Raw genomic sequence first — 57,671 nt, forward strand, 5'->3', positions numbered from 1 at the left:
TTATTCCTGTCCCCACATTTCACCTTTATTGACCTTATTTTTCATAAATAGCCTTTAAATCTTCTAATTGTGATTGATACTCTTCTTCAGGGATTGGGACATACCCTACTTCTTCTGCTCCCTCTGCTGCTGCACCAGAGAGTAAGAATTCAGTAAATGCTTGTACAGACTCTTTTTCTTCTAATGAAGCGCGATTAATATAAGTGAATAATGGACGGGATAACGGACTGTAGCTGCCATCTTGAATCGTTTCAGGACTAGGCTTAACTGGACCATTTCCGCCATCAATTGCTAAAGCCTTAAGTGTATCCTGGTTTTCTACATAGTAAGCATAGCCAAAGTATCCAATAGCGTATGGATCATTTTGAATTCCTCTTACCAATAAGTTGTCATCTTCTGAAAGGGTTACACCTTCTCCTTCGCGCATTGGCTTTTCTTCAAGGATAACTTCATTAAAATAGTCGAATGTACCTGAGTCATGACCTGGTGAATAAATCACAATTTCTTCGTCCGGCCATGATGGATCTATATCTGACCATTTTGTATTTCCACTATCTGCAAGGAAAATTTCTCCTAATTGTTCTACCGTTAATTCATCTACAAAATCATTTTGCTTACTTACTACAACGGATAAACCATCGTATGCGAGTACTGTTTCGATTAATTCAATTCCGTTTTCTTCCGCAAGAGCTTTTTCTTCTTCTTTAATCGGACGGGAAGCATTGCTAAAATCAATTTCTCCTTTAGTAGATCTTTCAAATCCCCCACCTGATCCAATACTCTCAAGTGGAGTATCCACATTAGGATTCTCTTTTGTAAATTCATAGGTTACATATTCCATAATCGGAAAAACAGTAGAAGAACCAGCCAGTTTTACCGTTCCTGATAGTAAAGAATCCTCCTCACTGGAACTTCCCTCACTAGCATTCGCAGTGTCCTGATCGGTTTCTTCTGTAGTCTCTTCACCATTTCCCCCACATGCTGCAAGAATTCCAATGGTTAAAATAAACAGCATTAATACTATCAATCTCTTATACTTCCACATAACCTTTTCCCCCTTTTTTTAAGTAACCTTACTACACAAATAATGCTAAACATAAACTATTAATCTCATATAAACCCAATGTAAAGATTAGGTAAATAGTATGAGAAAAGCGGAGGCGACTGGTTAGGTTATGCGGTATAAGACGAAGACATGCAGTGGCATGCTTTTCGCCACGGAATGGCTTTGGCTTATGTCCGCCATAACCTGGGAGACGTAGCTGGACAAAGAAAAGCGGAGGCGACTGAACAGGTCCGATAGCATAAGCAGAATTCACGGAGTGGCATGCATTTCCGCCACGTAGTGGATTTTGCTTATGTCTGCTTGGACCTAGGAGACGTAGCTAGACAAGAGAAAAGCGGAGGCGACTGAACAGGTCCGACAGCATAAGCAGAATTCACGGGAGTGGCATGCTTTTCCGCCACGTAGTGGATTTTGCTTATGTCTGCTTGGACCTAGGAGCCGCAGCTAGACAAAGAAAAGCGGAGGCGACTGGTCAGGTGCATCACCCTAAAAATTACAAAAAAATAGAATGGCGTTGTTCACCATTCTATTCGTTATCATTATTTTCCTTTTTCATATTATCCAAATTCCTATTTATGCCTTCTTCTTCTCTCTTTTCCTTTAATTCAAAATAAGCATCTAATATTCGACTACCAATATTTAAATTAATTCCATCATATGCGTCCAACCCGACATTTGGAACAATGATTGAAAAGGCTACTTCAGGGTCATCGTAAGGAGCATAGCCAACCAGATTATGATTTTCTACATCTGCAACCTTAATAACTTCCCCATTCTTATCCTTCCCATAGATTTCATTTTCAGCCGTTCCTGTTTTTCCAGCTGGATTGTATGGCTTACTTCGAAATACATGATCCGCTGTTCCTTCTGTAGTTTGAAAAACCCTTCTAAAACCTTCCTGCACTCTATCCAGGTACTTTTCATCCATTTCAATTTCATTTAAGACCTTTGGTTCAATACCTTTGTACAATTTATTTAATTCACCATTAGCCGTTGAATTGTAAATGCCCTGTACTAATTGAGGCTGAAGTCGATATCCTCCATTGGCAATCGTAGAAACATATTGATTTAATTGTAAAGCTGTGTAGGTATCATATTGTCCAATCGCAAAGTCCATTAGTAAACCTGGATTCGGATCATCACCTTTGTAGCCTGTGGCTTCATAGGGTAAATCAATCCCTGTACTTATACCCAATCCAAACTGATTAAAGTAATTGCGTAACTGCTGCAACGTCTCAGAACTATTTTTTACTTTCGAAGATTCATTTTTTACATATCTATAATTTGTATAATCACCGCCCATTCTAAGGGCTACATAAAACATATAAACGTTTGAAGATTTCGCAAGTGCATCTAAATCATTCACATACCCAAGATTGTTGTAAGACTTTTTTGGTGGAGTTTGATAAATTTTAATAGGTGAATCATAAAAGGTTGTACCCGGACTAATCACGCCTGAGTCAAAACCGGCAAGCAATGTTGCTCCCTTAACCGCTGATCCGGGCCTGTGCGCATCATAAACCGTTCTATAGGACTGATCCAGGAATTTATCTTTTTCGTGATCATAGTGCTGTCCTGTCATGGCTAATATTTCACCTGTATTTGGATCGGACATGACAACTAACGCATCTTTGAAGTATTTATTCTTAACAGGATATTTGTCAAGGATTTTTTTCATTTCCTCTTTGACAATTTTATCTACTCGTTTTTGGAGTTCGATATCAATTGTAAGTTTTAAACTTTTTCCCTGCTTCCCTTCACGTATCAGCTTCGAGTCAATTATATTTCCCTCTTTATCGGTAACGTACTCCACCAGCTCTTTTTGTCCGGCTAACGTCGTTTCATACTCTTCTTCTAAAAAGCTTTCTCCTACGCGTTGATTCCGGCCATATTGCCGCGTTAGAAAGTAATCCAGCTTCTCTTTGGGAAGTCCCTCTTCTAATGAGGTTATATCGCCAATAAAATTTGAGAAAGTAGGGTCGAAAATTTTATTTCTCTCCCAATCTGTTGTTACATTTATTCCCGTTAGTTCACTCAAATGCTCAGCAACTGTTGCATATTCTTTTTCTGAAATATCACTATTTTTAACGACGTGTGGTGTTAAAGCCGGTGCCTGATCCAATTCACGTTTAATCGCAATAACCTCTAAATCTTCTTTAGTTAACTGCTGCAAATCTTCTTCAGTTACTTTGTCCAGTACAGCATGATACTGTTCATCATCACTTAGTTTCTCTTCCTTTGCAGAGAGACGACCATAGGCTTCTTCTCTATTTTTCATAATCCAGTAGTCCTGTTTATCTCTTTTTGTAACTTTATCCGGCTTCTTTTCTATATATTTTGCCAGTTTCTCTGCAAGGTCTAATTTATCCTGAGGCTGGACATTTTTCTGGGGTGTGTAGGTAATGGCGTATCTCGATTCATTTTCAACCAGTAATCTTCCATAACGGTCATAAATTTCCCCTCTGGGCACCGGATTAGAAATCGTTGTGTCTTCCGTTCGATTAATTTCACTCTGTGCTGCATCCCCATGCAATATTTGAACAACACCGAGCTGTATGACTAAAAAAGCAAACAATACAAAGATTAAGAAAAACAATATATTTAAACGTAATGGTAAATGTGATTTGGGCTTCTTTGGAGACAAAGGGTTCCCCTCCCCTTTTCCTATTGTTTTCTCCTATTATAGCATGACTTGACCTATTTTGACATGAATATTCATTCTCATTTTACTACCCATTTTCATCCAGAATAACGCTTTTATCGATTTTCTTCTTCCGCTACTTCTTTATTAATTAAAGGTTCATTTTCTTTTTCTATATTTTCCTCATCTAGTTTCTTTTTAGGGAGGTATATATCACGGAAAAAGTAGGAAATAAGTAAGTGACCTATCCCCACAACTGCCAGGAGATAAGGAATACTCTTTTCCGCATCAAACAAATACGTCACAACAAGAAATAAGATAATGGAGCTTACACGCCCCGAATTTAAAAACAGTTCGCGAACGACAATATATTCAATTCTTTTTTCTTTTGCCATCCAGGATGTTCCAATTACATCATAGGATATCGAAAAATAAGGGACATAAATAATCGGATACGCAATCCCGATTATTGCTGCGTAGATGAGTAATATCGTATAACTTTTAAAGAAAATAATAAGGTAAATAGATGTATATAGAATAAAACCGCCAATAAGGATGGAGGTCTTTCGAATATTAGGTTTAATCAATCTGGTGGCTAAGTAATAGACAAAAAACGAAAATCCGGAAAAAATTAAGTTGAATGTGCCTAAGGCAAATTCACTATCCGTAATTAAAAATACCCAAATAGATATAACAAATAAAAATATACCTTCTCTTAACCCTTGAGAGTAATTGGCTTGTAAGACACGTCTCCAATTTCTATTTCGTTTTCTTTCTTTTAAAATTATTCGAAAGTTATATTCTCCATCGGCACTTCTTCGATTCAGAAAAAAACTGCATACGACAGCGATAATAAACAGAACTAAAGAAATCGTAAATATCGTAGTATAACCTGTATTTGCTTCCATTTTAGAAATAATATAACCAGCACTAATTGGACCAATCATTCCGCCAAAGGATTGCAGTAAACCAAAAAAGCCGTTAAAAAAATCCCTTGTTTCCGGTTCCGTTATTTCAAAAGTTAATACATGAAAGGCAAGCCAATAAAAACCATAGCCAATACCTAAAATTCCACCTAAAATTACGTTATACTTTTCGGCATAATCTCCCATCATTAATACCGTCAAAAAAAATAGGGATAAAAAAGTTACACCTAGTCGTAATACAATTACTCGGTCGACTTTTTTAGCCCATCTACCTGCTAAGATAAAAGTTATCGGCTGCATAATATAAACAGCTAAATTATAAAAGGCAATTGTTCCATAATCGCCAGCTTGTTTCCAAAGAAAGATATTGACAAATGTATTCGATAAGAAAATACTAATCGAATATAGACCACCAATGGCCAGTAACAAAATTAAATCTCGGTTTATATCAACATGACCAACAATCGCTTTTATCTTTTCACTCATTTTACAAACCCCTTTTCTCTACACCTTATTTTCTTCAGAAAGGACAGCAGATATTCAGTCAAATAGAAAAGAGGTTATATTTATTTAGACCATAAAAATCACCCCAAAGTTAGAATACATTCATCTAACTTTTGGGGTGTACATCACATTTTTTATTCAATCATTATTTTGCTGACTGGTAACGTTTTTCAACTTCATCCCAGTTTACAACATTCCAGAATGCTGCAATGTAGTCAGGACGCTTGTTTTGATATTTTAGATAGTAAGCATGCTCCCAAACATCAAGACCTAAAATAGGTGTTTTACCTTCCATTAATGGAGTGTCCTGGTTTGGAGTGCTGGTAATTTCTACATCACCGTTATTTACAACTAACCAAGCCCAGCCTGAACCAAAGCGTCCAGTTGCAGCAGCTTTGAATTCTTCTTTAAATTTGTCGAAGCTGCCAAACTTCGCATTAATTTTTTCAGCTACTTCACCTTTTGGCTCTCCTCCACCATTTGGAGAAAGAACTGTCCAGAAAAGGCTATGGTTGGCATGACCGCCACCATTGTTTCGTACAGCTGTACGAATGTTTTCTGGTACTGCATCAAGATTACCAAGCAAGTCTTCAAGAGACTTGTCCTGAAGATCTGCATGTCCTTCTAATGCCCCATTAAGTTTAGTTACGTAAGTATTATGGTGTTTTGTGTGATGAATGTTCATCGTTTCTTTATCGATATGTGGTTCTAAAGCATCGTATGCATAAGGTAATTCTGGCAGTTCAAAATTAGCCATTATAATTTCCTCCTTTTATTTTATGTAGTGTAAGGAAAAACAACAAAAGTATGGTGTGATTCCTATATCTTAAGATTAACAATCGAAATCATATGATGCAACATTTTTGCTCTATATTTCCAGGACATACTAATTTTAACCATGCTATAACGTTCTAAAAAGGTAGCTCTGTAAAACATAGGTGTTGCACTATCTTTTCGCAGCCTGTCCGGAAACCTCTTCAACATATGTCACGGAGCCTCCCATCTTTCCGGAGGAGTCTTCCGCATTTCCACTCCAATCATTTTGGTAGAACATCGACAATAAGCTTTAATACAGCCAAAACGTTAAAAAGCAAGCAGATATAATCTGCTTGCTTCACTACTCTATTGGAAAGGAGACATTCATTTTAATATTATGGTGGCTCGGGACGGAATCGAACCGCCGACACACGGATTTTCAGTCCGTTGCTCTACCGACTGAGCTACCGAGCCAAAAAATGGCGGAGGAGGAGGGATTCGAACCCCCGCGGGCTTTGACACCCCTGTCGGTTTTCAAGACCGATCCCTTCAGCCGGACTTGGGTACTCCTCCGTAATAATGGTGGACCCTGCAGGATTCGAACCTGCGACCGATCGGTTATGAGCCGATAGCTCTGACCAGCTGAGCTAAGGGTCCTTTTTAATATAATGTTAAACCTTCCTAAAAATGGGGCGACTGGTGGGAATCGAACCCACGAATGCCGGAGCCACAATCCGGTGCGTTAACCACTTCGCCACAGCCGCCATATGTATTTTAGTAGCGGCGGAGGGGATCGAACCCCCGACCTCACGGGTATGAACCGTACGCTCTCGCCAGCTGAGCTACGCCGCCATATGGCTCCACCGGTAGGATTCGAACCTACGACCGATCGGTTAACAGCCGATTGCTCTACCACTGAGCTACGGTGGAATAAGTTAAATTAAACAATTATGTCATTTGTGGAATTTTCAGCGACAAGATATAATGTAACATGTATTATGTAATCCGTCAACGTCTTTTTATTCTTAATGGGAAGAACATATGTAAATATAGCATGTCCCTTTACATGTTTCAAGGGATTTTTAAAATTTTTTCCTAAATAGAGGCTTTAATCAGTCGAACCGTTTCCTTTAATCATCGACTTTTCAGCGGGATTTCTTTTTTTAAAAAAGGGTACCTCGCATCAATACGAACAAAAAAATACACCCTGTATAGTGATGTGCAGGGTGTATTTTTACTCATGTTAACCATGATTGTGATTATCTTTTCCGATTACTTCCTGAGCAATATTAACAGCATGGTCACCAATTCGTTCTAAATTACTTAAGATATCAACAAAAACTATACCAGCAGAACCGGTGCAAATTCCTTCATTTAAACGAAGGATATGCTTTTTACGATAGCTTCGTTCCATTTGGTCAATTTGCTCTTCTTTTTGAATAACTTCCATAGCCGCCTGCTGATCATGTTCTTCAAATGCTTTTAACGCTTGTTTAACGGTAACTAAAGTTAAATTATACATTTCATTTACATCTTCCATTGCCTGATCCATCAAGTGAACTTTATTGGAAATTTTATAATCTACAAGTTCTACAATATTTTCAAAATGATCCCCAATTCGTTCAATATCTCTTACATTATCAACAACAGATGAATGTAAATCACTTTCTGGCGTAGATAAAGAAGAAGTCGAAATTTTCCCTAAATAATCTGTGATTTTGCGATCCAAATTATTAATTGCATCCTCCATCGAAAGGGCTAATTCTGCATGCTTCTGGTGATTGTTATTTAAATATAGACTGGTTTCTTCCAATCCTTTTAATGCAAGCTGCCCCATCCTTACAGACTCATCTTTGGCCTGACCAATAGCAATCGATGGAGATTGCTGGATAATGAGTGGATCCAGATGCATAGGTTTTGAGTCTACAACCGAATCTTCCCCAGGTATAATTTTTGTCACTAGATAAGCAATGAATCCTACAAACCATATTTGAATGAGCGTATTGGTCACATTAAATGTTCCGTGAGCAAATGCTATTGTAGATCTGTCGTTTAGGTTAAGATGCCCTTGTAAATATTCTACAAAATGTGTATAAGGCGTTAATAATAGTAAGAATAGTGTTGTCCCTACTAAATTAAAAAACACGTGGGATAGCGCAGCTCTTTTAGCGGCTACACTGGCACCTAGAGCAGCAAGGATAGCTGTAATGGTTGTACCTATGTTATCACCGAATAAAACAGGTAAAGCCGCTTGTAATCCAATTGCCCCTTGTTCTGCCAATCCCTGTAAGATACCAATCGTTGCACTGGAGCTTTGTACAATAAAAGTAAAGACTGTACCAATTACAACACCTAACAATGGAATTTCACTCATACTTACAGTCAGCTCTTGAAATGCTTCCAGTGAGCGTAACGGTGACATTGCTCCAGACATTAAATCTAAACCGTAAAATAAAGCCCCAAGTCCAAATATAACCTGTCCGGCATACGTAAGTCTTTTATTCTTAAAGAAGAAAATTAAGAAAGCTCCTAGAGCAATCATAGGAAGAGAATATTGATCTATATCAATACCAATGATAAATGCAGTAACCGTCGTTCCAATATTCGCACCCATTATGACACCTATGGCTTGTCTTAACGTCATAAAACCGGCATTTACTAAACCGACAACCAGCACAGTCGTTCCCGAACTACTTTGAATTAAAATGGTAACGATAATACCGGTTAAAACACCCATGAATGGATTTGTTGTAAATCGATCTAATATATCTCTAAGGCGGTCTCCAGCTGATCGCTGCAGTCCATCTCCCATATACTTAATACCGAATAGAAAGATACCTAAACCACCTATAAACTGAAATATTAATGTCTGAACATCTAGTTCCAAGATTAGTCCACTCCTATCCAAAATCAAAGTTGTTTATATCTTTAAAATGCCTCTATCATTATTAATGAAACGGAAGAGTTTTGTAAAGGATTTTCGAAAAAATTTACATGAACTTAACATTCATTAATTATTCCAAAGTACTTTCATTAAATTACCCACGCAGCCTATGTCTCATTCAGGTTTACAGAGAGCGTTTAGCCCACAGCTATGAAGATTTAGACTGTATACCAATAAAGAACAAAAGCGATAAGTGCCAAGGACCGGGTTTTATAATTTCCTTTAAAAAAGGGTTGATGAAAAAAGTTTAAAATACTTTTTTCATCAACCCTTTTTTACTTGGCTGTGTTAAAGCTTATTGTATGTTCTACCAACAAGTTGATTGGAATAAAAGTGCGCGAGACTCCTCCGGAAAGGACGCCGGAAGACCCCTGCAGGCAACTTCCATCCGCCCGCTGAATATTAGGTTATTTTTTAGATGCATCAACCATAATTTTTGTTCCATCTACATGTGTTACAACTATACGCGTTTGACGGTCAATCCATTTACCATCAGAAACCGCACTATACTCCTCTTCTCCTATCCGAATTGTACCCGCAGGTCTTAATTCAGTAACCGTTTTTCCTTTTTTACCAATCAACTTTTCATAGGATTCATTCATGACATTATATCCCGCTTCATCTGTAAGCCGATCAAAGAGTGTTATTTTGTCCCACATATTTCTTGAAGGAAAAACCTTTAAAAAAAGGAAACTGCAACATGTTCCTAGAATTAAACCTGTAATACCATAACCACCCGTAACCCAATTTGAAGGTATAAGTCCGACAATCATTATCATCATCAGGATGGCAATGACAGATAACGTTCCATCGTTTGTAATATTGCCATCAATAATGATTAACATGATGGCAAGTATGAACATAAACGCAACCAATAAAATATTTATACTTTCTAAATGGGCCTGAAAATACAATAATATAAAACCAAAACCTAAAACACCAGAAACGCCTCGCAACTTAACGAACATTTCACCCATAAGAAGCATAAAACCTAAAAAAGTAAGCATTAATGCGGCAAAACTTGAGCTTAAAAACATAGTGTTTTCACATCCCATCAAACAGCCATTTGTATTTTAAAATACGAATTTCGTTTGAAAAAGGTTTCATCCCTTTTATAAAGAGTCATACAAAAAGCTTTTACCATTTTACTTTCCGATTGAATGGAGGGAATCACCGTAATGGCACTTTTTAAAAAATTATTTATAGTAGTCATCTTACTTTTATTTATTAGAAGCATTATTCATGATGTTACAGTCGGTACCGCTTCAAAGCCTCAAGACTCACACAATACTCAAACGGAAATGATGCAAACAGAAAATAAAGAGACATCAAATGAATCTACAAACGGAGATCAACCTGAGGAAAAGCAGCCAGATTATAAACCTGTTAAACATAAAGTCAAAGCTGGGGAGACCGTACTTTCCATAGTTGAGAATATGAGTGACGAATCCGTTGAATTCCAGCAATTATTAGAGGATTTTCAAACCTTGAATCCAGATGTAAATCCTAATGAAATTCAAATCGGGAAAACCTACTTCTTTCCAGCATACATGAACAAAAATTAAACATTCTTTCCGTTATATTTACTTCTCAAGTTTTAAATAAACCTATATAATAAAAAAAGATATTGTTTATAAAATTTAAAATAGTAAGACGTAAAGGAGCGTAGTTATGTCTGAAGTCATACATCGTCAAGATACACGCCAAGTACGTGTAGGAGATTTGACCATAGGTGGTAAAAATGAAGTAGTCATTCAATCAATGACTACAACGAAAACCCATGATGTAGATGCTACAGTTAATCAGATTGGAGATCTGGTTCAGGCTGGTTGTCAAGTTGTAAGAGTTGCATGCCCTGATGAGAAAGCTGCTGATGCAATTCCAGAAATCAAAAAACGAATTACGATTCCACTCGTCGTGGATATACACTTTGATTATCGACTAGCTCTGAAAGCGATTGAAGGCGGAGCAGATAAAATCCGCATTAATCCTGGTAATATCGGGAAAAGGGATAAAGTAGAAGCGGTAGTTAATGCTGCGAAGGAAAAAGGGATTCCTATTCGTATCGGGGTAAATGCCGGCTCACTAGAAAAGCATATTCTAAAGAAATATGGTTATCCTACTGCAGATGGTATGGTAGAAAGTGCATTACATCATATTAAAATTTTAGAGGATCTTAACTTCTATGATATTATCGTATCCTTAAAGGCCTCTGATGTTTCCCTGGCTATTGAAGCCTATGAAAAAGCAGCCAAAGTCATACCTTACCCTCTCCATTTGGGAATCACGGAGTCCGGAACATTATTTGCCGGAACAGTAAAAAGTTCTGCTGGTCTAGGAGCCATTTTAAGTAAAGGAATTGGGAATACTTTAAGAATTTCTTTAAGTGCCGATCCTGTTGAAGAGGTTAAAGTTGCGCGAGAATTATTAAAGTCATTCAGTTTGGCTTCGAATGCGGCAACCTTAATTTCCTGTCCAACGTGTGGCAGAATTGAAATCGATTTAATTTCGATAGCTAATGAAGTAGAGGACTACATATCAGAAATTAGAGCACCCATTAAAGTAGCTGTCCTCGGCTGTGCTGTTAATGGTCCAGGTGAAGCCAGAGAAGCAGATATTGGTATTGCTGGTGCAAGAGGTGAAGGGCTGTTATTCAGGCATGGAGAAATCATTCGCAAAGTACCAGAAGAAACTATGGTTGAAGAATTGAAAAAAGAAGTCGATAAGCTGGCAAAGGAATATGCTCAAGAGCAACAAAACGAAGTTGAGGTATAAATTAAAGAAGCCTCATAAAATGATAATGAAAAGCCCCCAATACAGGGGGCTTTTTTATAAATTAAGGAAAAACCACTTCTAAATTTCATTTCGTTCTTAGCCGATCATCCGTCAGAAAAGCGGAGCTAAGAATAAATTAATTACGATGGCTGCAATACCTGCAACAATCGCAATGTTACCAAGCGTATCTGCACCTCTTCTTTTTGCCATGACACCAACAACAATACCTGCGATTCCCATTACAAGCGGCCACATGAAGAAAGCTAATAAGGACAGAATAATCGCTGCCCATCCCCAGCCGGCTTCTGCTGTTTCCTCCATGTGTGTTTCACGCTCAGCCATTTGAGTTCGGTCATTGAACTCATCCGGGGTAACGGCTGTTTCAGCCGCAAACTCTTCTTCACGTTTCTGGTCTTCAAAATTGTGATCTTCTGGGGTTTCAATTTTGGTATTTGCACCCAGCTGACCCTGAGAATAATAATTGGTATTTCTTTCATCCGGGTGCCAGCTGTCATCCGCATAAGATCTTTGCTGATTATTGGTCTGATTGTTACGTGAAGTCATGATTATCCCTCACTTTCCAATGAAGAGGTACACTAATATGGTATGTAATTTCATTTACTTTTTACGTGTTATTATTAACCATTCTTATGTGTTCACAAATAAGCAGTTTTACATATAATATAAAGAATAAAAAAATCGAGGTTGATAATTATGAAACAGATCATTCGTCAAATTGTACGTGAAAAACTGGCCAATTTAACTCCAACTGATTTAATCCATTATGGAAAACAATATGGCTTTACATTGACAAATAACGAAGCCAATCAATTGGTCCGTTATATAAAAAATTCCTCCTTTGATCCTTTTAATGAACAAGATCGATTAAAGTTACTAAAAAAAATAGCACAATTAAAAGATGAACAGACAGCCCAAAAAGCCAACCGTTTATTTCAGGACTTAATCAAGAAATATGGTGTTGACCATTTATTTTAAGACACTAAAAAACCCGTTACTTATATTATTTCGTAACGGGTTTTTATTTGGCTCTGTTCAACAGCCTTTTATTTAAGCCATCATAATTTGATTTTTCATATCTCCATCAAATTCTTTTGTACGCAGCATTTGAATTTCATGCTTATATGGTGGCTTTTTATTCTTCTTATCTTCACCAACATATGGTGTTTCTAAAATCTTAGGCAAATGAGTAAATTCAGGATGATGGACAACATAATTTAGTGCTTCAAATCCAATCTCGCCAAAACCGATATTTTGGTGACGGTCTTTTTGAGCTCCTCTTACATTCTTACTATCGTTAATATGCAAAACTTTAATACGATCTAGACCAATGATTTGATCAAACTCTTTTAAAACACCATCAAAGTCATTCACAACGTCATATCCAGCATCATGAATGTGACATGTATCCATACATACCGATAATTTTTCATTGTGTGTGACTCCATCAATGATTCGAGCGAGTTCTTCAAAAGTACGACCACATTCCGAACCTTTTCCGGCCATAGTCTCTAATGCAATTTGGACATCCTGTTTTGGATCAATGACTTCGTTAAGCCCCTCAATGATTTTGGCAATTCCTTTATCTGCCCCTTCTCCAACATGAGAGCCCGGGTGTAAAACAATTTGTTTTGCCCCAATGGCCTCTGTACGTTCTATCTCTGACCTTAAAAAATCGACTCCTAGTTGAAAAGTAGCAGGCTTGGTTGTGTTCCCAATGTTAATAATATAAGGCGCATGGACAACGATTTCTTCAATCCCATTTTCTTTCATATGATTTTTTCCGGCATCAATATTTAATTCTTCGATGGCTTTACGCCTTGTATTTTGTGGTGCACCCGTATAAATCATAAAGGTATTTGCATCATAAGACACCGCTTCTTCACTCGCACCCTCCAACATCTTCTTTCCTTTCATCGACACATGAGATCCAATTTTCAACATCCTCGTTTCCTCCCCTACTTCTTCCTATTACTTTTATTTTGACGTTGCTTATTTTTTAGTTGCTTTTTAATTTGTTCAGCTTCCTGCTTCATTTTCTTTTTATATCCTGGTTTAACCTTTTTCTTTTTTCGAACTCTTTTCCAGGCTTCTGTCTCTAATTCCTCATTTTCTATACGTTCTCTTTTATTTCGCTGGTTCCATTCATTAATTTCCACCCATTCGTTCTTTTTGATATCATAATGAGTAAATTCAATACCTTTCCCCTCTAATTTTTCAATAAGAGATGCGTCTTCATCCGAATAAAAGCTAATTGCCGTACCTTCCAAGCCAGCCCGGGCAGTCCTTCCTACACGATGGATATAATCTTCTGCCTCTTTAGGTAACTCTGCGTTAAAGATATGACTCACACCAGGTATATCAATTCCACGAGCTGCTAAATCGGTGGCAACAATATACTGATATTGAAGATTTTTAATACTTTTTAAAGCTCGTTTTCGCTCACGCGGAGTAAGTCCTCCGTGAATAATACCCACATCCAGTCCTTTTTGTATGAGCTGATTAGCCAACTCATCTGCATGTTCTTTTTTATTCACAAAAATTAACGCCAGATAAGGGTAAATGAGCTTTGTGATTTCTACCATTAAATCTGCTTGTTCTCGGTGCCTTAATGGAATCAGCCGATGCTCCATCTTCTCTGGAACAAGTCCCTGTCCGGAAATCGTAATATGTTTAGGATTTTCGATATATTTCTTTAAAAAGTGCTGCAGTTGAACAGGAAATGTAGCTGAGAAAACCATAATCTGCAAATTCTGTGGCATTCGAACTAAAATCTGGTCTGTTTCTTCAATTAGCCCTAAATCAATGAGTAAATCTGCTTCATCAATGACCATAGTAGAGGCTGAATATAAATCTAAGGCCCCTTCCATGACTAAATCCAATATGCGTCCAGGGGTTCCTACTACAATGTGTGGAGGCTGTTTTAATTTATCCATCATTTTCTGTTTATCTGTTCCACCTATTATTAGCTTGGCCCGAATATTTTCTTCCTCCGATAAAAATTCAATGATTTTTCGAACTTCATCATAGATTTGCATGGCAAGCTCACGTGTTGGAACAGTAATCACAGCTTGTACATGGTTTTGCGACTTATCTATTTGATTAAACAGTGGCAACAAATAAGCATGCGTCTTTCCTGATCCTGTATGCGATTGTCCGATTAAACTTTGATGTTTCAGAGCGTAAGGAATAACCTCTTTCTGGATAGGCGTAGGTTCCTTAAACTTTAGCTTTTCTATAACATCATACAAAAACGGCTGAAATGCAAAATTCTTAAAAGATTGTTGACTCATAAAATATCTCCTTTTTTATTCGTGCATGTTTATTATATAAAAGTATAGATAATTTTGCCAATCTCCCATGAATTCTTTTGTCTAATCTGCTTCTAACCTTTATAATGAAAGAAATATAATGAAACGATACATCATTTTATATTAAATAGATTTGTGAGGAGGAACCAATCCATGGAAGTGATCAAAATAGCTCCACGTGGGTATTGTTACGGTGTTGTCGATGCAATGGTTATTGCGAAGAATGCAACAAGAGATAAAAACCTGCCTCGCCCCATATATATTCTTGGTATGATCGTTCATAATAATCATGTTACTGAAGCTTTTCATGAAGAAGGTGTTATTACCCTTGATGGAAAAAATCGAGCGGAATTACTGGAGGATATCGACGAAGGGACTGTTATTTTCACAGCCCATGGCGTATCTCCTGAAGTCAAAGAGCGTGCTAAACAAAAAGGATTAACCGTTTTAGATGCTACCTGCCCGGACGTTACGAAAACCCATAATCTTATTCGGGAAAAAGTTAAAGAAGGTTATGAAATCGTTTATATTGGGAAAAAAGGACATCCTGAGCCAGAAGGTGCTGTTGGAGTTGCACCCGAACACGTTCACTTAGTCCAAACAGAAGAGGATGTGAAGAAGCTTTCCCTTCAAGCACATCGGATTTTAGTTACGAATCAGACAACAATGAGTCAATGGGACGTTTATGATGTCATGCAACAAGTAAAGGAAAAGTATCCGCAAACCGAACTGATTCAGGAAATTTGTATGGCCACACAAGTAAGACAAGAGGCTGTTGCTGAGCAGGCAGCGGATGCTGATCTTACTGTTGTAGTTGGAGATCCCAGATCAAATAATTCGAACAGACTGGCACAAGTATCTGAAGAAATAGCAGGTACCAAAGCTTATCGAATTGCTGATTTATCCGAATTAAAGCTTAAATGGCTGGAGAAAACATCAAAAATTGCTGTAACAGCTGGTGCATCTACTCCAACACCCATTACAAAAGAAGTGATCAGGTTTATAGAAGCCTATAATCCTGATGATCCAGCAACATGGGATACAACATCAAATGTTGAAAATAAAAAAATACTGCCAAAAGTAAAAGAAAAGAGGGTATAAAATTACTAAATTCCCGATCAGTATGACCGGGAATTATTGCTGTTTAAATAAATTGAAATGGTTCTGTATTAGCTGTAGAAGCTATAAATTCAACATCTTTATTTTGACATTGCTTTTCCAAATAATGTTTTACACCATTTTTCATCACTTTTTCAACGTGATGTCCAGGGTCAATTAGATTTAGCCCTAACCCCATTGCGTCGTGAGCTGTATGATAATAAACATCTCCTGTTATGAAAACATCTGCACCTTTTCTCTTAACCTGTGAAGCAAATTTGTTACCATCGCCTCCGATAACACCTACTATTCGCACTTGTCGATGTAAGTCTCCAACCACCCGCAAGGCTGGAACATCTAAAGATTTCTTCACATGTTCTGCAAATTCTTTTAGCGTCATTGCTTCATCCAATTTTCCAATTCTCCCAAGTCCATAGGATTGTCCTTCATTCCCTAATGGATAAAGATCATAAGCCATCTCTTCATAAGGATGCGCCTCTTCTGCAGCTTTTAGTACTTGTGTTAATAAATACTTGGGAACAATCGTTTCCATACGGACTTCATCGACTTTCTCCAGCTCTCCTTGGCTGCCTATGTATGGATTGGTTCCTTCCAGTGGTTTAAATGTACCTTGTCCCTGGGTTTGAAATGTACAGTGGCTATATAAACCAATATGACCTGCTCCACTATTTCCTAATGCCTCCCGCACTTCCTCCTGATGAGAAACAGGTACAAATACGACAATTTTATATAGTTCCTCTTTTCCCATTTCAATGAGTACATTCCGATTCTGTATGCCAAGAGCATCCATTAACATATCATTCATACCGCCATCAGCCATATCTAAATTTGTATGGGCAACATAAACCGTAATATCATGTTTAATTAATTTTTCAATTATCCTTCCCTTTTCATCATCCCGACTCACCTTATTTAAAGGTTTAAAAATAAAAGGGTGATGAGCAAAGATAAAATCTGCATTCTTCTCTATGGCTTCATCCACTACATTTTCAAGAACATCAAGCGTGACCATAACCTTGTTAATCTTCTTATTTAAAGTACCTGCATGAAGACCAATTTTGTCCCCTTCCATCGCTATAGATTTGGGGGCCCAATGTTCAAACATCTTTACTAATTCTTGACCGGTTAATGATTTACTCATCCTTTAAAGCCTCCTTTATCCAATCCATTTGTTGTTCAAATTCAGCAATTTTTTGTTCATCTGGCTGTGATGCTTTTTTCATTTCCTTAATAATTCGCTCATTTTTTTGCAGAATCCCACTCCATTTTTGTATAAAAGCCTGACTTTTTTCTTTCCCGTTTATAGGGCCTAAATAATATTCTTTTTCTGTATACTCCATGAGTGGTTGACTTGGATTATAATCAGCGACTATTATTTCATAATAGCGGCCATCTTCTTCGATTACCTGCTCTCTGGATAAGGAAAATGAATGCTTGTTTAACCATTTACGAACATACCGGGCATTGATATTAGGCTGAACAATAATCCGTTTGACCCCGGCAAGCTTTTCTTTTCCATTTTCCAATATATTCGTAATTAATGTCCCACCCATACCAGCAATGACCACTTGTTCTACCTCATTTGGTTCTATAACAGATAACCCATCACCTTGCCGGACTCCAATTCTCTCTAGCAAATTCCATTTTTGTACTTGCTCATAGGCTCTAAGATAAGGTCCTTTATTGATTTCCCCTGCTATTGCACTGGCTTCTGAATCATTTAAACAGACATAACAAGGTAAATAGGCATGATCTGAACCGATATCAGCGAACAGGGCTCTTTCAGGTAAATAGTATGTAATGGATTTTAAACGTTTTGATAATTGAATGTCTGCCATTCTTTAAATTCCTCACTTTTAGATTTTATATGATGTATTTTATCCAAAAGGCTCTGTTAAACATAGGTGTTGATTTCATCTGCAGTTCGCTGGTATGAGAGCTCCCCGACATACGCCTGCAGTTTTCTCATATACCGCTCTTCCCGGAGGAGACTCGCGCCCTTAAGTTAATAGAAAATGATAAGCTTATAATACTGCCATCCAAAAAGAAAAGCTTTCTACAAGTTAGAAAGCTTTTCTTCCCCTATTTATTGAAAACATTTTAGCTGAGTAAAGATTACTTATTTTTTCTCAGCCAGCCACTCGGCAATTTTTGTAGCCTGCTCAGGTTCTACCAGGCCAGCTGGCATTCCACCCTCTTTTCCATTGTTAATAATATCTTCAATTTCACTCGCAGAATACTTACTACCTACTTCTTGTAAAGAAGGAGCTGCTCCTGTTCCAGCAAGGTCGGCACCATGGCAGGATGAACATGTGTTTTGGAAAATACTTTCTGGATCTGCGTCCACTGTTTCTCCACCTTCACTCTGCTCTTCTGTTCCTCCATTTTCACCTTCACCGCGGACTTCATCCATCTGATTTACACCTACGCCAGATAAAATAATCATACCAACAATTCCTAAGACTGCAATAATCGCGAAAGGTATTACTGGATTTTTTTTCATTATTTTATTTCCTCCTTATGTAATCCCCTCTGTTCGTTAATATTGTTAAGTATATACAGACTATACATATTTTACTTGAAAATCCCTATATAGGAAAGGGGGAAAAATGAAAATTTAATGAAACATATGGTTCAAAACTTCAAATGAATAAGAATTCTTTTCTGTTAACGATTACCTGTTCCACATGATAAAAAAGCATACCAATAATACATTCACAAAACTGGTTGCTAATAAATATTTATATTTATATAAATAACCAACGATAAACCAGATTAATCCATTCATAAGAATACTAATATAAATCCATATATTATGTAAGGTCATTTCACTGATAATCGATACAGAAGTGATAAGCAGAATCAACATACTTGAAATCAAAGCAATATGGGCATAAAACAGCTTCTTTTTATAAAAAACATAATAGTGTAAAAGGTCAATTAAAAGGAAAAAGAGTGCAAAACCTATTTGCAAACCAAGTGTAAATTCAGTAAAATGAGTGATAAGAAATGAAAACGGTACCAAAAGAAGTAAAAAAATAGCGTCAAACTTTAACCATATGGATTGGGCATTCCCTGATTCAGACTCATCATCTTCTGTTCCGTTTCCTTCTGTATAAAGTGCCAGCAGAAAATCACAGTAGACACTTGGTAGCAGATTTTTATCTTTCCAATATTGAATTTCTTTGATAATGACAGCCTTTCGATTAGCGTCCATTCATCGTTTCACCTCTTAAAAACATAAACATGCACAGCCGTTATCACGAAATGTAAATAACGACTGAACATGAATACATTTCATAACAATAATTTAGTCTAAGAAGTCTTTAAGACGTTTACTCCTGCTTGGATGACGTAACTTGCGCAATGCTTTGGCTTCAATTTGACGAATGCGCTCACGTGTAACACCAAACACTTTCCCTACTTCTTCTAAAGTGCGTGTTCGACCATCGTCAAGTCCAAAACGTAGTCGTAAAACATTTTCTTCACGATCTGTTAAGGTGTCTAATACATCCTCTAGTTGTTCTTTTAATAATTCGTAGGCTGCATGATCTGATGGGGATTGAGCTTCCTGGTCTTCAATAAAGTCTCCTAAGTGTGAATCATCTTCTTCACCTATTGGAGTTTCCAAAGATACAGGCTCTTGAGCAATTTTTAGAATTTCGCGAACTTTATCAGGAGTTAGGTCCATTTCTTCGGCAATCTCTTCTGGTGTTGGTTCACGACCAAAATCCTGTAATAATTGTCGCTGAACCCGAATTAATTTATTAATGGTTTCAACCATATGAACTGGAATTCTGATTGTACGTGCCTGGTCTGCAATTGCTCTGGTAATGGCCTGACGAATCCACCATGTAGCATACGTACTAAATTTAAAACCTTTACGATAATCAAACTTTTCCACCGCTTTAATCAGACCCATATTTCCTTCCTGAATCAAATCAAGAAACAGCATTCCTCGACCTACATATCTTTTGGCTATACTAACAACCAGACGAAGGTTCGCCTCTGCCAGGCGACGTTTTGCTTCAAAATCCCCCTGTTCAATTCTGGTTGCAAGTTCGATTTCATCTTCAGCAGATAGCAGGTCTACTCGACCAATTTCTTTTAAATACATTCTTACAGGGTCGTTGATTTTCACCCCGGGTGGTACACTTAAATCGTTTAAGTCAAATTCTTCTTCTTTTGCAATCTGCTGCATATTCGGGTCTTCTTCATTATCCCCTATGACCTCGACTCCCTGGTCGTTTAAATGTTCATAAAATTCATCCATTTGGTTTGAATCTAATTCAAATGAAGAAAGACGATCAGCAACTTCCTCATAAGCAAGTACGCCTCGTTTCTTTCCCATGTCCACCAATTGTTCTTTAACTTGATCTAGGGTTAATTCCTGCTCTGTGTCTTTTGCACGAGATGGCTTCTCTGCCATAGTACCCCTCCTTCCAAACAACTACCTATTGCTTTCTTTTTTCCATTCCTTCTTTAAGTTAAGAATATTCATAGCAATTTTTGCCGCGGTAACCGGGTCATTCCTACGTTCCGCTTCTTTTTGTTCCAGTTCGAGCGTTTGTATGGTATTTTTTCTATGCTTTTCACTCTTGATTGTATAAATGTAATCCTCTATTTCCATGTCAGATACCTCATCCGGTAATGTCTGCATGGCTAACTGTGCTGTTAAATCCTTTAAATTTGACTCTGGAAGATATTCCATAAACAAACTCACATCAGGGTCATGACCTTCTTCATAAAAAGCATACAAATATGTGACTAAGACTTGATGCTCCGTTATTAGGAAGGTTCCGCCAAGCTCTTGTTGAACTTTTTCAGCAATGTTTCGATTATTCAGCATCAGAGAAATTAAATGACGTTCAGCATTCTGAAAAGCCGGATACAGCTTGTGTTCCTTTTGGGTATTTTTCCTATTGTTAGTATGGCTTTCAGTTTGTTGATTATCCTTATATTTATCGAACTTCCTGCGTCTATATGCAATTTCCTGCTGTAAAGCCTCTTTAGAGATATCAAAGCGATCTTTCAATTCTTTCAAGTAATAATCAATTTCAAAAGGCTTTTTTAATTTTGCAATCTCATCTAAAGCCTTTTCGATATATTGCATACTTTCGCTTTCGATTTGAAGGTTATAATCCTTTTTGAGATAATCCAGATAAAAGGTCATGTATGTTATACTGGCACCAATTACATGCTCCCTGAATGACTCACTACCATATGTTTTAATATAGTCATCCGGGTCCATACCTTGTCTTAACTGTGCAATTTTAACATAACAACCGGCGTTTTGTAATATATTTGCTGCTTTCTTTGTTGCTTCTATTCCTGCTGAGTCTGCATCATAACAAATTACTACACGATCAACGTATCTACGTAATAATCTTGCCTGAGATTCTGTTAAAGAAGTACCTAAAGTCGCAATACCATTCTCTACTCCTGCCTGATAGGCTGATATCACATCCATATAGCCTTCAAAAAGAACAGCCTCTCCGGATTTACGAATGGTATTACGAGCTAAATCAAAGTTGTAAAATACATTTCCTTTGTGAAAAATATCCGTTTCGGGACTATTTAAATATTTAGGCTCTCCCTGGTAAATCATTCTTCCGCCAAATGCAACCGTTTTTCCCTGATGATTGCGAATCGGAAAAATGACTCTCCCTTGGAATCTGTCTATATATTTATTTTCTCGATTATCAGTTAATAACCCTGCTTTTACCATTGATTGTAATGAAAAACCTTTTTTTTCTAGAAATGAGGCCGTAAAATTTTTAATATCAGGTGCAAATCCAAGTTGAAATTGATCAATGGTTTCATCTTTCATTCCCCGACTTTTTAAATACTCAAGACCATCCTTTCCTTCTTTTGTATGCTTAAGCAAATGATGGTATAATTTCATTAACCACTCATGAGCCTCAAGCATATTTTGGTCTTCATGACTTAGTGAGGATTGTTTATTAGCTGAAAATTGTTCAGGGATGGATTTTCCCAAATTCTCAGCTAAGCGAGACATTGCATCAAAAAATGAAATCCCTTCAATTTCCATTAAAAAGGTGATGACATTTCCTCCTTTTCCACAACCAAAACAACGAAAAATTTGTTTGTCAGGGGAAACAGTAAATGAAGGTGTTTTTTCACTATGAAAAGGACATAACCCTAAATAGTTACGTCCTCTCCTTTTTAGTTGGACAAACTCGCTTACAATCTCAACTACATCAGCTTCAGATTTAATTTCTTCTATTAATTGTTCAGGAATTTGTTCTGGCATATCCATCACCATGTTTTAAAGATATTCTAGACATTATTTAAAAATCCTTCATGAATCGACAAGAAATTTATAAAAGTTGATAAAAATTGTTGTTTTGTTATAAGTTGAACAAATGGGTATAATACATAATGATTCATATGTATGAGTTTTATATGGTAAAAAAGTATACGTTCACATCACATTATACTTCGACAAAATAACGATGATTCCTTCTTTCAGTAAAGAAAATCATTATTTTATTCATTTTCTACAATTGTAAACCTACTTCCATTTTTACCACAGATAAAACATTATAATACATAAAGTGTAAAATTGCTATCATTTTATATGATTTTTTTATGAAATCAGTCCTACTTAATAAGAAAAATTACTTGGAGTAGATATCAACACCCATGTTTAACAGAGTCTTCTAAAATAAAAAAGGATTGTAAGAAGAGGATTCTCACAAACCTTAATTCGTTTGACTTCTCATTAAATTTTGCACTACATTGGCTGTTTCTTCAACTGCTTTGTTTGAAACATCTATGACCTTGCAGTTCAGTTTTTCAACAATTCCATTAAAATAATCTAATTCCTGTTTAATTCGTTCCATATTTGCATAGTTGGCTTTGGAATTTAAGCCCAGTGCTTTTAACCTTTCCTTACGAATGTGATTTAGCTTTTCCGGACTGATTTTTAAAGCCACACACTTAGAAGGGCTGATGCGATATAATTCTTCTGGAAGATCTACTTCTGGAACAATCGGTACATTGGCAACTTTAAATTTTTTATGTGCCAAAAATTGAGATAAGGGGGTTTTAGAAGTCCTGGATACCCCGATTAAAACAATATCTGCTAATAATATCCCACGCGGATCACGGCCATCATCGTATTTAACTGCAAATTCCACCGCTTCTATCCGTTTAAAATAATCTTCATCCAGCTTATGCACTAGACCTGGTTCTAATTTAGGTTCACGATTTAAATGCTTCTTCATCGATTCGATCATTGGCCCCATGATATCTACAGCCATAATATCTGCTTTTTCAGCTTTTTTCTTGATATATTCACGAAGCTCAGGCTTAACTAACGTATATCCAATCATAGCTTGATTAGATTTAGCCAGCTCTACCGTTTCCAGAATCGTGCCTTCATCATCCACATACGGGATACGCTGAATTTTAAATTCACCATTATTAAATTGACTCAGGCTGGCTTTTACAACTAATTCAGCCGTTTCACCAACGGAATCAGATACTACATAGACAATCGGTTTTTGCACGAGAACTCCTCCCAACCTTCATTTTTCCCTTTAAAGATCATCTCGGACCAGGTTGACTAGTACCTTTGTCATATTCGTTTTCGTAATCCTTCCTACCACTTCAAGTCCTTCTTCTTTTTTTATGACTACGGGTAAACTGTCAATTTGCTTTTCAATTAACTGCTGGGCTGCTTCAATCAGTAAGTCTTCCTTTTCACAAACTGTTATATTTGGCATCCGAGTCATAATAATATGTACAGGGATTTCGGACAAATCCTGTTTACCCATACTTGCTCGTATTAAATCCTTGCGGGATAATACCCCGACTAATAAAGAGTGGTTATTGGTTACAAATAACGTTCCCACATCCTCTAAAAACATCGTAGTAATCGCATCATAAACGGAAACATTTTCAGTTACAACGACCGGAATAGATTGAAATTCCTTCACTTTAAACTTTTTTACTTTTTCCGTTAGTAATTCTGTTCCTGTTTTTCCTGTAAAGAAATAACCCACTCTGGGCCTTGCATCTAAAAAGCCTGCCATAGTCAGTATAGCTAAATCTGGTCTCAAGGTAGCCCTTGTTAAATTAAGCCGGTCTGCAATATTTTCACCTGTGATAGGACCATCTTTTTTTACGATTTCAATAATCTGTTCCTGTCGATCAGACAACTCCATCCTCTTAACCACCTCCTGCATCCGAACAAACATGACATACTAATGATCACACAATGAATCACTGTAAACCCTTTATTTCAAAACGTTAAGGAATCTTCCCATACTGTTTTATTCATCAAAACTAAGAATTAATGTGTCACTTTAAAAATATTATATCTTATTTTACAATTCGCGACAAAAAGAATGAAAAACATCATTCAAATTGATCTAGCTGCTTTAAAAATTTTCTGGATTTTATATAAAATCCTCCATAATAATCATAGTAAGCATCTAAGATTTGTCGTATTTTTTTTCTATTCTCTTCTTTGATTGAGATATTGCCTATTCTTTCAATCTTAACATAGCGGATGGTACGTAAGAGTTTAAATAATGCTTCATTTAATGGAAGCGCATGGGAATCGACAGAGGAACATACGTAGCACAATAGACCTCCTTCTTGAACAGAAAAGTGTGTAATCCCTTCTTTTCTGCCACAGTTTACACACTGATTAAGTTCAGGAGCGAATCCACCTTTTTCAAAAACCTTTAACTCATAAACCATGGATAGAATTTCAGGATTTTCTTCATTTTGCATGCGTTCAAACGTATGTACAAATTGCTCATAGAGAAACAAATCAGGTACTTGATTTTCTAAAATCTTATCGGTTAATTCAGCCAGGTACGCAGCGTGAGCTGTTTTCACAATGTCTTCACGAATCCTGCGCATAAAATGAGTAATTTCCCCTTGATAAAGCGTCCCAAGATTTCTGCTTGGCTGGATAAGAAACTCCCCATAAACAAATGGCTGCGTAATAGCAGCCATTTGACTTTTAGGTTTTTTTGCACCTCTAGCCATTAATCCAATTTTTCCCTTTTCCTTCGTGAACAATGTGACAATTTTGTGTGTTTCACCGTAATCTTGTGTCCGAATGACCATTCCTTCAACTTTTTCCATCGTCCTTCTCACCTTACTTCTATATAACAGCCTATATACTATATATTTGAATCAAATTCTATAACATCCTTTTCTTCTTCAGATTCTGGTAATTGATTATAGGTATTTTCCAACTCCTTCATAAGTAAATAGGTTTCAATATTCCCTGTTTGACTGAAAACTTTCCATGTAAGATCAATCACTTCGAAACCCACCTTTCTTGTTTCCTCAATTTAAATTGAAAAAACAGCTTTACTTATAGGTTGACCATGAGTAAAAAGTTCATGAGTAATAATATTTTCCATGCATGCTCTAATAATCGTCTTCATTAAAGCCATATTCACGCAATTGAGTCATACGATTTCTCCAATCCTTTTTCACCTTTACCCACAAATCCAGATAAATCTTTGAGCCAAGTAATGATTCAATATCACTTCTCGCTAATTGCCCTATTTCTTTAAGCATTGCACCCTGCTTACCTATTATAATCCCTTTTTGAGAGGGACGTTCAGTAATAATAGAAGCTTGTACATAAACGGCCTTTCTCTGATCCCTAACTTCCATATTATCCAGAATCACTGCAATAGAATGAGGAACCTCTTCCCGCGTTAACTGTAAGACTTTTTCACGTATTAACTCGCTAATAATAAATCGTTCAGGGTGATCGGTAATTTGATCCTCAGGATAATACTGGGGACCTTCAGGGAGATAAGTCTTCATCACTTCCATTAAATGGTCCACATTATTCCCTTGTAAAGCAGAAATCGGAATAATTTCAGCAAAATCTAATTTCGTCCGGTATTCTTCAATTAAGGGTAACACATCATCCGGATGGATTTGGTCAATCTTATTAATCACCAAAAAAATCGGTTGTTTAATCGATTGTAGTCGGTCTATCATGTATTGATCTCCTGCTCCATATCCTTCTTCAGCATTAATCATAAAGATGACCATATCCACTTCATTTAATGTTTGTTCCGCTGTTTTGACCATAAAATCTCCGAGCTTATGCTTCGGCTTATGAATTCCTGGTGTATCAATAAAAATGAATTGTGCTTCTTTATCCGTGAGGACACCCTGAATTTTATTTCGAGTCGTCTGTGGTTTATCACTCATAATGGCTATTTTTTGGCCGATAACATGATTCATAAAAGTGGACTTACCGACATTAGGTCTTCCTACAATAGCAATAAAACCAGAACGAAATGATTGATTGTCCATTTTTTGTTTCCTCCAAAGATGTTTTAGCTTGTACATAAATAGCTTATACGAATTACGATATCTTTACGAATGGCCGAAATTCATTTTCTTATCTTCATTCTACAACAAATTAAGTTGAATTTCATACAAACGACAAAATCTCTATAAACTAGCGGTTTATAAAACCGATTTTCAAAAATTCGACAGACCTTTAGGCAATGCTCGGACATAAAAAATGCCTAGTACGCTAACTAGACATTTTAGGAGAGAAGATATTCGGCAACCTTAGGGACAAAAATAATCATACCTATAAAAGCGGCCAGTAATGCCGATATCAATACTGCAGCTGCTGCTATATCTTTTGCTTTACCGGCTACTTCATGAAAATGGGGAAACATATAGTCAATGATGGTTTCAATGGCAGAGTTAATGATCTCCATGCTTAAAACGAGTCCAATAGAAAACCCGACCCAAAGCCATTCAGAAAGGGTGATTTTCAGTAAAATACCAAATAAAATCACACTGCATGCTATATAGACATGGATACGAAAATTGACTTCTGATATCCAGACGAATCGTAAGCCCCTAAAAGCATACATAAACCCTATTCGTTTTTTACGCTTATTTCCGTTTAAGTCCGAATTCATTTAAATATTCCTCTTGCTTTCCAAACATTTCTTTTTCATCATCCGGTTCCATATGATCATAGCCGAGCAAATGTAAAAAGCCATGTACAGCAAGAAAACCTAATTCTCTTTCAAATGAATGCTCATAATCTTGTGCTTGTTCCGAAATCTTATCAACCGAAATGATGATATCACCAAGGATAAGAGGCAGATTATCTCCTACAATCGCCATCTCTCCTTCTCCTTCATCCTGCATGGCAAAGGAAATGACATCTGTTGCATAATCCTTTCCACGGTAGTCTTTATTAACCTCCTGGATTTTTGCATTGTCCACAAATGTAACAGACATCTCTGCTTGTGCTGATATTTTTTCCTGATCGGCCGAGAACTGTAAGAGGCGCTCTACTAAATTCAAGTGTTCTTTTGTAATCGTATTTGTTTCATCAAATAAGTCAAGTTGCATTTACTTGTCCTCCCTTGCTGCTATTTCCGGATATTTAATACGCGAATGAAAAATTCCCTTTAAAACTTCGCATACCGCTACTTCAATGCTATGTAAATCTTTAAAAGTTAACGGGCTATCATTTAATTGATTATCCATTAGTTTATCATGAATAATGGATTTCACAATCTCTTTTATCTTTTCCATAGATGGTTCATTTATAGATCGGACCGCGGCTTCTACAGAGTCACAAATACAAACAATCGCTGCTTCCTTTGTTTGAGGCTTTGGACCTGGATAACGAAAGGCTGATTCTTCGGTATTCTTATCCCTTTCTTTTGCCTGATAATAAAAATATTTTAATAAACTCTTACCATGGTGCTGTTCAGCAATATCAATTATTTCCTGAGGCATTTTATGTTTCGTTAATAAATGTCCTCCATCATAAGGATGACGAATAATAATGGTAGCACTATCTTCAGGCTTTAAATAATCGTGGGGATTTTTTTCGCCCATTTGATTCTCGATAAAATAGCTTGGATTTACGGTTTTACCTAAATCATGATAATAGGCAGCGACTCTTGCCAGCAATCCATTTGCACCGATTGCCTCACAAGCTGCCTCACTCAAATTGGCCACCATAACACTATGATGATAAGTACCTGGTGCTTCGATTAATATTTTACGTAATAGGGGATGATTCGGGTTGGATAATTGCAATAGTCTCGATTCCGTAAGTATATTTAATCCTGATTCAAAAATAGGTATTAATCCTAATGTTAATACTGAGGACAACAGTGCTGATGCAAAGCCAAAGCCGATCATTGTTAAAAAACTTTTCCATTCCACTTGGCTAAAGGATATAAATTGGAAAAATACTATCATAAAGACATTGACGATTAAAATACCAAGTCCTACTTTTAAAATTTCGCCTCTTTCCTTGAAATTTTGAAACAAATAAATCGCCGTTAATTGTGAGAAGAGCAAATATAAACCCGCTTCAATATTAAGATAACCAGGAATATGGAAATTAAATAATATTGATCCTAAAACAGCATAAATCACACCTAATATGATGGCCATTCGATCATTTACGAGCCACTTTAAAATCATTGCCCCAACCGCTACCGGAACAGCTAAAAACAGTTGCGTATCATTCGCATCAAAATAACTGAATGCCTTCATCATAGTAATGGTACTAGCACTAATTATAAAAATAATGAAAAGGATATGTTTACTGCGAATTTGACTCTTATACCATTCCATAAATAATAAACTGCATAGAATAAAGATGAGAAAAATCAGTCCTATATATGGAAGGACGTTTCTTTCATTCTTCAACACCCCTACCAGCATTAAATCATCATAAATCTCAGTGGTGATCATTTCTCCCTTTTCAACGAGCTTCTCACCAGCCCTGATAATGACAGGGTCCACATTACCAGCAGCTCTTTGTCTTGCTTCAGCTGTTTCTTCTGCATCAAAAAAAGAATTTTCCACGATGATAAACCTGGCTATTTCGTTAAGAGCTGTTTTTACAGGGTCCTGAAATTCTGAATACATAATACGGCGATTCATTTCGATAAGCTTTTGATTTAAATTGGTACTTCGAACGCCAGATTCCATAATGGTGCGAATCTCGTCATTCATAAATGTACGAGCAGTGGAACGATCTTCCTGTTCCATTTCCAAAATGATAGACAGATTTGTTGAATTCACATTTTGTAAAATTTCATTAGATAAAAGAGACTCATAATCCATTAAAAGTTGAGCTTCATCTTTTGATGATTCTTTTTCAGTATTTTGCTGCTCTTCTATATTTTGATTAACACGTCCGGCTGCATCAAATATTTCATTGATATATTCCAGACGTTCTTCTGTAATATTCTCAGATATGGAGTATTGCTCTTCAACGGCTTGTACAGACTGTTGAATTTTGGCCTCTGTTTCCTGCTGATCTTCTACTGTAACAGGTGAATATATCGTTTCTTTTGCTTCCGTAAAGCGTTCAATTTCATAAGATTGAGGTTGAACATTCGAAGAGGCCATCACAAAGAAGAATAATCCTATTGACATAACACATACCAGCATCCAGACAAACGAATGATGCTTGTATCCCTTTTCCCTTATATTCCTTATGAACTTTTTTCTCATATTCCCCTACTCCCATTAACGAAAGCTTTTTGATATAGAAATAAGACCCTAAACAATGGGTCTTACTTACTCGTTTTATCCTGGTCTTCATAAGCATCAATGATTTTCTGAACCAATGGATGCCTTACTACATCAGACTGATTTAAGTAGGTAAAAGCAATTCCTTTTACATGTAGTAAACGTTCTTCAGCCACCTTTAGTCCAGATATTACACCCTTTGGTAAATCAATCTGGGTAATATCTCCATTAATGATCATCTTAGAACCAAATCCCAGCCGTGTTAAAAACATTTTCATTTGTTCTGGCGTTGTATTTTGTGCCTCATCTAAAATCACAAACGCATCATCAAGAGTTCTTCCACGCATATAAGCTAAAGGTGCCACTTCAATGGTTCCTCTTTCCATAAGTCGAACGGTATGTTCGGCACCCATAATATCATGTAAGGCATCGTATAATGGCCGCAAATACGGGTCTACTTTTTCCTTCAAATCACCTGGCAGAAACCCTAAACTTTCTCCAGCTTCTACAGCTGGTCGTGTTAAAATCACGCGCTTTACCACACCATTTCGTAATGCTTGTACAGCCATAACAACAGCCAAATAAGTTTTTCCGGTACCTGCAGGGCCAATCCCAAATACCATATCATTCGTCTTTATAGAAGAGATATATTCTCTTTGTCCTAATGTTTTAACACGGATCGATTTTCCTTTCGCGTTCTTCGTTAAAACATCCTCAAATAATGCTTCAAAGTGTGCAATTTCACCAGACTTCGCTAATTCGATTCCATAAATAACATCACGTTCAGATATGGTAATGCCCTTTCGGATAATATGAAGGATAGCGTGAAGTACTTCCTCGACAATTTTTACATGTTTTTCATGTCCTGAAACCTGAACTGTTTGTCCACGCGTAACAATGGTAACAGGCAGAAATTCTTCTATTTGCTTTAAGTTCCGGTCCTCTGTTCCGAATAATGATAAAGCTTCATCAGGGGAAGCAAGCTCTATATCAATTGTTTTCAAATCTTCTTGCATATTCTATTCTCCTTGATTTATTGGTTGGGGTTTTGCAATATTTTCCCTAACTGTAAATAATAACTCTAGTCTAACTTTACCATTCCCGACAGATTGGTGCAAAATTTCCTCATCAATAATTTCTGCATCATGATTAGTATGCCTTTTTATTTCTCTTTTCGCTTGTGCAATTCCTTCTGATATTGCTTCTTCTTTACTTCTTTCTCCTCTTGTCGTTTCCTTTTCAAATATAGTATCCTTTTGAACCGAAAACGGTAATTTAAGATTTAAAAAATGTAATGGCTTTTCACTCCTTTCAGTATGAGTATCAGCAAAATCAGGGGGAAAGAAATCCCATATTGGAAGGGTGAAATTTCCGATATTTAACTTGTAATGTTCATCTTTTTCTCCTGTTAAGGTCTGGTGTTCATAAGATAGAGGTACGGTTGTCTCCGTTGTATACCATGTTTCGGCGAAGACCTCCCCTTCTGCATGTATACCTATTTTGTTCTTTTCTTCCTCAGCTTTTTCACTTTCACTGTTTTCGTTTCCAACCCCTTCCCGTATTAAACCAGATACGAGGATATCCCCTTTTTTCACCTTCTGATAAACAGTTACTTGTGGATCTCCTTTTTCCACTAGCATTTCCAAAATAACTCCAGCTTTACTCGCTACAAGATTCTGAGGACGATTTTCATGGTCATCATTGGCTTGTGATTTTTCAACACCTTGTACAATATAAGTTGTCCCTTTTTGCTCGATACCAATCCACATAACATCCTGAAGCTCATTTGTTATATTACGTTCAATATCATCTACGGATTGAAAGCTGAATTTAAATACTCCCTGCTTTAATCCGTATTCATCCAATCTTTCCCGGATTTTATATTCTATCTCTGGAGATACACCCACAATTTTGACCTGCCACACCATATTGGAAAGGACCAAAATGAAAAACAAAGCTAAAAAGATTCCTATAATAAGAGGCTTACGAATCTTTAGGTGTGCAAGCCAAAAAGGAAATCCATATTTTTCTTTAAAGGAAATTTTATATCCCATTTGTCTTCGTATCTGTTTCAAACTTGAAAGGCTTCCTACATATACCTTGAATTCAAAGGTATTCTCGTCCAATTTTCGAATATCCCATATTGAAATATTCTCGTGCATACACCGATTAAGAAAAAGCTCCGGTTTCCTGCCATTTACATGTATCGTTATGTATCCTTTAAAAAACTGACCCTGTTTATCCTTCATATAATCGCTCCTTAAAGACGCTTATGATAATCCTTTCTAAACTCTGCCTTTATGAATCCTCGAGATATTGAACCTCACGAATTTTACCTTCAACGATAATTTCTTCCTGCAGCATCGTCTTCAGGACAAAATTTTCACCTTTAACTCGTACATAGCCTTGCTTCATTCTCAAAAGGATTTCATTTTCTGAAAATGTTACGAGGCCATGATGATTTTCAATATATGCATGAATTTGACCTATAGTTGTAATTCTTGGTAAATCCAATAAAACGTCCTCTGGCAAGTTAAAATAATTTACAACCCATTGTTTTAATTGACCTCGCCACTTCTTCATCTAAACGGCCCCCTCCCTGAATATATATGTATGAAAAAAGCACGGATTGTATCACCACAATCCGTGCTTTAAATAAACATTCAATAATTTTTTCGATATTGATTTGGCCGATATGGTTTATGAGCTCTGGGAGGTCCTAAAACTTCACTCATAATGATGCTTTCAGCCAATCGTTTCTGGTTGAATTGCTCTTTCATGGAAATGGGACTCTTTATTGGATTGGAAGTCCTCCGTTTTTTAGCTGAAAGAGAATTCGGCTGAAGTTTTTGAGCTTCTCGATTTTGCGTTATATCATCATTCATATAAACTGGATGATCCTGATTCTTCCCATAGTCTTCTCGTTCGGAAACATCCTCACTCTGACGATTTTGGTCAGATTCCTTTATAGGAGAAGGACTATGGCTAACCGTTGGATCTGGGCCAGATGGGGTTGGAGAAGGTTTTGCAACAGGCTTTGATTTATTATCCTCGCGTCCTGTCAAGAAACTAATTATCCCAAAAATGATGGCAGCAATGATAGCGATTATATCCATAGTATCCCCCCTAACTTTCCATTATTCTTTCGATTTTCCAGTATCTTCATCTTCCTGCTCACTAAGTTTACTAATCATATCACGCATATCGGTATCAGCCATAATATTCTTTAAATTTTGGTAATCCATAACACCGATATTACCAGAACGTAATGCCTCTGCCATGGCTTGTGGAACTTCTGCCTCAGCTTCGACCACTTTCGCTTGCATTTCTTGTACACGGGCAGCCATTTCTTGTTCTTTCGCAACCGCCATTGCACGACGTTCCTCAGCTTTAGCCTGGGCAATATTTTTATCCGCTTCAGCTTGGTCAGTTTGTAGGGAAGCCCCAATGTTTTTGCCGATATCAATATCTGCAATATCAATAGATAGAATTTCAAATGCGGTACCTGCATCGAGTCCCTTTGTTAAAACGGTTTGTGAAATGGAATCCGGGTTTTCCAACACCTTTGTATGATGATCTGAGCTACCAATCGTGGAAACAATTCCTTCACCAACACGGGCTATAACAGTATCTTCACCTGCACCACCTACAAGTCGGTCAATATTGGCACGAACAGTAATTCTTGCTTTTGCCTTTACTTCAATTCCGTCCATTGCAATACCGGCAATAAATGGTGTTTCAATAACCTTAGGATTTACGCTCATTTGCACTGCATCCAGTACATCACGGCCGGCTAAGTCTATGGCCGCACAACGTTCAAAGCTTAACTCAATATTGGCTCTTTGTGCAGCAATAAGTGCATTTACCACACGGTCTACATTACCACCAGCTAAATAGTGACTTTCTAACTGGTTGGTATTAACATTTACACCAGCTTTATGTGCCTTAATCAATGGATTAATGACTTTTCTAGGCACAACCCGACGTAAACGCATTCCTACTAAAGAAAAAATATTAATTCTTACACCTGCTGCTATCGCACTAATCCAGAGTGTTACTGGAATAAATGTAAATAATACGATAATAGCAATGATAATAATACCAACAATAAGGATTGGCATTAAATCTAATAGTTCCATACCGATTTCCTCCTTAATTGATTACATTTTCTCTCACTACAATTCGAGAGCCTTCAACCTTCACAATTTTAACATTTTTATCCTTTCCAATATACCCTCCCTCTGAAATAACATCCATTCTCTCATTCTCAAAAATAGCAGTTCCTGCAGGCCTGAGCGGAGTTAGAGTTGTACCTTTCAGGCCAATTAACTCAAGCCGGTTTTCAGTGGAAACGTATCCTTGTTCCTTAGTAGTAGCATCACTTAAAATGATGTTTCTGAAAATACCTTTTTCAAGACCAACTCTTTTAAATAAAATGACTGAAGCAATGATGGAAACGAGTAAGGCAATCGCAATACTTATGCCCATTTGCCCGGCATCGGCACCAGACATAAATAAGGAGGCAATAATAGCTATAACACCAACGATTCCTAATATCCCGCCAGGAACAAACAGCTCCAGTACGATACAAATCAGACCAACTACTAATAAAATAATTGCTTCCATTCCAGCCAGTCCGGCAATCATATGGCCATAAAAGAATAGGATTAATGAAAGAATTCCAATAGATCCCGGTATACCAAATCCCGGAGAGTATAATTCTACAATTAAACCTAAACTTGCCAGCGATAGAAGGATGGGTACCACAACTGGATTAGTAATGAATCTTGCTATGTGTTCAGCAGCTGTAGGTTCAATAGTTTCCACCGTTGCATTTTGCAGATTTAATAAACTTAAGAGTTCCGTACGATCCTCTGCAACTCCCTCGGCGTATTCAACCTCTACCGCTTCATTGGCTCTGAGGGTTAAAAATTCTCCTTCAGGTGCACGATATTCCGGTAAATCAACCGATGAATCAGCCATCGCTCTTGCATAGAGGGGATTTCTTCCATTATGTTCAGCAGCTGCGGTCATATCTGCAATCCACGCTGATTGAGCCTTTTTATCAGCAGCTGTACCATCTGAATTAATCACCCCGGAGGCGCCCATTGTAGCAGTAGGCTTCATATAAATTTGATCTGCATTCAATGCGATGTATGAGCCCGCTGATAAAGCTTCATTTAATACATAGGCAGTATTTGGGATTTCAAGATCTAATAAAATATCTGAAATTTTACCTGCTGCATCAACAGCACCTCCAGGAGTATTAACTTCAAAGATGATATGATCTGCGCCATTTTCATTTGCCTGTTTTATACTTCTCTGAAGAAAAGCAGCCAAACCACGTTCAACTTCATTTTCTACCGGAACAATATAAACTAAATCTCCTTGTCCCGCAGTTTCTCCAGATGAATGTTGAAATGGAACAAAGAGAAACAGGATTCCTATAAACATGAACAGGCTCTTTTTCCATATATTTTTCGACACCTCTTCCCCTCCTTTCTCTCCCTCATATAAAATTTACGATTATTATGTATACATGGTTTCAAAATATGCCATAAAAGATATGTATAAAAAACCACTTATCAACAATAATGATAAATGTCTATTCCTCAAACATAGAGTATAAAAAAAGGCTGCCATAGGCAACCTTTTTTATTCCGACCTCATATCTTGAGAACAAAAATTCTTTTAATCATTTTGATTTAAGATAAATATTGCATAACGAGTTTATTTACTTTTGAGCCGTCAGCTTTACCTTTTACTTTCGGCATTAAAGCTCCCATTACTTTTCCCATATCGGATTTTGATTCAGCTCCGACAGCCTTTATTGTATCTTCAACCAATTCAGCTAATTCTTCATCAGATAACTGTTCAGGCATATATTTTTGCAACACACTTAGCTCATCATTGATTTTTTCAACTAAGTCATCTCGGCCGGCACTCTTGAATTCTTGGAGGGAATCATTTCTTTGCTTTAACTCGCGCGATAAAACAGACAGTTCCTCTTCTTCTGTCAATTGGTCTTTTCCCAATTTTATCGCTTCATTTTGAATGGAAGCTTTCACCATTCGGATAACACTTAGTGCTTGTTTATCCTTACTTTTCATTGCTTCTTTCATATCATGATTAAGACGTTCAAGCAAAGTCACTTATTTACACCCTCTTTATCTTTTACGCTTCCTTGCTGCCTCTGATTTCTTTTTTCTTCTTACGCTTGGCTTTTCATAAAATTCACGCTTACGGTACTCTGATAAAGTTCCGCTTTTTGAAACCGAGCGTTTAAAGCGACGAAGTGCATCTTCAAGAGACTCATTTTTACGTACGCGAGTATTTGACATGCTTTTTTCCCTCCCTCCAACTACACAAACAGATCATGATATGTACCGAGTGATACACATCTTCTTGTATTATATTAGAATATATCTCTATGGTCAACTTTATCTTCTATAAATTGACTATGGTTACGAATAAAAAAAAGGCATGAATGTCCAACTTGTCCATAGAATATATTGAGGTGAACTTAATTGGAAAGTATCGTAACCATGTTTATTGTTTATATTTGGATTTTTTTATTTGGGCTATTTATTTTAAAAACGGGTATCCAGCAGATTTCCTATCAAAAAATGAAAAAATGGTTAATGAAATATACCTCAAACCCAATAAAAGGATTTATAATAGGTGTGGTGATGACCGCTATATTACAAAGCAGTTCTACCACAATCGTTATTATCGTAAGTTTAACTTCTTTAGGTTTACTTTCATTTCCGAGTGCTATTGCGATTATACTGGGGGCTAATGTAGGCACCACTCTTACTGCAGAAATTCTTTCTTTTTCTAATTTCGGGCTCATGTGGATTCTATTAATTAGCGGTTTTATTTTTTTATGTATCCATAAACAGCTTATTTTTTCCATTGGATGCATGTTATTTGGTTTAGGGACCATCTTTACTGCCTTATATGGGTTTGAAAGTTTAGTAGAGCCTATTCGTCAAACTCCTTATATAGAAGAAGGTTTATATGACATTAGTAGAGAGACATCGTATAGTGTGTTATTCGGAATGTTAGTTACGGGTGTAACACAATCCTCAAGCGCGTTTACAGGCATGGTTATGAGCTTTATGAATCAGGATCTATTATCTCTTTCAAGTGCGATTGCTATGATTCTTGGTGCTAACATTGGGACATGTTTTACAGCCCTGCTGGCTTCTATAGGAAGTAAAATAGAAGCAAAATGGACAGCCTATGCTCATATATGGATTAATGTTTTAGGTGTTCTATTTTTCATTCCGTTCATCAATTGGTTAGGTGATTTTGTAAGCAGTCTCTCTACTATTCCAGGAAGACAACTGGCTCACGCATCAGTTATATTTAATCTTATCATCAGCTGCTTCTTCCTTCCATTTATCAAACCACTGGCCGCATTTATTAAAATGACAAGCAGAAAGGCATAGATGAGAATCTTCATAAGCATAATACACAAAATTTGAACGTTTGAATTCTATAAAGATGATATTTTATTTCCCAAATGACAATCTAACATGGAAGGAAAACTAAAAAGCCCCTGTTTTGTACTGCAGTCCAAAAGGTAGAGCAAAAATATAACTTTTGGGCTGCTTTCATTTTTAAACAAGGGCCTTTTCAATCGTATTTTATTGATTTAATAAGCTTCTTTTCCAACTCCACCTGTCACAATGGAAACTCCTGCGCTTGCACCAATACGTGTGGCACCTGCTTCTATCATATCATTGGTGGCTTTACCATCACGAACTCCACCTGAAGCTTTTACTCCTATATCAGAACCTACTGTTTTGCGCATTAATTCTACATCTTCAACAGTAGCTCCACCACCAGAGAAACCGGTGGATGTTTTTACGAAATCAGCACCTGCTTCTTTTGCGATTTCACATGCCAGTACTTTTTCATCATTAGAAAGTAAGGATGTTTCTATAATAACTTTTATAAGCGCTTTTCCTTTTGCCTCATTTACAACTGCTTGAATATCATCTTTCACCGTTTTACGATCACCATCTTTAAGTGCACCAACATTGATTACCATATCCACTTCTTCTGCTCCATTTTCTATAGCATCTTTCGTTTCAAATGCTTTAACTGCAGAAGTAGTTGCGCCTAACGGAAAACCAATAACCGTACACACTTTGACTGGTGTATCCCTTAATTTTTCATAACAATAAGAGACCCAATAGGGATTTATGCAAACGGAAGCGAATTCATAATCGGCCGCTTCATCACAAATCTGGTCAATTTTCTCTTTTTGTGTTTCCGGCTTTAACAGTGTGTGATCAATTTTTTTGGCTAATTCTTTGTTCATATCTTTCACCTACTTCATTTGATGTTAATGTACCCCTTTATCATATCATTCCCTATTTGATAATGCTATGTATGATTGTTCTTATACAACATAAAAGGATGCCTTGTTTTTAAGACATCCATCTAGGTGGTGTGTTTTTATCGTAATAAATTTCACCGATGTTATGATGGTTTTCAAAATCATCGTCTTTCAAATGATAATGGAAATTAAACCAGTATCCATCATGAGGACGATTTTCACGTCTAACATGAAACCGGGCTATATCTGTATTCGTCCGTACATCATACAAATTAAAAATCTTTTCTCCATATCCCGTTATTTCGTCTTCTGAAATGCCATAATATAGAACTTCATCACGGTTTGCATCATCTAAAATATGTGTAATCACCTTTTCCAGGTTCGGGAGGATTTCTGTTGTAAATTCATCCTCTACTTGATTCATAATTTTTGGCCCCAGTTTAGCCTTCGTCTGATTTTTAGCGATTTCAGTCAGTGCTGTAAGAGTTGTATTATCATGTTCAACTCTATCTGCATCTAACTCCGCTACACCTAAGTTTTCATTAAATTCTATAGCTGTATGATTATTGGAACTTACGCTGTTGTCATTTGGTTTAGTTGTTGAAGAATCAATCTCTTCACTTTCTGCTGCATTTGCATCAATCAATGCTGGGGGTGTGTACATCCCTAGAGTTAAAATGGTTATAGAAATTAATAAAATCTTTTTTATCCCGGGTTTCATCGATATTTCCCCTTTACCATTTCCTACTTATCATTTTACCATGATTGATAGAAATGTCTATGAAACCCTTGTGAAATATTTATTACATTTTCTTTTCAAAAACTATGGAGTTTTGCTTATACCTTCTAAACCATTTTTCTCTTGAAATAGAGAAGTCCACCTGTGAAGAAAATGAGAAAACTGCCACCAACTACCCCCAAAACCTGTTCCCATGGGATAAAGAATACAGCATCTGTTCCTCCCCCAATATACATCATTAAAAAGGGCTGTCCCCATGGATAAATCGGTCCGAATGTTTCCGAATTCACTGCAAGGATTGCTGGCAACGTACCAATAACATTGACAGTAAATGGAGCGGCAAAACTTTTCCATATCATTGACATCCATAACTGCAAAGCAACTAACGGAAAGGTAGCTATCCACCCGCCAAATATACTTTTCCACACAATCTGCATCGGAAATGGATCTTGTACTCCTTTAATGAGTCCAGCTGTATAAAGAGACGCTAAGAATAACAATTGAATAAAAAACACAAGCCCCATTAACAGTATGAATTTTGCCATATACACACGTCCTCTTGTTACAGGTAAAGATAATAACTGTTTCCAGCCCCCCTCCTGATGTTCATATCTACAGATGAATCCAGCGAGGACACCTGTAACAAGCGGCAAAAATAAAAGGGCATAGGTTAATGTCATCATCATGAAAATAAAATACCATTTATTTAGCTCTCCATTTTCTGCTGCTATATTTGAATTGAGTCCTGTGAAAAGTCCTACTAGAGGACCTGCCAGAATTATGAATATTATTTTTGATTTTCTAAGCTTATACCATTCAGATTGAATGATAGAAAAAAGCATGTTATTTCACATCCCTTCTGGCAAAATCAAGCATTCCACCTATATATAATAGAAGCCCAATACCAATTCCAAGCCAAACATTGATCACTGGTTCATTCCAGCCGTTATTTAAGGACGGCCACTTCCAAATCACCCAATCTGGTAATACATAGGAAGAATACGTTAAAATCGTTCCTAAAACCCCAACTGTAATAGGAATACCCTGATTTGTACTAACAGTTGCAATCCATAAATGAAGTGCCAGCACAGGTAGTCCAGCAAAAAAAGGATAGAAGCTATCTTTCAGTAATTCTATCCATGGAATCTGTTCTCCTAAGTTCAGAAAGATTCCGAAACTGAGGGTGAATACAGCTAATAGAATCGATGAAACAAACAATAAACCTGCCAGTACTGTAAATTTCGATAAGTATACACTTAATTTTGAGACAGGAAGGGCTAGAAGCTGTTTCCATGCGTTCGTTTCATTTTCCACACTGGCTATAAATGAAGTTAAAATCACAATGCCTAATACTAGTGCCAGTGGAGTAAAGACAGTTATATTCCCTAAATAATGACCCCAATTATCTTCACTTTGCTGGAGCAAATAATCCTTGCGCAAACCATAATTCACCATTTGTAAAGCAACAACTCCAAAGGGTCCTAAAAAGGTTAAAAACCAAAACCCTTTTCGTTTCATTTTCATAAAATCAACCTGTAATAGCCTTCTGATCATTTGACATCCTCCTTTGATGTCATTTGAAGGAAAATATCCTCCAATGATCGTTTTTCCTCTTCAACACGATAAATAGAAAAGCCGTCATGGACTAAAGAATTGACCACTTCCGCTACATCCTCATCAGATTGATCATCCAGATAAATGAGCCCATCTTTATAATCAACCTGTTTTCCCTTTGTTAATAAGGATTGATAAGCTCTATGGCTATTACTTGATTTCAGGCTGATTTTTATTTGTGCGTGCTCCCGCATCGTCTCTATTGTGTCCTGAAATATCATTTTTCCCCTAGAGATAATCCCTACAGAAGTAGCAATCTGATCAATTTCCGATAATAAATGGCTTGATATTAAAACAGTCATACCGTATTCAGATGGAAGCCTTTTAATTAAATCCCGTATTTCAATGATTCCGGATGGATCAAGTCCATTCGTTGGCTCATCTAAAATCAATAATTGAGGTTCATTTAACAGAGAGGCTGCAATAACTAATCTCTGCTTCATCCCAAGCGAGTATCCTTTCACTTTTTTATGTGCAACATCGGTCAATCTTACCGTTTCTAACACTTCATATATACGCTTTTTAGGTACCCCTAAAATTTTTCGCAAAGCTTCCAAATTTTCATATGCTGTTAGATGCGGATAATAGGAAGGATTTTCAACAAGAGAACCTACCTTTTTCAATATCGAAATCTTCTCTTTAGTTAAATCCTGATTAAATATGTGAATGGATCCCGATGTAGGTTTCATAAGTCCCAAAAGCATCCGTATCGTTGTTGTTTTTCCTGCTCCATTCGGTCCTAAGAAACCATAAACTTCTCCTTTTGGTATTTTTAATTCTAAATTCTTCACTGCTGTTTCATTTCCAAATCGTTTTGATAAACCTTTCGTCTCCACCATATAATTCATTAACCTCACCTCATCACTCATAATAGACAAATAAGGTTAAAATTAAATAGGACTAAAGGTTAAAATTTGTTTAAAAAGGACAAAGAATAGAGATGGATTTTTTCATAGCACTCAAATTGTTTCCAAAACAAAAAAGCCTACATAACAATTGTGAATGTAAGCTTTATAAGGGAAATCCCCTATTAAAACAGTATTTTTTCAGGATTACCTTTCCTTATTTTTTCGTTTAATTTTAATTACTGTACCTGTATTGTCTGAATTTAACTCCATTTCAATATCCATTTTCCGCACCATAAGATCCACAATAGATAGTCCAATTCCCGCTCCTTTTTCATTAGAGGTATTAGACATTCCTCTCCCATGATCTACTATAACAATAGCATCAAATTCTTCTGTTGATTCTGATTTTACCGAAAGGAATTTTCCACTTTTTGCATGTCGTAATACATTCTGCAGTACATTATCCAGGATTCTATCCATCCAAAGGGGATCTATCTTCCACTTATTTTCTTCAAAAGGGGAGAGTTCCACCTCGATTTCGAATCCTTCTTTTTCAAAGAGTGGATACCATGAAGCCAGAGATGTACGTACCTGACGGATGATATCAACTTCTTCTGGATTGAACTTTAATTTGCTGGCTGTAAGTAACGTATAAGACATCAAGTTCTCAATTAACCGGTCCAAATTTTTCATCGATTCTTCCGTGATTTTGACTGCTCTCTCTCCCTGATATGACAAATCTTCTTTTGAAATGGTGTATAGATGAGCTCTCATTTTCGTTAAAGGGGTACGTAAATCATGAGATAAATTAGCGATTAATTCCCGGCGCAGTTGCTCTTCCTCCTGTTCCCGATGTTTACTTTTTCGCAGTTCAGCAACCATTTGGTTAAACGTTTTTTCCAAGCTGCCAATCTCATCATTCTTTTTTACATCAATAGAGACAGGAAGTTGATCAGCATCCCGGATTTCCATAGCTTCCTGTAAATCGACTAACCGTTTTCGAATTCCTCTAAAAAATAATATAGAAATAAAAATAAACAAAATGATAATCAATAAGGCAAAAATAGATACAGTCTTCTCTCCTACTACATTATCCTCGTATAACGCAGATCTAGGGAGCTCAAAGACAATAAAACCATGTTCTTGTCTGTCTCCAACAAAGGCAATCACCGTAAAAGGGTCATCATCATAACGATCTTTAATAAATTGCGCTGTAAAGGAAGGAGTCCAATTCCTTGGTAACTCTTCTGTCACATCAAGTTTTGCTGCCAATTTACCATTAGCGTCTATCCAAAACATTGATGATTCTGGATACTTTTGTTTCCATCCCTCGAAATGATCCAAAATTCTTTTATCAGTTGGCCCATCTAAATGATTGGCTTCCTCATGCCACCTTTTCTCAATAGTATTGGCCTTATGTATATTTTCCTCTTGATTACCAGTGTATAAGAAAAGAACTGGTATAAGAAAGCCGATTTGCATAATAAATAGAGCGGTGAAGATTATTAAAATATATTTTGCCAGTAAGGATTTGAAGAACTTTTTCATTTTTTCACCCTATATCCTATACCACGAATGGTTTCAATAATTACAGGCTTTGCCGGATCCTTCTCGAGCTTTTCTCTTAAATAACGAATATGTACCATTAGCGTTTTGTCACCTTCTAAAAAATCTTCACCCCAAACCGCTTCATATATTTGTTCTTTTGTTAAGATTTGATTTAGATGGCGGAGAAAATATTGAAAAAGATGATACTGCTTCCCCGTTAATAAAATTTCTGTGCCGGTTTCTCGATTGAAAATTTGCAAGTCTTTGGTGTTAATGGTTAAATGTTGAATGTCGATTCGCTCATCACTTTTGGAAAAACGTCTTAATAGAACTTCGATACGGGCAGAAAGTTCATCAGGATGAAAAGGTTTTGTTACATAATCATCAGCAAACCTTAGACCTTCAATTTTATCCTCAATAGCTGTACGAGCAGAAAGCATTAAAATAGGTAAAGTCTGTTTTGCATGTTTAATGCGTTTTCCTAATGAAAATCCATCTAAACCTGGCAACATAACATCCAAAATGACAAGATCAACATTTGATAAGTATGAATCAACTCCTTCTCCAGACTGGTTCCATTCAACCTCATATCCTTTTTCCTGCAGATTCTTTGTAACCCATTTTCCAATATCCACTTCATCTTCTATGTACAACAATCGAACCATATTCACTCTTCCCTTTTTGTTGTTTCCTCAATTCTTCTATTCCTTGAATCTATTGTATCTCCTCCATCTCTTTATTGTAAGACAGAGATTCATTGGATGTTTCACATGATATAAAAAATGGACCCATTAAGGATCCATTTTCATTCAGGTTGTTAACGATACAAAAGGAGTATCTAAGAATATTCGGATCGCAGCAGTCCCATAATAACTGTATCATAATAATGGCCATCCACATATTCATTTTCCTTCAATCGACCCTCAATCCGAAAGCCACATTTTTGATAAGCTCGTATCGCTCGCTCATTTCCACTCCATGTATCCAGTTGAATTCGCCGTAAATTTAGGTTGTAAAATAAATGACGAATAAGTACTTTAAGGATATCTGTACCATACCCTTTATTCCAGTAGTCCTTTTCTCCAATGGATAGCCCAATAGTTGCTGTTCTGGTAACCATATTGACATCTCGGTAATCACATTTTCCAATATGTTTACAATCTTCTAATGTATACACGGAAAAAACACAACCATCTTGTTCATTAACTGAAGTCAGATTTTTTTCATAAAAAGCTTCCAGCGTTTCTAATGGTGTATTGTTGTATAAATAAAAATTAGAGCCTGACGCTAAATAAGCGAACTCCTCATCATTTCTCCATTTATATTGATTGACTAAATCTGATTTTGTTACCGGTCTAAGTTCTATTCTTTTCCCCTTTAACAATGTGATGCCTGCCTTTCATAACATTTTTCTCTAAAGCGTATTTGACTTCTCCAACTGTCTCTAATTGATTGGGCTTAGCCATAAGACATCACACCTTTCTATATATTGAAGTTATTATACCATATTTTTAAAATTGTATGACATATTCATCAAACTTTATAAACCTTTATAAGTAAGAAAGCATATTAAGGTCCCATCACTTTTACGTTCATACTAGGCTTTAATCAAACACACCAATTATAATCACGATCCTTTAAGATTATTTATTCATACTTGTACCAAAGCTTTGTATAATCCACCCATCCCCAAGCATTTATGTGTATCCCTTGTAGATTCCTTGAATAAATCGCAAATTGTTGTAACCGATATAAATGAATAAATCCGTATTCCCTACAGATCTGAGCTTCTAATTCCTTAAAAGAATTTAAAAGATTATATTCACTTTTTGATTGTATCAATATGTCAATTTCGTTAAGGAAACTATCAGATAGAAATTGTCTTATTAAACTATGATTTCCTTTGAAAGCTGATAGATATGTGTAAAACAAGTTTTCATCAATTAGCTGTTCTCCTAGTACCATATCCGCTTTATCAACTAACCTCTGCTGGTGTAATTCTTTGTAAGGTAAAAAGTGAACAGAGACCTCAATTCCCATTTGGCTGCACAGTTCCTTTTGTATCCAGTTCACATCACTTTCATTTCCTGCACCATAATAAGTAAATAGACGTAAACACTCACCATTGTAGCAGCTCCTTTTAAGACAATGCTCTGCGATTGAAAAATCACGAGTTAAAGCATTCTTATCTTCCAATTCATAAACCATTCGGAAAGCTGGAACAAACCTACAAAGGGACGAGTGTGATAGTAATTTTTGAATGCTTCCAATTTCAGTTTCTCGTTATTATTTTCCCTGACCTGATATGGACCTGTACCAATAGGAAGGAAATGAAAATTTTTTATTTGATCATTTGGAACAACGCTTCCACCTAAAGAAGCTACCAAATGAAGAAAGTAAGGCGTTGAAGTTTCTAGTTCAAATTGTACCGTATATTTGTTTAATGGAATTACTTTTTTTATTAAAGATGTTATCCAATGATAAACTGACCCATTATATCGATGTCTTTGAAAGCTGTAACAAACATCATCAGCAGTCATTTCATTACCGTGATGGAAATATACATCCTTTCTTAAATAAAAAATCCATTTAGTATAGTTACATTCATGGCGCCAATGGTGTACCAACCCGGGAAGATGTTTATTCGTTTCTTCATCATAGGTTACTAGTTGATTAAATATATGTCTCATTATATGGTTTTCTGTTCGTCGATTAATTAAAGCTGGATCTAGTACCGGTAGTGTTCGATAGGAAGGAAACTGCAACCGGTCAATATCATCCGTTTTCCTTTGAGTTTCCTCATGCAACAAAGAATAAAATATCCAATCTATGAATTCATGTTGCATTTTTCGGTTATGCGTAAACTTTCTTAATAAACTGATTAAACAGGCATTTATCCTTATAATTAATTGTTTCTTATTTTAACAATATCCTATAAGACGCTTATAGCCTTATGCTTTAAGGTTAAGCATGAGGTGATGAAGTTGTATTTACCACTCTTGAGAAATAAAAATATCCTTTATTTTTTACTGGGCGGAGGAATTTCAAGATTAGGGGATGCGTTAACAGGTATGGCTTTTTTGTTTCTTGCCTATGACCTTACAGGCTCCACCGTACATACGACTGGCATGGCTATTGTAGAAACCGTCCCCTATCTATTGTTTGGTTTAATCGGTGGAGTGATGGCTGATTGGCTGTCACGAAAACCATTATTGATTGTGCTGGATATCATACGAATCCCCTTAGTCTTATCTATTTTCGTGCTTGATCACTTACATTTACTAACGTATAGTCATTTACTTATTGTAAGTTTCTTCATTCAAACTTTAGGTTGTTTTTTCAATCCAACACATCGAGCGGTTTTACCGATTATTACAGATACAGAAGAAAGAGCTGCAGCTAACAGTTTTAATGATACGTTAGGACGGGGAGTGACCATTTTAAGTCCGATTATATCTCTTTGGTTGTTATCCTATGGTGCGATTTATTTTTTTGTTGTAGATGCCTTAACATATGCAATAAGTGTCTTTTGCCTATTCCAATTCACCGAGCAGATAGCACCGGTTAAAAAATCAGTTAAAGGGGTTTTTCTTGCTATTAGAGACTTTTTTGCCTGGACAAGACAGCAAAAAGCGATTCAAACCTTATTTGTCTTCACGTTTATCGTGGTATTCTTCAATACATGGGTATGGGAGGTAGGAATTTTACTAGCATTAAATGAAATGACAACAAATAGTGAAGAATTATACAGTATTCTTCAAGGGGTTTTTGGAGGAACTGTGATTGTAACCAATCTCATACTACCTTACTTCATTAAAAAAATGAATCTTAAAATCTATGTATTCGGATCCTTAGTTTGGGGACTTGGTGTTAGTTATTATGGAATCCTTTATCAAATGGAACATTTCTTTATTGGTATCATACTGGTTGGAATAGGTCTGCCCATAGCCAGTCTGACCAGAGTCTATCTGCTTCAAGCACTCGTTCCTGAACATAAATTAGGCCGAGCATTCAGCTCCAATGCCTTCCTTCTTTATTTATCAAACACCCTATCTTTACTTATGTTTGGGGTACTAGTTTTAATATTTCCAGTACAATGGCTTATGATTGGGAGTGGTCTTTCCATTTTCATGTTTAGCCTGTTATGTTTAGCGATTTTTACGATAAGACAGACGAAATTCACTCGGCGTTTTTCCATAAACCCTTTTAAATAGCTGGTTATAAGAAGAGATATTTCGAAAGCCAACTTTAAGTGCTATAGATAGTATGGAATCATCTGTATAACGTAACCATTCTTGTGTCTTAAGTAATCGGTATATTTGCAACCAGGAGTAAGGTGATAAGCCTGTCTCTTTTTTAAACAAATGGGCAAATTGATATTTATTTACACCGGCCAGGATAGCCATATCATCAAGTGTCCATTCCATATCATAACTTTGTTTTAAGGCATCCACAACATCTTCTAAAACACTTGGGAGATGAATGGATGGCAATACTTGTTGATGTGTGCCTGTTCCATACTGAAGCATTAATAATGCTAGCTGAATCATGCTGTTATCCAAAAATAATTCCTGTGTATTTAAAGAGGTGTCTACACGATGATTAAAATATGTTTTCATGAAAGAAACCCAACTGGATAGTTGTTGATTTTTAGAGGCGACAAATGCAAACTCAGGATCTATTGGCACCATCCCTAATTGATCAGCCATTTCTTTTAGCAAGGAATAATTTACTTCAACAAGGAATTTTTCATCCGTTACATGAAGCTGTTTGTGCTCAATCTTTGGATTCAATATTAGAAAATGATTAGTATCAAGCGTAATGTCACCCTGGTTGCGTGACTGAAAAACACTCTTTCCATAACCCGAAAAAATAAACTTATATGAATCGTCACTTCTCCAGTTTCGTTCACCTAAATGATCATTTCGCATGAGAAGTAGGCCGTTTTGATGTTCAACAATCATCATGAGAGTCCCCTTTGCCTTTTATATTGTGAATGCAAAATTATAAAAATACATTTTAAGTTTACATGAAAACAGTAGACCCACAAAGGTTCAAACAGCTAGTTATCGTTTAAGATTTCTTTGAAATAAAGCAAGCATACCACTAGCAGGCATGCTTGCTTTTTCATGGATTTTAACTTCCAGCAACGTCACGCTTTGTAAAAAATAACCATGACAAGAGTAAAAATACTGCATAATAAACAAGTAACACGGTAATCGAAAAGCCTAAAGACATTCCTTCTATCAATGAAGTGTTTCCATTTGCATATTGGCTTAAATCTGTATTAGCAAATAGAATATACTTGGACCATGAACGTTCTGCAAAAAAGAGGACAATTTGATTGCCGGCCATCATAAGAAAAATCGCTAATCCAATCGCAATCGTGCTATTTCGAAATACAGAAGAAATCATAAATGCGAAAGTAGCCATCATTACCAGATTCACAAGTTTATAACCATACCCAGTGATGATCTCATTAATAACCGAAACATACGCTAATCCATCACCCTGGTCTAATACAACTTTAGGATCTATACCTTCAATCCCAAAGAAAAGAGCCCCGATAATCCATGAAAATACTAAAACAAATACTAGGGTAAATAGCGCAAATAATAGTACTGTTATATATTTCGACAACAGAATTTTTGTCCTTGTAATTGGGCGAATCAGTAATAATTTAATTGTTCCCCATCTAAACTCATTTGCAACAATACCGGCCGCAACAATAATTGTTAACAAACTTACAACAGATAGAAGCATTTCATTTTCCATCACAAACTGCCATGCCCCATAGCTTACCGGCTGAATATCCTGTTCTAAATAATAATTGTTTTTTTCAATTTGTGCCGTATTCATACCTTGAAATGCCTCTTTATCTTCCATTTCCTGCGTTAACTCTTTATTTTCTTCCTGTAAAACCTCGCGCCAGTTTTCCTGCTCGTATTGTTCTCCAAGATTACCAACTGAATTCGAGACTATCGCTATTCCAAGTATGATAACACCTAAAACAATATACATAATCTTCGATGATTTTTGTATGTATAGTTTTTTCAGTTCATTATAAATCAGATGAAATAAGTTACTCAATTGTATTCTCCCCTATCAAGTCAAAAAATTTATCTTCTAAAGTAGATTTCGATACACTTACCTGAAAGATAGATACCTCATGTGATACGAGGAATTTAATTAGCTCTGGTATCTTTTCTTTGTCCCACTTAAAAGTAAGGCTTCCATTTTGGTGTACAACATCCATTTCATAGTCTTTTTTCAACAGTTCTAATGCTTTATCCGCTGGGGAAACCTCCATACTTACCTCGCTATGTTGATTAGTGTTCGTGGATGAGTCATTTACCGCTTGTGTAGCAACAAGTTCCCCATTTTTAAGGACACCAATTCGATCACACATCAGTTCAACTTCAGTTAATAAATGACTGGACACAATAACTGCTACATCCTCTTCCTCTGCTAATTTTCGAATATACTGGCGGATTTCCCGTATACCAGCTGGATCCAGTCCATTTGTGGGTTCATCCAAAATTAAGACAGACGGACGATGCAATAGAGCTTGTGCAATACCCAAGCGTTGACGCATACCTAACGAATATTTTCCTACTTTTTCATTCAACGCATTCTCAAGGCCTACAATATGTATCGCCTCTTTTATGCGTTCTTTCGTTATCCCTGGAATCATACGTGCATAATGATCTATATTTTGTGCCCCGGTCATAAAAGGGTACATTTCAGGATTTTCTACAATGGCTCCTACCTCTCGAACCGCTTTTTTATAGTCTGTTTTAATACTTTTTCCGAGAATTCGGACATCACCATCAGTTAGCTGCATTAAACCGACCATCATCCGAATTGTAGTTGTTTTTCCCGCTCCATTCGGACCAATAAAGCCAAACACTTCCCCCTTGTTAATGGAGAAAGACAGGCCTTTAATAATTTCCTTATTGCCTATTGTCTTTTTTACATTAATGAGTTCCATAGCTGCGTCTGTCATCTCACAGTCCTCCAATATTAATGATTTTAGCTTTACTACGATTAAAGAGAAAAAAGGTTTCAAACTGCTTATTTTTCTTAAATAATATTAACAGAAATTTACTATTGTCAACCCTTAACATCTATTAAACTACAACCCTTAAGTCCGGTAGATTAGATTATATCAAATAATAATATCCTCATTAACCTTCATGTAATTATAACAAAAGCCCATTTTTCGTTATCTTTGATTTTATGATTGGAAAAATGTATAATCCTTGTTAAAATTAATATGCATATTACCCATTGATTTAGTCGGGATTATGGAAGAGGTGAAGCTATGTCCTATCTTCATATAGAAAATGTAAACAAATCCTTTCAACGCAATACCAAACGTTCAGAAGACACAATACAAGCGTTGCAAACGATTAATTTATCTATCCATAATGGAGAATTTGTCTCTCTGTTAGGAACGTCAGGATGTGGAAAGTCCACCCTTTTATCCATGATTGCAGGTCTATCAAAACCATCATCAGGATCTATATCCTTAGCAGGAAATGAAATAAAGGAGCCAGGTCCTGATAAAAGTGTGGTTTTTCAAGAGCCTGCCTTATTTCCATGGATGTCTGTTAAAGAGAACGTAACCTTTCCACTTCGTCAAAAAATGAATAAGAAAGATCAGGAAAACATTGCCCTCCATTATTTACAAATGGTGCAGCTTAGTCAATTTGCGAATCAATATCCCCATGAGCTATCAGGGGGTATGCAGCAGCGCGTCGCGATTGCAAGAGCACTGGCAATGGACGCTAACTTACTTTTAATGGATGAACCCTTTGGAGCACTCGATGAACAAACTCGTACTGTCATGCAGGATGAATTAGAAAAAATCTGGATGGAAACACAAAAAACCATCGTATTTGTCACTCACAGTATTCGGGAGGCTGTAAAACTATCAGATCGAATCATGATTATGAGTGCAAGACCAGGCACTATTATTTCAGACTTTAAAGTAGATTTAAAACGTCCACGACAGCAAAAAGATTTAGCTTTATTAGAAGAAGAGATTATGGCTATTTTGAAAAAGGAAATTGATAATGTCATGAAAGAGGAGTTACAATATGCCAATCATCGTTAAACGGATTATTTTTTATGTCTGTCTGATTCTTCTTTGGCAGGGAATTGTCATGCTTGGTATATGGCCCGAATCAATGGTTCCTGGACCACTTGCCGTTGTGAATGAGATTTATGCTGGTTTTGCCGATATGACACTTGTTTATGATATTGTGGGCAGTTTTAAACATTTAATTATTGGTCTTATCATTTCTTTAATTATCGGAACTCTCATGGGTGTTCTTTTAGCAACGGTTAAATCAGCAGATGAAACATTGGGAAGTATGATTTTAGCCTTACAAAGTGTCCCAAGTATAGTATGGGTTCCACTTGCTATTATTTGGTTTGGTTTTACAGAGGCATCCATTATTTTTGTCGTTATTATTGGCGGTACATTTGTTATGGCAATGAATATGCGGATTGGAATTAAAAACGTTTCCCCTATCTTTTTAAAAGCCGCACGTACTATGGGGTCAAAGGGATTCGATTTATTTTTTAAAATCATTATTCCAGCTTCCATCCCTCACGCTGTAACTGGTGTTCGATTAGCGTGGGCGTTCAGCTGGCGTGCATTAATGGCGGCAGAAATGCTAAGTACAGGACCCGGACTTGGCTATACACTAAGCTACGCGTCAGACTTTAACAATATGGCTCTTGTTATTGGAATTATCATTATTATTGGTGTGATTGGCTCTGTGGTCGATCAACTGGTGTTCCAACGGATTGAAAATAAAGTGCTAAAACGTTGGGGTATGGAAAATTAAATTAACTTTACAACAAGAGAGGAGAATGAAATTGAAAAAATATCTAGGATTCATCATTTTAGGAAGTATGCTGTTGCTAGCAGCATGTGGCAGTAACAACAGCAGTTCATCTGACAAAGAGCAAACGGTGACCATTGGTTATTTCCCTAATTTAAATCACGCACCTGCAATGGTAGCCAAACAAAAGGAAATGTATGAGGATCATCTCGGTGAAAATGTGAATGTGGAATATCGTACGTTCCCGGATGGATCAACCTTTATGAAAGCACTCGCAACAGATGAAATTCAAGGGGGAATTGTTGGTCCTGGTCCAGCGATTAATAACTTTATTTCCGGTGTAGATGTACAAATCATAGGAGCCAGTTCTACAGGTGGAACGGTCATTGTCTCCCGTGAAGGGAGCGGGATTAAATCATGGGAGGACATAGAAGGCAAAACCTTCATCTCTCCAAGAGTTGGCTGTACCCATGATGTGCAATTTGAAACATTTATGAAGGATAAAGGAATTACCTCTGAACGAATCGGAGGGTCTATGAAGCATGTAACAGGTGAGCCTGCAAATTATCAATCGATGTTTGAAAATGAAAGTGTTGATGTAGCAACTGCTCCAGAACCGTGGGCATCTGTCCTTGAAAAGGAAGCAAATGCAAATGTTGTTGTTCCTACTAGTGAGGTTGCCTTCGGAGAAACGTTACCGGCTGCTGTATTTGTTACCAGCTCTGACATGGCAGAAAACAATGGTGATTTAATTCAAAAAATGATGGATGCTCATAAAGAAGCCGTCTCTTACATCCAGGATAACCCTGATGAAGCTGTCGATATAACGATTGAGGGCATTAAAGATATTACCGGTCAGGAATTAGAAAAAAGCGTAATAGAGAATGCATGGACACGTACAAACTTTACCTATAAAGTTGACGAAAATGTCATTAAGGAATTCGGTAATGCTTCCTATGACTTACAATTCCTTAAGGAAAAACCTGATTTTGAAGGATTTGTAAATCAAAGCTTTATTAACTAATATAGACTAAAAAAAGCCAGGAATTATCCATTGATAATCCCTGGCTTTTTGCCTTTTCAGGAAGATAAGGAAACTTCATCATCAACTGGTGCATCATCCATAACTCGAACGAACTGACCCTTATTATACGGATATCCAGATTCAGTAATTTTGACTCTGACCAGCTTCCCAATCATCTCTTCACGAGCTTCTAGTTTTACCTTTAAATAATTATCTGTGTATCCCACAAAAATATTGCTGTTGTCTGAATCCTCTTTTGAGCGCTCTTCAGGAATCACTTCCAGTACTTCTCCTTCATATCCAGAGGCATATTCCTTTGCTAATTGATTGGATAATTCAATCAAGCGATGAACACGTTCATGTTTTATTTCATCATCCACTTGATCTTTCATACGAGCTGCAGGTGTACCAGTACGCTTGGAAAATGGGAATACGTGTAATTCAGAATAACCGATTTCTTTAACAAAATTATACGTTTCCATAAACTCTTCTTCGGTTTCTCCAGGGAAGCCAACAATAACATCAGAAGTAATCGCAAGGCCAGGAAGAGCCCTTTTAATTTTATCAATTCTTTGTTTATAAAAATCAGTGGTATATTTTCTGCGCATTCTCTTTAGAACAGTATCTGAACCTGCCTGCAAAGGAATGTGCAAGTGACGTACAATTTTTTTCGATTTGTCTAACACATCAATTACTTCATCGGTAATCTGACTTGCTTCAATAGAAGAAATCCGAATACGTTTCAATCCATGTACTTTACTTTCCAAATCACGTAGGAGCTGAGCGAAGTTATAGTCCTTCATATCCTCGCCATAACCTGCCGTATGAATTCCCGTTAAGACAATCTCCTTATAACCTGCATTCACAAGTTGTTGTGCTTGTTTTAATACATCTTCTGGCTTACGTGAGCGTAATAAACCACGGGCCCATGGAATAATACAGAACGTACAGAAGTTATTACAGCCTTCCTGGATTTTAAGTGAGGCACGTGTGCGATCAGTAAACGCAGGTACATCCATCTCTTCAAATTCACGCGTCTTCATAATCTTTTGTACACCATTAATTGGCTGACGCGTTTTCTTGTATTCTTCTATGTAATCAATCATCTTTTTACGATCCTGTGTACCTACGATAACATCCACACCTGGAATCTCCATAATTTCACCGGGAGACGTTTGAGCATAACACCCTGTTACACAAACAACGGCATCTGGATTTTTACGAACGGCTCGACGAATCGTTTGTCGGCTTTTTTTATCACCAGTATTTGTCACGGTACACGTATTAATAACATAAACATCTGATTTTCGATCAAAATCCACTCGTTCATAACCATTTTCCTTAAAAAAATTCCAAATGCCTTCCGTTTCATAATGATTCACTTTACATCCCAGTGTATGAAAAGCTACAGTTGGCATAACCATCACCTCAATTCTTCAAATTGGTACGACATTACAGAAAGGAAATACAATGGAGCCGTTTCTGTTCGCAAAATCCTCGGTCCAAAGCGTGTAAAGTCAAATTCCTCTTTCATAAGCTGTTCCAATTCTTGCTGTGAGAATCCTCCTTCAGGGCCAACCACAGTGAGAACGTGCTCATCTGGCTGGATTTTCTTAATAATATTCCCTAAAAGAGTCGGTGAATCCTTTTTTGCCTCTCCTTCACTTGCTACAATTAAATGATCAAAATAATGCGCACTCTGCAGGAGTTCTTTAAAACTTTTGATATCTTCAATGCTTGGAATCGTTGTTCGATGAGATTGTTCACTAGCTTCCTTAGCAATTTTTTCTAATCGCTTTATCTTTTTGTCAGCCTTCTTTTGATCCCATTTTACAACGGAACGATCTCCCTTAAAAGGGATGAAGGAATAGGCCCCTAGCTCTGTTCCCTTTTGAACGATTAAATCAAGTTTATCCCCTTTTGGTAAGGCTTGAGCAATCGAAATATTGACAGGCATATCTTTTTGTTCATTTAACCATTTCACTATCTTACTGGTAATTTCATTTACTGAAACGTCCACAATTTCACACAGGGCTGCTTTTCCCTTTGGGTGGTTGCAAATAATGTGATCTTCCTTTTTCATCCGCATCACATTGGAAATGTGGTGAGCGTCATCATCTTTTAAAATAACCTTTTCTTCAGTCCATCCAGACTCTGGAACAAAGTATCGCTGCACAATACCCTACCTACTTTCACTCAGAAGGTTTTTTTGCTACGAATGATATCCAATCTTCCATTTGATTCGTTTCTACAATTTCAAATCCCAATGACTCTAAATTATTTTTTACATCCTCTTTTTTTCCTTGAATGATACCTGATGTAATAAAAATTCCACCAGGTTTAAGAAGCTGGTAAGCATCTTGTGTAAATTGAACAATAATTTCAGCTAAAATATTGGAAACGATGACGTCAGCCTCTACATCAACACCATTTAACAAATCATTTTGCTTGGCTTCAATTTGATGATGAACTTTATTAAGTTTAGCATTGATTGTGGTGCTCTTAACAGCTATATCATCTAAATCATAAGCATAAACCTGCTTAGCTCCAAATAAAACAGAAGAAATACTTAAAACACCTGAGCCAGATCCTACATCTAATAGGATATCATCCTGTTGAACATATTGTTCGAGCGCTTGCAGACTTAAAACCGTTGTAGGATGTGTCCCTGTACCGAAAGCCATACCAGGGTCTAATTCGATAATGATTTCATCACTTTCAACTGGTTTATAGTCTTCCCAGGTAGGGATGATCGTCACTTTTTCAGATATTTTCACTGGCTTATAGTACTTTTTCCAGGCCGTTGCCCATTCTTCTTCGTTTATTTCGCTAATCGTTACTTTATTTTTCCCAATATCAATATCAAATTGAATGAGATTATTAATGGCTTGTTTAATTTGCTCAACGGTCTCTCCAAGGAAACTATTTACAGGCAAATAAGCTTTCACATAAACGCCTTCTTCAGGATAATCGTCTGGATTAAGTTCAAAGACTTCACCATACCTCGAATCATGATCTTTTACTAAATCATACGCATCTTCAATGACTACACCACTGGCTCCAATCTCATGTAAAATATTCGAGATGGGTTCAATTGCCTCATTCGTCGTATGGATGCAGATTTCAGACCACTTCACAAGTAATCAACTCACTTTTCCCTAATTTTGCTTTTTACAACAAACCAACCCTTATCAACTCGTTTTAAGCCTCACCTTTAAAAGCTCGCTTCATCCGTTGAAAAATATTGTCCTGTTGTTCGTCTGTTGCCTCATTGCCACTAATTTCATTAAATTCACGAAGCAATTCTTTTTGTCGATCACTTAAATTCTTAGGTGTAATCACGCGTACTTTAATATGCTGATCACCTTGGCCTCTTCCATGAACGTTTGGTGCCCCTTTCCCTCTTAAACGGAAATAAGTTCCTGTTTGCGTACCAGCCGGAACCTTCAATTTCACTTTACCATGAACAGTTGGGACTTCCAGTTCATCTCCTAAAGCAGCTTGTGCAAACGTTAAAGGCAGTTCACAGCGTATATCATCTCCATCACGCTCAAAAAACTCATGTGACTGGACTCTGGCCACTACGAAAAGGTCACCAGCAGGCCCACCATTTACTCCTGGTTCTCCATGACCTGCAACACGAATTTGCTGACCATTGTCAATACCAGCTGGAATGGAAATATGAATCTTCTTATGAGTTTTTACCTTACCGGAACCGCCACAAGTACGGCATTTATCTTTAATAATTTTTCCGGTACCTTCACAATAATGACAAACCCGACGATTGACAACACGACCAAACGGTGTGTTTTGCTCCTGGTTTAACTGACCTGAACCATTACAGTGAGAGCATGTTTCAGGATGACTGCCAGCCTTGGCACCCGTACCGTTACAAGTATCACAGGTTTCCTCTTTAGGGATTTGAATATCTGTTTCTTTACCAAAAATAGCTTCTTCAAAGGTTAAGTCCATGGTGTACTGAAGATCTGCACCTTGTCTAGGTGCATTCGGATCGCGACGTCTTCCGCCACCGAAGAACATATCAAAAATATCACCAAATCCACCAAAATCTTCGGCACCAAAACCACCGAAACCACCCTGGCCAGCTCCACCATTAGCACCTGCATGGCCGAACTGATCATATTGAGCTCTCTTTTGCTGATCACTTAATACTTCATAAGCTTCTTTTACTTCTTTAAACTTTTCGGATGCATTCTCTTCTTTACTTACGTCTGGATGATATTTTCTTGCAAGTTTTCGGTATGCCTTTTTAATATCATCCTTAGAGGCATCTTTAGATACCCCAAGTACTTCATAATAATCTCGTTTACTCACTTGCCAATCACTCTCCCGACTCTTCTCACATAAAGTTTATCATAACATTCTAGTAAATGATGCGCAATCTGCCAATCATCTAGTTTTTTACATAACCGATATATGGCGTAACGTTTAAAAAGCCAAAGCCAAGATATCCCCTGACTTTGACTTTTTAACTAAATACAGTGTTTAAATAGAATCTTTTATCGTCTTAGACTTATTTATTCTGATTATCGTCGTTAACTTCTTCATAATCTGCGTCTACAACATCATCGCCTGATCCACCAGCAGTACCTTGATCGCCTGCTTCACCTTGTTGAGCTTGTGCTTGTTGTTGAGCCTGCTCGTAAAGTTTAACAGAAAGGTTTTGAACCTGCTCTTCTAATGCTTCTTTCTTAGCTTTAATATCTTCTATGTCTTCACCTTCAAGTGCTTTTTTCAAGGCTTCTTTTGCATCTTCTGCTTTTTGTTTCTCTTCATCTGTAACTTGTTCGCCTAAGTCTTTAATGGTTTTATCAGTTGTGAAGACGAGTTGATCTGCTTCATTACGAAGATCAATTTCTTCACGGCGTTTTTTATCTTCTTCTGCATTTTCTTCTGCTTCTTGAACCATACGATCTACTTCGTCATCGGAGAGACCAGAAGAAGATTTAATCGTAATAGATTGTTCTTTATTTGTACCCTTATCCTTCGCACGAACATTAACAATACCATTTGCATCAATATCAAAGCTTACTTCAATTTGTGGTACTCCACGTGGAGCTGGTGGAA

General features: G+C 36.8%; 58 protein-coding genes and 6 tRNA genes (1 of these 64 only partly in view). 9 read left to right on the forward strand and 55 right to left on the reverse strand.

The window, feature by feature from the left end:
* Positions 1–34: 34 nt before the first annotated feature.
* The 12 genes from BMX63_RS10265 to BMX63_RS10320 form a co-directional block, all read right to left on the reverse strand.
* Positions 35–1,045, reverse strand: coding sequence for a PstS family phosphate ABC transporter substrate-binding protein (locus BMX63_RS10265; RefSeq protein WP_093135051.1), 1,011 nt, complete (start codon positions 1,043–1,045; stop codon positions 35–37).
* A gap of 547 nt (positions 1,046–1,592) precedes the next feature.
* On the reverse strand, positions 1,593–3,710 hold the full coding sequence (locus BMX63_RS10270) for a peptidoglycan D,D-transpeptidase FtsI family protein (protein WP_093135054.1): 2,118 nt from the start codon (positions 3,708–3,710) through the stop codon (positions 1,593–1,595).
* A 113-nt stretch (positions 3,711–3,823) separates the two neighbouring features.
* Positions 3,824–5,119 (reverse strand): MFS transporter, encoded by a 1,296-nt coding sequence (locus BMX63_RS10275; protein WP_093135057.1) that lies wholly within the window; start codon positions 5,117–5,119, stop codon positions 3,824–3,826.
* Between the two features lie 163 nt (positions 5,120–5,282).
* Positions 5,283–5,894 (reverse strand): superoxide dismutase SodA, encoded by a 612-nt coding sequence (sodA, locus tag BMX63_RS10280; protein ID WP_093135059.1) that lies wholly within the window; start codon positions 5,892–5,894, stop codon positions 5,283–5,285.
* 397 nt (positions 5,895–6,291) lie between these two features.
* Positions 6,292–6,367: transfer RNA gene (locus tag BMX63_RS10285), tRNA-Phe, on the reverse strand.
* A gap of 6 nt (positions 6,368–6,373) precedes the next feature.
* Positions 6,374–6,466 (reverse strand) — tRNA-Ser (locus tag BMX63_RS10290).
* 7 nt (positions 6,467–6,473) lie between these two features.
* Positions 6,474–6,550: transfer RNA gene (locus BMX63_RS10295), tRNA-Ile, on the reverse strand.
* 31 nt (positions 6,551–6,581) lie between these two features.
* A tRNA-His gene (locus tag BMX63_RS10300) sits at positions 6,582–6,657 on the reverse strand.
* Positions 6,658–6,671: 14 nt separating this feature from the next.
* A tRNA-Met gene (locus BMX63_RS10305) sits at positions 6,672–6,745 on the reverse strand.
* A 3-nt stretch (positions 6,746–6,748) separates the two neighbouring features.
* Positions 6,749–6,823 (reverse strand) — tRNA-Asn (locus tag BMX63_RS10310).
* A 313-nt stretch (positions 6,824–7,136) separates the two neighbouring features.
* Positions 7,137–8,780: a Na/Pi cotransporter family protein gene (locus tag BMX63_RS10315; protein ID WP_177167262.1), complete on the reverse strand. Its 1,644-nt coding sequence runs from the start codon at positions 8,778–8,780 to the stop codon at positions 7,137–7,139.
* Between the two features lie 464 nt (positions 8,781–9,244).
* Positions 9,245–9,874, reverse strand: a complete 630-nt coding sequence (locus BMX63_RS10320; protein ID WP_093135062.1) for an NfeD family protein — start codon at positions 9,872–9,874, stop codon at positions 9,245–9,247.
* A gap of 141 nt (positions 9,875–10,015) precedes the next feature.
* Between BMX63_RS10320 and BMX63_RS10325 the strand changes: the two genes are divergently transcribed.
* A complete protein-coding gene (locus BMX63_RS10325) occupies positions 10,016–10,402 on the forward strand; it encodes a LysM peptidoglycan-binding domain-containing protein (RefSeq protein WP_093135064.1) in 387 nt (128 codons plus the stop codon).
* Positions 10,403–10,508: 106 nt separating this feature from the next.
* A complete protein-coding gene (gene ispG / locus BMX63_RS10330) occupies positions 10,509–11,612 on the forward strand; it encodes a flavodoxin-dependent (E)-4-hydroxy-3-methylbut-2-enyl-diphosphate synthase (RefSeq protein ID WP_093135067.1) in 1,104 nt (367 codons plus the stop codon).
* Between the two features lie 111 nt (positions 11,613–11,723).
* Here ispG and BMX63_RS10335 read toward each other — a convergent pair whose 3' ends face one another.
* On the reverse strand, positions 11,724–12,176 hold the full coding sequence (locus BMX63_RS10335) for a DUF4190 domain-containing protein (RefSeq protein ID WP_093135069.1): 453 nt from the start codon (positions 12,174–12,176) through the stop codon (positions 11,724–11,726).
* A 150-nt stretch (positions 12,177–12,326) separates the two neighbouring features.
* Between BMX63_RS10335 and BMX63_RS10340 the strand changes: the two genes are divergently transcribed.
* The gene (locus BMX63_RS10340) at positions 12,327–12,608 is read left to right on the forward strand and encodes a DUF2624 domain-containing protein (RefSeq protein ID WP_093135072.1); all 282 of its coding nucleotides are present in this window, start codon (positions 12,327–12,329) and stop codon (positions 12,606–12,608) included.
* Positions 12,609–12,680: 72 nt separating this feature from the next.
* Here BMX63_RS10340 and BMX63_RS10345 read toward each other — a convergent pair whose 3' ends face one another.
* Positions 12,681–13,574: a deoxyribonuclease IV gene (locus BMX63_RS10345; protein ID WP_093135075.1), complete on the reverse strand. Its 894-nt coding sequence runs from the start codon at positions 13,572–13,574 to the stop codon at positions 12,681–12,683.
* Positions 13,575–13,588: 14 nt separating this feature from the next.
* A complete protein-coding gene (locus tag BMX63_RS10350) occupies positions 13,589–14,923 on the reverse strand; it encodes a DEAD/DEAH box helicase (protein ID WP_093135078.1) in 1,335 nt (444 codons plus the stop codon).
* A gap of 171 nt (positions 14,924–15,094) precedes the next feature.
* Here BMX63_RS10350 and BMX63_RS10355 point away from each other — a divergent pair, with 171 nt between their 5' ends.
* Complete coding sequence (locus BMX63_RS10355; protein ID WP_093135081.1) at positions 15,095–16,042, forward strand: 4-hydroxy-3-methylbut-2-enyl diphosphate reductase; 948 nt, start codon at positions 15,095–15,097, stop codon at positions 16,040–16,042.
* A gap of 43 nt (positions 16,043–16,085) precedes the next feature.
* Here the strand turns inward: BMX63_RS10355 and BMX63_RS10360 are convergent, their stop codons facing one another.
* The 22 genes from BMX63_RS10360 to rpsU all read right to left on the reverse strand — a co-directional run bounded on the left by BMX63_RS10360 (position 16,086) and on the right by rpsU (position 35,946).
* Positions 16,086–17,201 (reverse strand): Nif3-like dinuclear metal center hexameric protein, encoded by a 1,116-nt coding sequence (locus tag BMX63_RS10360; protein ID WP_093135084.1) that lies wholly within the window; start codon positions 17,199–17,201, stop codon positions 16,086–16,088.
* Complete coding sequence (locus tag BMX63_RS10365) at positions 17,194–17,898, reverse strand: tRNA (adenine(22)-N(1))-methyltransferase (RefSeq protein WP_093135086.1); 705 nt, start codon at positions 17,896–17,898, stop codon at positions 17,194–17,196. Before BMX63_RS10365 ends, BMX63_RS10360 begins: the two co-directional genes overlap by 8 nt.
* 281 nt (positions 17,899–18,179) lie before the next feature.
* Complete coding sequence (gene cccA, locus BMX63_RS10370; RefSeq protein ID WP_093135089.1) at positions 18,180–18,563, reverse strand: cytochrome c550; 384 nt, start codon at positions 18,561–18,563, stop codon at positions 18,180–18,182.
* Positions 18,564–18,734: 171 nt separating this feature from the next.
* Positions 18,735–19,277: a hypothetical protein gene (locus BMX63_RS10375; protein ID WP_093135091.1), complete on the reverse strand. Its 543-nt coding sequence runs from the start codon at positions 19,275–19,277 to the stop codon at positions 18,735–18,737.
* 93 nt (positions 19,278–19,370) lie between these two features.
* Entirely contained in the window at positions 19,371–20,489 is a 1,119-nt protein-coding gene (gene rpoD / locus BMX63_RS10380) for an RNA polymerase sigma factor RpoD (RefSeq protein ID WP_093135094.1), read from the reverse strand.
* 21 nt (positions 20,490–20,510) lie between these two features.
* Entirely contained in the window at positions 20,511–22,346 is a 1,836-nt protein-coding gene (gene dnaG, locus BMX63_RS10385; RefSeq protein ID WP_245732807.1) for a DNA primase, read from the reverse strand.
* Positions 22,347–22,785: 439 nt separating this feature from the next.
* Positions 22,786–23,595, reverse strand: a complete 810-nt coding sequence (locus BMX63_RS10390) for a pyruvate, water dikinase regulatory protein (protein ID WP_093135099.1) — start codon at positions 23,593–23,595, stop codon at positions 22,786–22,788.
* 30 nt (positions 23,596–23,625) lie between these two features.
* The gene (ccpN, locus tag BMX63_RS10395; RefSeq protein ID WP_093135102.1) at positions 23,626–24,252 is read right to left on the reverse strand and encodes a transcriptional regulator CcpN; all 627 of its coding nucleotides are present in this window, start codon (positions 24,250–24,252) and stop codon (positions 23,626–23,628) included.
* 193 nt (positions 24,253–24,445) lie between these two features.
* Positions 24,446–25,186 (reverse strand): DNA repair protein RecO, encoded by a 741-nt coding sequence (gene recO, locus BMX63_RS10400; RefSeq protein WP_093135104.1) that lies wholly within the window; start codon positions 25,184–25,186, stop codon positions 24,446–24,448.
* A 38-nt stretch (positions 25,187–25,224) separates the two neighbouring features.
* Positions 25,225–25,368, reverse strand: a complete 144-nt coding sequence (locus tag BMX63_RS10405; protein ID WP_093135107.1) for a YqzL family protein — start codon at positions 25,366–25,368, stop codon at positions 25,225–25,227.
* 109 nt (positions 25,369–25,477) lie between these two features.
* Entirely contained in the window at positions 25,478–26,386 is a 909-nt protein-coding gene (era, locus tag BMX63_RS10410; protein ID WP_093135109.1) for a GTPase Era, read from the reverse strand.
* A gap of 239 nt (positions 26,387–26,625) precedes the next feature.
* Positions 26,626–27,012 carry a diacylglycerol kinase family protein gene (locus tag BMX63_RS10415; protein WP_093135112.1) on the reverse strand — a complete coding sequence of 129 codons (387 nt, stop codon included), beginning with the start codon at positions 27,010–27,012 and terminating at the stop codon, positions 26,626–26,628.
* On the reverse strand, positions 26,987–27,454 hold the full coding sequence (gene ybeY, locus BMX63_RS10420) for an rRNA maturation RNase YbeY (protein ID WP_093135115.1): 468 nt from the start codon (positions 27,452–27,454) through the stop codon (positions 26,987–26,989). The genes BMX63_RS10415 and ybeY overlap by 26 nt, the downstream gene beginning before the upstream one ends.
* A complete protein-coding gene (locus tag BMX63_RS10425; protein WP_093135117.1) occupies positions 27,455–29,587 on the reverse strand; it encodes an HD family phosphohydrolase in 2,133 nt (710 codons plus the stop codon). It abuts the gene before it with no gap.
* 62 nt (positions 29,588–29,649) lie between these two features.
* The gene (locus BMX63_RS10430) at positions 29,650–30,621 is read right to left on the reverse strand and encodes a PhoH family protein (protein WP_093135120.1); all 972 of its coding nucleotides are present in this window, start codon (positions 30,619–30,621) and stop codon (positions 29,650–29,652) included.
* A 3-nt stretch (positions 30,622–30,624) separates the two neighbouring features.
* A complete protein-coding gene (gene yqfD / locus BMX63_RS10435; RefSeq protein ID WP_093135123.1) occupies positions 30,625–31,854 on the reverse strand; it encodes a sporulation protein YqfD in 1,230 nt (409 codons plus the stop codon).
* A gap of 49 nt (positions 31,855–31,903) precedes the next feature.
* Entirely contained in the window at positions 31,904–32,188 is a 285-nt protein-coding gene (yqfC, locus tag BMX63_RS10440) for a sporulation protein YqfC (RefSeq protein ID WP_093135125.1), read from the reverse strand.
* Between the two features lie 80 nt (positions 32,189–32,268).
* Entirely contained in the window at positions 32,269–32,721 is a 453-nt protein-coding gene (locus BMX63_RS10445; RefSeq protein ID WP_093135128.1) for a hypothetical protein, read from the reverse strand.
* Between the two features lie 21 nt (positions 32,722–32,742).
* Positions 32,743–33,744 carry a flotillin-like protein FloA gene (floA, locus tag BMX63_RS10450; protein WP_093135130.1) on the reverse strand — a complete coding sequence of 334 codons (1,002 nt, stop codon included), beginning with the start codon at positions 33,742–33,744 and terminating at the stop codon, positions 32,743–32,745.
* Between the two features lie 13 nt (positions 33,745–33,757).
* Positions 33,758–35,059 (reverse strand): NfeD family protein, encoded by a 1,302-nt coding sequence (locus tag BMX63_RS10455; RefSeq protein ID WP_093135464.1) that lies wholly within the window; start codon positions 35,057–35,059, stop codon positions 33,758–33,760.
* Positions 35,060–35,310: 251 nt separating this feature from the next.
* On the reverse strand, positions 35,311–35,757 hold the full coding sequence (locus tag BMX63_RS10460; RefSeq protein ID WP_093135133.1) for a GatB/YqeY domain-containing protein: 447 nt from the start codon (positions 35,755–35,757) through the stop codon (positions 35,311–35,313).
* A gap of 15 nt (positions 35,758–35,772) precedes the next feature.
* The gene (gene rpsU, locus BMX63_RS10465; protein WP_044158196.1) at positions 35,773–35,946 is read right to left on the reverse strand and encodes a 30S ribosomal protein S21; all 174 of its coding nucleotides are present in this window, start codon (positions 35,944–35,946) and stop codon (positions 35,773–35,775) included.
* A gap of 186 nt (positions 35,947–36,132) precedes the next feature.
* On the opposite strand from rpsU, the gene BMX63_RS10470 reads away from it, so the two are divergent.
* Complete coding sequence (locus BMX63_RS10470) at positions 36,133–37,059, forward strand: Na/Pi symporter (RefSeq protein ID WP_093135135.1); 927 nt, start codon at positions 36,133–36,135, stop codon at positions 37,057–37,059.
* A gap of 206 nt (positions 37,060–37,265) precedes the next feature.
* Here BMX63_RS10470 and deoC read toward each other — a convergent pair whose 3' ends face one another.
* The 10 genes from deoC to BMX63_RS10520 form a co-directional block, all read right to left on the reverse strand.
* Positions 37,266–37,937: a deoxyribose-phosphate aldolase gene (gene deoC / locus BMX63_RS10475; RefSeq protein WP_093135138.1), complete on the reverse strand. Its 672-nt coding sequence runs from the start codon at positions 37,935–37,937 to the stop codon at positions 37,266–37,268.
* A gap of 109 nt (positions 37,938–38,046) precedes the next feature.
* Positions 38,047–38,676 (reverse strand): YpjP family protein, encoded by a 630-nt coding sequence (locus BMX63_RS10480; protein ID WP_093135141.1) that lies wholly within the window; start codon positions 38,674–38,676, stop codon positions 38,047–38,049.
* A 125-nt stretch (positions 38,677–38,801) separates the two neighbouring features.
* On the reverse strand, positions 38,802–39,536 hold the full coding sequence (locus tag BMX63_RS10485; RefSeq protein ID WP_093135143.1) for an ABC transporter permease: 735 nt from the start codon (positions 39,534–39,536) through the stop codon (positions 38,802–38,804).
* Position 39,537: 1 nt separating this feature from the next.
* Entirely contained in the window at positions 39,538–40,248 is a 711-nt protein-coding gene (locus BMX63_RS10490; RefSeq protein WP_093135146.1) for an ABC transporter permease, read from the reverse strand.
* The gene (locus BMX63_RS10495; protein WP_093135148.1) at positions 40,245–41,156 is read right to left on the reverse strand and encodes an ABC transporter ATP-binding protein; all 912 of its coding nucleotides are present in this window, start codon (positions 41,154–41,156) and stop codon (positions 40,245–40,247) included. The genes BMX63_RS10490 and BMX63_RS10495 overlap by 4 nt, the downstream gene beginning before the upstream one ends.
* A 204-nt stretch (positions 41,157–41,360) precedes the next feature.
* Complete coding sequence (locus BMX63_RS10500) at positions 41,361–42,704, reverse strand: HAMP domain-containing sensor histidine kinase (protein ID WP_093135151.1); 1,344 nt, start codon at positions 42,702–42,704, stop codon at positions 41,361–41,363.
* Positions 42,701–43,369, reverse strand: coding sequence for a response regulator transcription factor (locus BMX63_RS10505; RefSeq protein ID WP_093135154.1), 669 nt, complete (start codon positions 43,367–43,369; stop codon positions 42,701–42,703). Before BMX63_RS10505 ends, BMX63_RS10500 begins: the two co-directional genes overlap by 4 nt.
* 173 nt (positions 43,370–43,542) lie before the next feature.
* On the reverse strand, positions 43,543–44,088 hold the full coding sequence (locus BMX63_RS10510; RefSeq protein ID WP_093135157.1) for a GNAT family N-acetyltransferase: 546 nt from the start codon (positions 44,086–44,088) through the stop codon (positions 43,543–43,545).
* Between the two features lie 263 nt (positions 44,089–44,351).
* Entirely contained in the window at positions 44,352–44,900 is a 549-nt protein-coding gene (locus BMX63_RS10515; protein WP_177167263.1) for a periplasmic substrate-binding domain-containing protein, read from the reverse strand.
* The gene (locus BMX63_RS10520) at positions 44,879–45,511 is read right to left on the reverse strand and encodes an ABC transporter substrate-binding protein (protein ID WP_220083827.1); all 633 of its coding nucleotides are present in this window, start codon (positions 45,509–45,511) and stop codon (positions 44,879–44,881) included. The genes BMX63_RS10515 and BMX63_RS10520 overlap by 22 nt, the downstream gene beginning before the upstream one ends.
* A gap of 192 nt (positions 45,512–45,703) precedes the next feature.
* Between BMX63_RS10520 and BMX63_RS10525 the strand changes: the two genes are divergently transcribed.
* Positions 45,704–46,918 (forward strand): MFS transporter, encoded by a 1,215-nt coding sequence (locus BMX63_RS10525; RefSeq protein WP_245732808.1) that lies wholly within the window; start codon positions 45,704–45,706, stop codon positions 46,916–46,918.
* Here the strand turns inward: BMX63_RS10525 and BMX63_RS10530 are convergent.
* From BMX63_RS10530 to BMX63_RS10540, 3 genes are all read right to left on the reverse strand, one after another.
* Complete coding sequence (locus tag BMX63_RS10530; protein WP_177167264.1) at positions 46,853–47,668, reverse strand: helix-turn-helix transcriptional regulator; 816 nt, start codon at positions 47,666–47,668, stop codon at positions 46,853–46,855. The genes BMX63_RS10525 and BMX63_RS10530 overlap by 66 nt on opposite strands.
* A 172-nt stretch (positions 47,669–47,840) precedes the next feature.
* Positions 47,841–48,794, reverse strand: a complete 954-nt coding sequence (locus BMX63_RS10535; protein ID WP_093135170.1) for an ABC transporter permease subunit — start codon at positions 48,792–48,794, stop codon at positions 47,841–47,843.
* The gene (locus BMX63_RS10540; RefSeq protein WP_093135173.1) at positions 48,787–49,710 is read right to left on the reverse strand and encodes an ABC transporter ATP-binding protein; all 924 of its coding nucleotides are present in this window, start codon (positions 49,708–49,710) and stop codon (positions 48,787–48,789) included. Before BMX63_RS10540 ends, BMX63_RS10535 begins: the two co-directional genes overlap by 8 nt.
* Positions 49,711–50,028: 318 nt before the next feature.
* On the opposite strand from BMX63_RS10540, the gene BMX63_RS10545 reads away from it, so the two are divergent.
* Genes BMX63_RS10545 through BMX63_RS10555 form a run of 3 tightly spaced genes read left to right on the forward strand, consistent with a single transcriptional unit; the run spans position 50,029 to position 52,583 of the window.
* On the forward strand, positions 50,029–50,823 hold the full coding sequence (locus BMX63_RS10545) for an ABC transporter ATP-binding protein (protein WP_093135176.1): 795 nt from the start codon (positions 50,029–50,031) through the stop codon (positions 50,821–50,823).
* A complete protein-coding gene (locus BMX63_RS10550) occupies positions 50,807–51,562 on the forward strand; it encodes an ABC transporter permease (RefSeq protein ID WP_093135178.1) in 756 nt (251 codons plus the stop codon). Before BMX63_RS10545 ends, BMX63_RS10550 begins: the two co-directional genes overlap by 17 nt.
* Positions 51,563–51,587: 25 nt before the next feature.
* A complete protein-coding gene (locus BMX63_RS10555) occupies positions 51,588–52,583 on the forward strand; it encodes an aliphatic sulfonate ABC transporter substrate-binding protein (protein ID WP_093135181.1) in 996 nt (331 codons plus the stop codon).
* 56 nt (positions 52,584–52,639) lie between these two features.
* On the opposite strand, the gene mtaB is transcribed toward BMX63_RS10555, so the two are convergent.
* The 5 genes from mtaB to dnaK all read right to left on the reverse strand — a co-directional run.
* Positions 52,640–54,001, reverse strand: a complete 1,362-nt coding sequence (gene mtaB, locus BMX63_RS10560) for a tRNA (N(6)-L-threonylcarbamoyladenosine(37)-C(2))-methylthiotransferase MtaB (RefSeq protein WP_093135184.1) — start codon at positions 53,999–54,001, stop codon at positions 52,640–52,642.
* 5 nt (positions 54,002–54,006) lie between these two features.
* On the reverse strand, positions 54,007–54,759 hold the full coding sequence (locus tag BMX63_RS10565; RefSeq protein ID WP_093135186.1) for a 16S rRNA (uracil(1498)-N(3))-methyltransferase: 753 nt from the start codon (positions 54,757–54,759) through the stop codon (positions 54,007–54,009).
* Positions 54,760–54,775: 16 nt separating this feature from the next.
* The gene (prmA, locus tag BMX63_RS10570; RefSeq protein WP_093135189.1) at positions 54,776–55,720 is read right to left on the reverse strand and encodes a 50S ribosomal protein L11 methyltransferase; all 945 of its coding nucleotides are present in this window, start codon (positions 55,718–55,720) and stop codon (positions 54,776–54,778) included.
* A gap of 64 nt (positions 55,721–55,784) precedes the next feature.
* Complete coding sequence (gene dnaJ, locus BMX63_RS10575; protein ID WP_093135191.1) at positions 55,785–56,918, reverse strand: molecular chaperone DnaJ; 1,134 nt, start codon at positions 56,916–56,918, stop codon at positions 55,785–55,787.
* Between the two features lie 199 nt (positions 56,919–57,117).
* On the reverse strand, positions 57,118–57,671 hold the 3' end of the coding sequence (gene dnaK / locus BMX63_RS10580) for a molecular chaperone DnaK (protein WP_093135193.1). It continues 1,291 nt past the right edge of the window; the window shows 554 of its 1,845 coding nt (coding positions 1,292–1,845); the start codon falls outside the window, past its right edge; its stop codon occupies positions 57,118–57,120.

Origin of the sequence: Salinibacillus kushneri (genome assembly GCF_900111405.1) — a bacterium.
GTDB lineage: Bacteria > Bacillota > Bacilli > Bacillales > Alkalibacillaceae > Salinibacillus > Salinibacillus kushneri.

Excerpts from the sequence above, each read along its gene's own strand:
- BMX63_RS10265 (WP_093135051.1), bottom strand. The coding sequence starts at position 1,045 with ATGTGGAAGTATAAGAGATTGATAGTATTAATGCTGTTTATTTTAACC.
- BMX63_RS10275 (WP_093135057.1), bottom strand. The coding sequence starts at position 5,119 with ATGAGTGAAAAGATAAAAGCGATTGTTGGTCATGTTGATATAAACCGA.
- sodA (WP_093135059.1), bottom strand. The coding sequence starts at position 5,894 with ATGGCTAATTTTGAACTGCCAGAATTACCTTATGCATACGATGCTTTA.
- BMX63_RS10320 (WP_093135062.1), bottom strand. The coding sequence starts at position 9,874 with ATGTTTTTAAGCTCAAGTTTTGCCGCATTAATGCTTACTTTTTTAGGT.
- BMX63_RS10325 (WP_093135064.1), top strand. The coding sequence starts at position 10,016 with ATGGCACTTTTTAAAAAATTATTTATAGTAGTCATCTTACTTTTATTT.
- ispG (WP_093135067.1), top strand. The coding sequence starts at position 10,509 with ATGTCTGAAGTCATACATCGTCAAGATACACGCCAAGTACGTGTAGGA.
- BMX63_RS10335 (WP_093135069.1), bottom strand. The coding sequence starts at position 12,176 with ATGACTTCACGTAACAATCAGACCAATAATCAGCAAAGATCTTATGCG.
- BMX63_RS10340 (WP_093135072.1), top strand. The coding sequence starts at position 12,327 with ATGAAACAGATCATTCGTCAAATTGTACGTGAAAAACTGGCCAATTTA.
- BMX63_RS10345 (WP_093135075.1), bottom strand. The coding sequence starts at position 13,574 with ATGTTGAAAATTGGATCTCATGTGTCGATGAAAGGAAAGAAGATGTTG.
- BMX63_RS10350 (WP_093135078.1), bottom strand. The coding sequence starts at position 14,923 with ATGAGTCAACAATCTTTTAAGAATTTTGCATTTCAGCCGTTTTTGTAT.
- BMX63_RS10355 (WP_093135081.1), top strand. The coding sequence starts at position 15,095 with ATGGAAGTGATCAAAATAGCTCCACGTGGGTATTGTTACGGTGTTGTC.
- BMX63_RS10360 (WP_093135084.1), bottom strand. The coding sequence starts at position 17,201 with ATGAGTAAATCATTAACCGGTCAAGAATTAGTAAAGATGTTTGAACAT.
- BMX63_RS10365 (WP_093135086.1), bottom strand. The coding sequence starts at position 17,898 with ATGGCAGACATTCAATTATCAAAACGTTTAAAATCCATTACATACTAT.
- cccA (WP_093135089.1), bottom strand. The coding sequence starts at position 18,563 with ATGAAAAAAAATCCAGTAATACCTTTCGCGATTATTGCAGTCTTAGGA.
- BMX63_RS10375 (WP_093135091.1), bottom strand. The coding sequence starts at position 19,277 with ATGGACGCTAATCGAAAGGCTGTCATTATCAAAGAAATTCAATATTGG.
- rpoD (WP_093135094.1), bottom strand. The coding sequence starts at position 20,489 with ATGGCAGAGAAGCCATCTCGTGCAAAAGACACAGAGCAGGAATTAACC.
- dnaG (WP_245732807.1), bottom strand. The coding sequence starts at position 22,346 with ATGGTGATGGATATGCCAGAACAAATTCCTGAACAATTAATAGAAGAA.
- ccpN (WP_093135102.1), bottom strand. The coding sequence starts at position 24,252 with ATGGAGTTGTCTGATCGACAGGAACAGATTATTGAAATCGTAAAAAAA.
- recO (WP_093135104.1), bottom strand. The coding sequence starts at position 25,186 with ATGGAAAAAGTTGAAGGAATGGTCATTCGGACACAAGATTACGGTGAA.
- era (WP_093135109.1), bottom strand. The coding sequence starts at position 26,386 with ATGGACAATCAATCATTTCGTTCTGGTTTTATTGCTATTGTAGGAAGA.
- BMX63_RS10415 (WP_093135112.1), bottom strand. The coding sequence starts at position 27,012 with ATGAATTCGGACTTAAACGGAAATAAGCGTAAAAAACGAATAGGGTTT.
- ybeY (WP_093135115.1), bottom strand. The coding sequence starts at position 27,454 with ATGCAACTTGACTTATTTGATGAAACAAATACGATTACAAAAGAACAC.
- BMX63_RS10425 (WP_093135117.1), bottom strand. The coding sequence starts at position 29,587 with ATGAGAAAAAAGTTCATAAGGAATATAAGGGAAAAGGGATACAAGCAT.
- BMX63_RS10430 (WP_093135120.1), bottom strand. The coding sequence starts at position 30,621 with ATGCAAGAAGATTTGAAAACAATTGATATAGAGCTTGCTTCCCCTGAT.
- yqfD (WP_093135123.1), bottom strand. The coding sequence starts at position 31,854 with ATGAAGGATAAACAGGGTCAGTTTTTTAAAGGATACATAACGATACAT.
- yqfC (WP_093135125.1), bottom strand. The coding sequence starts at position 32,188 with ATGAAGAAGTGGCGAGGTCAATTAAAACAATGGGTTGTAAATTATTTT.
- BMX63_RS10445 (WP_093135128.1), bottom strand. The coding sequence starts at position 32,721 with ATGGATATAATCGCTATCATTGCTGCCATCATTTTTGGGATAATTAGT.
- floA (WP_093135130.1), bottom strand. The coding sequence starts at position 33,744 with ATGGAACTATTAGATTTAATGCCAATCCTTATTGTTGGTATTATTATC.
- BMX63_RS10455 (WP_093135464.1), bottom strand. The coding sequence starts at position 35,059 with ATGTTTATAGGAATCCTGTTTCTCTTTGTTCCATTTCAACATTCATCT.
- rpsU (WP_044158196.1), bottom strand. The coding sequence starts at position 35,946 with ATGTCAAATACTCGCGTACGTAAAAATGAGTCTCTTGAAGATGCACTT.
- deoC (WP_093135138.1), bottom strand. The coding sequence starts at position 37,937 with ATGAACAAAGAATTAGCCAAAAAAATTGATCACACACTGTTAAAGCCG.
- BMX63_RS10480 (WP_093135141.1), bottom strand. The coding sequence starts at position 38,676 with ATGAAACCCGGGATAAAAAAGATTTTATTAATTTCTATAACCATTTTA.
- BMX63_RS10485 (WP_093135143.1), bottom strand. The coding sequence starts at position 39,536 with ATGCTTTTTTCTATCATTCAATCTGAATGGTATAAGCTTAGAAAATCA.
- BMX63_RS10490 (WP_093135146.1), bottom strand. The coding sequence starts at position 40,248 with ATGATCAGAAGGCTATTACAGGTTGATTTTATGAAAATGAAACGAAAA.
- BMX63_RS10495 (WP_093135148.1), bottom strand. The coding sequence starts at position 41,156 with ATGAATTATATGGTGGAGACGAAAGGTTTATCAAAACGATTTGGAAAT.
- BMX63_RS10500 (WP_093135151.1), bottom strand. The coding sequence starts at position 42,704 with ATGAAAAAGTTCTTCAAATCCTTACTGGCAAAATATATTTTAATAATC.
- BMX63_RS10505 (WP_093135154.1), bottom strand. The coding sequence starts at position 43,369 with ATGGTTCGATTGTTGTACATAGAAGATGAAGTGGATATTGGAAAATGG.
- BMX63_RS10530 (WP_177167264.1), bottom strand. The coding sequence starts at position 47,668 with ATGATTGTTGAACATCAAAACGGCCTACTTCTCATGCGAAATGATCAT.
- BMX63_RS10540 (WP_093135173.1), bottom strand. The coding sequence starts at position 49,710 with ATGACAGACGCAGCTATGGAACTCATTAATGTAAAAAAGACAATAGGC.
- BMX63_RS10545 (WP_093135176.1), top strand. The coding sequence starts at position 50,029 with ATGTCCTATCTTCATATAGAAAATGTAAACAAATCCTTTCAACGCAAT.
- BMX63_RS10550 (WP_093135178.1), top strand. The coding sequence starts at position 50,807 with ATGCCAATCATCGTTAAACGGATTATTTTTTATGTCTGTCTGATTCTT.
- BMX63_RS10555 (WP_093135181.1), top strand. The coding sequence starts at position 51,588 with ATGAAATTGAAAAAATATCTAGGATTCATCATTTTAGGAAGTATGCTG.
- mtaB (WP_093135184.1), bottom strand. The coding sequence starts at position 54,001 with ATGCCAACTGTAGCTTTTCATACACTGGGATGTAAAGTGAATCATTAT.